Raw genomic sequence first — 57,671 nt, forward strand, 5'->3', positions numbered from 1 at the left:
GGAACAGCATATTTCCACAGAGGGAAAATGGCATGAAAAACAGGGCAATACACTGGATACGCAGCGCGGTGATTCCGATGGAAATAACCGCCGGATCATCGCGGAACATTTTTACAATAGGAGCAGCAAATACTATTCCAAACAAAGCAGAAACACTCATAACAGCAAGGTTGCTTCGGATGCTGAACCAGAATGCTTCACGCACACGGCTGTATTTTTTCGCGCCGTAATTGAAGGCGCTGACAGGCTGAAAACCCTGACCGATGCCAAGTGCAATACAGAACAGGAACATGATGACCCGGGTCACAATGCTCATGGCAGCGATGGCGGCATCACCGTAAGGAGCCGAACACTGGTTTAAAATCATCACAGAAATACTGTTAAGTCCCTGACGCATCAGGCTTGGAAAACCGGTTGCGATAATGTTGGTCACATCGGAAAGTCTCCGGGTCATATAGCGGATATGAATCCGGCTCTGTACCTTTTTTCTAAAGAACGGGCTGATCAAGATTGCCATGCTGATGTACTGCGAAACAGCCGTAGAGATACCGGCACCGCGCACTCCCAGATTTAGTTCAAAAATCAGAAACATATCACCAAAAATATTGAGAATACCGCCGGATGCCAGCCCCAGCATGGCGAAAAAAGCTTTCCCTTCATAACGAAGAATGTTGTTCATCACACAGCTGGAAGCCATCGCCGGTGCGGAAATGAGAATCCATGTGCTGTACTCAAGCGCATAAGGCAAAATAGAATCTGTGCTTCCCAAAAGCCGCATAAATGGAACATGAAATAAAAGTCCTAATATTCCAATGCAACCTCCGGCTAAGAACGCTAAAAAGAAGCTGGTGGAAGCAAACACACGGGCACTCTCCACATCATGCGCCCCTAATTTCCGGCTGATATTGCTGCCCGCACCATGTCCAAACATGAATCCAAACGCATTGATTACTGCCATTAATGCAAATACCACTCCGGTCGCACTGCTGACACTCGTTCCAAGCTGGCTGACAAACAGAGTGTCTGCCATATTGTAAATGCTAGTTACCAGCATACTGATGGTGGTGGGAACCGCCAGCCGCAGTACCAGTTTCGGAACCGGCGTCTGCGTCATTTCTTCATATTGTTCCTGTGTGCTGTCTCGTTCCATACGTTTGTATCCTTTTCCTTTGCTGAAATCTATACGCTGAGATCTACGTTACCATAATGATAGTATTTTGTGAAAAATATGTTAAATACGTTCAATTTAAAATTTAAAAAATGTCCCCAAATAGTATGTAAATGCAACATTTCTTAAATGACGAAAAAACTATATAATACACTTAACATCTTTCCTAGCATGAGGAAGTCGTACTTTCTGTTAAGCGTACTATATAGTTTTCACGATTATTCAAACTTACTTATACATATCGTTTCCGGAACAATTTTTTGATTTCCGCAATCGGAGCATCTTTTTCAATCAACTCACGCATGATTTCCTCATCCGGGAGAATCTCCTGACACTTTTTCAGGACAAATTCTGCGTGCTGCGGCGGAACCGCACAGATACCGGAATCATCTGCGATAATCAAATCACCCGGATTAATTTGAATGCGGTTCAGGACAACCGGTCCATTGATCTCCATCGCTTCGATACGGCATTTTCCAGTCTTTGGTGTCACGCCACGGCACCAGGTAGGAACGCCATATTTTCGAATTTCACCCACATCGCGTACCGCGCCATCGATTACAACACCTTCCAGACCACGTGCTTTTGCAGATACGAAGGATTGTCCTCCCATGCTGCTCATATCGGTCATTCCACCGGCATCTCCGACCAGGACATCACCCGGCTCTGCCAGATAATTTACCTCTCTCGATGCCATTTTGATAAAATCATGGTCTATCAAACCCTGTGTAGTTGTTTTCTCAATCGGAATACTGCGAAGTGTCACTGCTGTTCCGACAATCATATGTCCCGGTTCAATCGGTTTTAAATAGCTTCCCGGAATCACTTTATTATATCCCAGTGCATCCAGAATATCGCTGACTGTACCGGTCAGATCGTCTTCCAGTGTCTTAAAACCATCTACGATTTCTTTTGGAACCCGTGGAAATTTGATTTTTTTGATATTTTCCTTATCAATGACTCCCCAGATTCTTCCAGCCGCTTTATATTCCTCATACTCCGCTTCTACCTTCGGATCCATCATAACTATTTCTCCTTTTCTTACTTCGCCCTACACGCTTCGATTTATTTGTAACGTGCTCTGAACAGTGGGCGAAGTTCGCTGATCGGTTTCTTCTCCTCGATTAACTGACGCATTCTTTCCTCAGATGCTGCAATCTTCTCTGCTTCCTCGATAACTGCCTCTGCCAGCTCTGCCGGTACAATGCAGACACCAGAATCATCTGCAACCATCAGATCGCCCGGCTCAACCAATTTGCCGCACAGGGTAATCGGTCCATTCATCTCTACGCACTCCATACGATACTTTCCGGTCACCTGGGTTGTACCGCAGCTGAATACCGGATATCCCATCTCACGGATGGAGCTTACATCACGGCAGCAGCCATTTACGATGTTTCCTGCAAATCCGCAGCTTTTACCAACAGTACAACTCTGTCCGCCCATATTGGATACTTCCAGGTTTCCGCCGAAGTCAGATACCAGAACATCGCCCGGCTCGCCGATATAATAAATATCACGGGTAGACATTGCAATGAAATCATGGTCATGTGCGCCCTGTGTCGGAGTCTTACGAACCGGAATATTTCGAATCGTAACAGCCGGTCCCACAATCTTGGAACCCGGGATGACCGGTTTTAAATAGGAAGTTGGGATAGCTCCGTCGATTCCATATCCATCCAGAATATCCGAAACGGTTGTGGACATATCTTCCAGTGCATAATAACGATCGATAATCTCTTTCTTAACACGCGGGAATTTAATCTTGGTAATTCTCTCTCTTGGAACCAGTCCCCAGATTCTTCCAGCTTTCTCATATTCTGCATAATCTGCATCTCTCTGCTCGCGAAGTTTTGCTACATCCTCATTGTAAGATTTTACCTGATCTAAATCCATTTTTGTTCTCCCTTCACTGGTTTTACCAGATTTATTTTTGTTTCGGTTATCTGTTCGCCATTAGAAAACCTTGTTCTCAATTTGTAATTAAACAATACTACACCAATCTTTTATTGTCAATCCATTTTTTCTATTTCGACACGTTTTGTCGTCATGCACAAATAATTTTTCACTTTTTGTACATTTTGTTTTCTATCTATGCTTTATTATTTCTTATTAAGAAACTATGTGTCATTGGACTTCTTTTTGTTTCTTGCAAAAAAATGCTGTCATGCAGCTTTCCCGCACAACAGCATTTTTTCTATCTCTTTATTTCGTTTCTTTTTTCTTCTCCGCTTTCCATTCTGTATAAAATGGATATGCAACGGAAATAACCATAAATATCATCAATACGACACAAATCGGTCTCGTAAACAAGGAACCTAAAACCAGTGATAATGAATTCTGATTTAGGGTCAATGCCTGAGAAAGTCCTTCTTCCGCAATCGGTCCTAAAATCAGTCCCAGTACAATCGGAACAACATTATACTGATATGCCCTCATAAAGAAGCCTGCTACGCCGAATACCAGCATTACGAAGACGTCGCCCACGTTTCCGCGGATTGCGTAGGATCCCATAATACTCAGCATCAAAACACAGACTGAAAGTATATTTTTCGGGGTCAATGTAACCAGCGCAAAATGTTTTGCACCAAACAGGCCAATCAGCATCATAATCACATTAGCAATAAAAAGTGCCGCAATAAATGGATATGTAATGCTTTTCTGGGTTGTAAAGAGCCCGTATCCTGGAATCAGTCCATGAACTGTCAGCGCACCCAACAGAATTGCCGTTGTCGCATTGCCCGGTACGCCCAGCGTCAGAGTTGGAATCAGGGTTCCGCCTGTTACCGCATTATTTGCAGATTCACAGCACGCCACGCCCTCTCTTGCTCCATTTCCGAAGTTTTCCTCCTTGGTAAACATTTTACCAACATTGTGTGCAACATAGGAAGCCACATCTCCGCCTGTACCCGGAATAATTCCGATAATAATTCCCAGAACTGCCGAACGGATATATGTAACCGGATACCGGACTAAATCAAGCAGCCGTACCCGCGCTGATTTGAACTGTGCAATCGATGATTTGTCCGCGATTTCAATCGGATTCTTCAGATTTCCCAGAACCTGAGAAACCGAAAACAGACCGATAACTGCTGGAATCATATTGATTCCACCCATTAAAAACGTCTGTCCAAAGGTAAAACGTGCCCGCCCCAGAACCGGATCCATGCCAATGCAAGCAACCAGAAGTCCCGCGCAGCCCATCATAAGACCCTTCAGAACATTTTTTACGGATAAAGATGCAATAATCGTAAGCCCGAACACCGCCATCATAAAGCGTTCCTGTGGACCAAACTCAAACGCAAATTTTGCCAGAGGCGGCGCTAGGAAAATAAGTGCAATCAGACTGATACAGCCGCCCCAGAAAGAGGCAACCGCTGCCTCTGTCAGTGCTTCGTGTGCCCGGCCAGACTGTGTCATCGGATAACCATCCATCGCTGTCGCAGCGGCCGCCGAGGTTCCCGGCGTATTGATAAGAATCGCCGAGATCGAGCCTCCAAACATAGAACCGCAGTACAGTGCGCCCAGAAAAACCAGACCTGCTGTCGGCTCTAATGTGTATGTAACCGGTATCAGCACCGCAATACCCATGGTCGGAGTAAAGCCTGGAAGTGCACCGATTACGATTCCAATTACCGTTCCCAAAAGTGCCAGCAGCAAATTGATCCCGGTAAATGCCATTCCAAAATATGTAAGAATATCTGCCATCTTCCGTCCTCCTATATCAATATGCCCTTCGGGAAGGTAATACCAAGTGCTGTAAACAGTGCGTACATTCCTACTGCAAAAATAACTGTTACAATCAAATCACGCACCACTGTTTTCGACGAAAGCGCCAGTTCAAATATCAGCCCCGTTGCCGCCATCACAATCACAGAGGAAGTTAAAAAGCCCAGAATACGGATGCATACAACCCAGATAATTAAAAGCGCCAATGCAATCCCCAGACGTTTTAACTGTGCGCCGGTGAACGGAAATAATTTCTCATCTTTTTCCGATTTCCATTTCATTCCTGATACCAGCGTTGACAAAAGGGAGAGGGCAATGCCAAGTTTCGCAATGATCCCCGGCCAATACGATGCATTTTCTCCCATCTGTACATCCAGATAAAGAAAGAAAAGGAAAAAAAGTGTCCAAAAAATACCAGAAACACAATTTTTTCGATTCATCGCGTCCTCCTATTTCTTAAAGCCAAGTTCTTCCAGAACCGGAATGATCGCTTCTTTTGACTGGCTGATCTCAGCCGCAAATGTTTCCGAATCTGCATAAGACAAGGTCAGGGACTGCTTTTTTGCTTCTGCAATTACCTCCGGATCCTCTAATACTTTCTTAACTGCCGCATCAAACGTCTCTACAATTTCCGGTGCTACATCCTTGCTGAAATAGAAGCCTGAATATGTATCTGTGCAATATCCTTTATATCCCAGTTCTTCTAAGGTTGGTATGTCGGCATATTCCGGATTATTGGATTTACTTCCAAGGTTGATAACCGGGCGCACATCGTCTCTTCCTAAAAGTTCGCTCTCATTTCCTGAATAAGAATCTACATGACCGCCCATAACAGCTGTGTAATTGTCAGCCGAACCGCCTGCAGACGGTACGCTCGTTGCATCTAACCCCTCGCCATGAAGAAAAACGCTAAATGCAAGCTGGGCAATTCCTCCGTTACCTGCATTTGCATACGAAAACTTGCCCGGATTTTCTTTGATAAAGTCAATCAGCTGCTCTGCATTTTCATACGGCGAATCGTTCTTTACAATTAAGTACATCGGAGCGCTGAACACTTCCGAAACCGGCTGTAAATCTTCCACCGTATATTCAGTCTCTCCCGCTGCTGGTTTGTAAAGAGTAGGTGTCGGCAGTGAAAACAGAACATTGTATCCATCTGCCTCCCGGCTTAAGAAATCAGTTGTTCCGATAACACCAGAAGCGCCACCATTATTTACTACTGCCATGGAAACTCCCAGTTCTTTCTCCAGATACGGAAGAATAAATCGGCACTGTGTATCGGTCGTACTGCCCGCGTTAAACGGTACAATTACCTGAATCGTTTTATTCGGATATCCATCTGCCTGCTGCGTGTTTCCCTCTCCTGCCGCTGCTGATTCTCCACTCTGTCCGCTGCAAGCGGTCAGGGATGCTACCATCAAAACTGCAGCTGCCGCGCAAATTACCTTTTTCATCTTACATTCTCCTTTGACCCTAAAACTTCACTAATCTGCTTGCTCCTTTACAAATTGATTTACATGAATCGTTTGGCGAACGTTCTCTAATAAAAAACCTTGTTTTCTATATAAGAAACACTATCACTAATGACGAAAAAAGTCAATACGAAAAATATATTTTTGAGTATTTTTATTCAATTTGTTTCTTATTTGAGTACATTATTGTATACTGTTTCCTATATGCTTCTATATTTTCTTTTTCTCTTTTTTTGTTTCTTTATTTCCACTATCTATTTCATAAGAGACGATTTCCTATAGAAGAACAAAAAAAATCCCCTGAGTCTGTTCAGGGGATAGAAAGCGGAGACGGAGGGATTCGAACCCTCGTGCCGGGATGAACCGACAAACGCATTTCGAGTGCGCCGCGTTACGGCCGCTTCGCTACGTCTCCAATTATACAGGTGCTTCTACTCGAAACACCTGTACTATTATACCCGATTTTTCCCTGTTTGTCATCTACTATTTTTGTTTTTATTCAGTATTTTTATTCAGAAATGCTTTCTCCCTGCGTCATCTGCTCCGACATTTCCTTCGCAATTTCCCGGATCAGGAAGATATAACGTTCCATCTTGACTGCATCCACCCGCATTTTAGGCGCGCCGATCGAAACCGCCGCCCAGACATTTCCAGATTCATCATAAATCGGTGCGCCGATTCCGATTGTTTCTGAATTCAGTTCTCCATCACTGATCGCATATCCCTGCTCACGTATTTTCGCGTATTCGTTCAAAAGTCCCTCTGGGGACAAGATTGTATTTTCTGTAAACGCTTTCATCGGTTCTTCCATCAAACGTTTGCGAATCACACTTTCTTCCTGATAAGCGCCCAGAATCTTGCCGGTTGCTCCTGCATATAAGGGACGTTCCTGTCCAACATTTCCCATAACACGAACAAGCTGCTGACTTTCTTCCCGGTAGATCAGAATTGCCTTTCCATTGATCAGCATACTGAATGAAGCATTTTCCCCTGTCATATCCCGGAGACGAACCAGATATGGTTTCACCATCTTTGATAAACCAATCTTGTCTTCATATGTACGTCCCAACACATAAACCGCCGGTCCCAATGTATATTTATGTTCCGGTGTCTGCGCTGCCAGTCCTGTTTTTACCAGTGATGCAAGCAATTTAAAGGTCCCACTCTTACTACAGCTGATCTGCTCGCCAAGCTCCGTCACACTATGTACATAAGGTGCCCGTCCCAATAATTTTAATAAAGTTGCCGTTTTTTCCGATGAATTCATAGGCTCCTCTCCCTTCGCTTCACAACCATTATACCTTTTTCCCTTCTAAAATCCGTCGAATAGTTGTCATTTCTTTCTATACTACGAAAAACCAGTCTCTTTGTCAACCTTTTAGAAACTCCAATTCCTATTTTAGAACACTTTTTTATTTTTATTCAAAATGTTTCCCTTATCCTTTTTAATTTCTTTCTGTGACCAAAAAAATACCAGTCACCTGAAATATGCGTCTTCATTCCAAAGAAACATTTCTCAAATAACTGGTATTTTTGATTTTATCTCTATTCTACCTGTTGAACGATTTTACTGATAATACGCATCAATTCCGTTCGCAATTCCCCCGGCAATCAATTCCTGATAATCATCCTGTGCCATCTTCTGATCTTCTTCCGGGTTGCTCATAAAGCCCATCTCGACAATGGAAACCGGAATCTTACACCAGTTGATGCCGCTCATGCTGTCTGTCTCCTGCACACCGCGGTTCTTGAAGCCGGTTGCCGCGCAGACAGAGTCCGTGATCTTCTTGGAAAGAGAATAGCTTGCCGCGTGAAGCCCGCCGTTGTACGGGTTGGTCGCCGTCTGGCACATGGAGAGTGTTCCGTTGACCGTCGTATTATCCAGCGAATTTCCATGAATCCGGACAAAAATGGAGGCGCCGCTCTTGTTGGCGATCTCCGCTCTCTCCGCATTGCTTAAGTTGACATCGTTGGACTCCCGGATCATGACGACCTGATAGCCTCTCTCTTCCAGAATCCGTTTTAACTTCTTCGAAACTGATAAAGTCAGTTCATATTCCGGCAGCTTCGTCGATACGCCCTCGGTGCCGGAAGCCACCTTCGCCTTCATGGTCGAGGAGCCCGGTCCGACTGGTTCTTTGTCCGGATTGCCCTTTGCCTGATGTCCCGCGTCGATCGCTACGATACGTCCGTTGGACACCGGTGCACCCTGTGCATCCGCTTCTGCCCCCTGCGCTGTGACCGTCGCTTTCTCACTGCCCGGCTCGGTCGTCGTCAGGTATTCGGAACGGATAAAACAGCTCTTGTCCTTATAAAGCACCTCGCTCCAGCCGTCTCCGATACCGACGCGCTGCACGCTGTCACCCTGATTCAGCTGTGTCACAATCTCATACTCCGTTCCACAGCCCGAACGCACATTGAGCAGGTTCTCAGTCGCATACACTGTCTCATCGACACTCCGGAAGCCGCTCGCCGTCGTTTTGTCACTCTCCAGCTCGCTCTGGTCCGCAACCGCCGCTGCATCCGCCTCCTGAATGCCCTGTGCATCTTCCAGCTCCAGACTTCGCTTTGCCGCATTCGGCACCTGTTTCTTCGCTGTCTGTTCCGCCGGTTCTGTCTCAGCAGCCGCCATCTGCACCTGCTTCTGTGCCTGATTCGGAAGGGTAAATCCCGCATGGCTTACGCCAATGGAACCCGCCGCGACCACAATCGCGGTCACCGCCGCCCAGAAACGTTTCCGGTAATCCGGTGTGCCTGGCTTTTTTTTTCTGCTTTCTCCTCTTGCCATTTATAAAAAACTCCAATCTTACAGAAGATTCTAACCTCTCCATGATCCGCGCATTCACTGTTTCCAATCAATCTCATCGCAGCACAACTTTGATGCCGACAGACCAGACATTTCTGCCCAATTAAAATCTTCTTTCATTTCTAAATTATTCGATCGTACCGCCGCCTACGACATATTCGCCGTCATAAAAAACGACTGCCTGTCCCGGCGTCGCCGCTCTCTGCGGCTCATCAAATACGCATTCCACCCGATCTTCGCCAATCTTGCGGATCGTACAGGATGCCCCTTTGTGGCTGTAACGAATCTTCGCACTGACGCGCATCTCCTGATCGCCCAGATCCTCAATCGCCATCCAGTTGAGATTCCGGCAGGTCAGGCGGTTAGAAAAGACGTCCTCATTTTCCCCAATCACAACCTCGTTCGTCTCCGGACGGATCTCCGTCACGAACACCGGATGACCGAGTGCCAGATTTAAGCCCTTTCTCTGTCCCACTGTATAATGGGTAATTCCTTTATGATGACCTAAAATATTGCCGTACTTATCTACAAAATTGCCTTCGTCAATCCGGCAATTACTATTTTCCTCGATAAATTTTGCATAATCGTTGTCCGGCACGAAACAGATCTCCTGACTGTCCGGCTTGTGTGCCACCGGAAGTCCAATCTCCTCCGCCATCTCTCGAATCTTGTCTTTCGTATATTCGCCGACCGGCATCAAAGTATGTGCAAGCTGATGCTGGGTCAGGTTATAAAGCGCGTAGGTCTGATCCTTCGCCGCCGTCGCAGACTTGCAGATCGCATAGCGGCCATTCGGCAGCTTCCTCACGCGCGCATAATGTCCCGTTGCAATATAATCAGCCCCAATTTCCAGACTTCTCTGCAGAAGGGACTCCCATTTTACATATCGGTTACAGGCAATACACGGATTCGGCGTGTGTCCGTCCAGATATTCCTGTACAAAGTAATCCATGACATTTTCTTTGAACTCTTTTTTGAAGTTCATCACGTAATACGGGATCTCAAGCCGTTCCGCAACCCGTCTGGCATCATCGACAGCGCTCAGACCACAGCAGCCGCCGTGCTCTTCCTGCTCTACATTCGTCTCATCCTGCCAGATCTGCATTGTGACGCCGATCACATCGTATCCTTGCTCTTTTAAAAGCCAGGCAGCCACGGAGGAGTCAACTCCTCCTGACATGCCGACTACTACTTTTTTCTTTTTCATCAATACTCTTCTTCGACTTCTTCCTCGCCGATATCCGTCTTCGGTTTTACGAGTCCTTTGATCTCAATGCCATTCTTCTGAGCATAATCCCAGAGAGCAGCGTGAATTGCCTCCTCTGCGAGCAGAGAACAGTGTACCTTAACTGGCGGAAGTCCGTCCAGTGCCTCCATAACGGCTTTGTTGGTAACTTCCATCGCTTCCTGGATAGTTTTTCCTTTTACCATCTCGGTCGCCATGCTGCTGGTCGCAACGGCTGCACCGCAGCCAAATGTTTTAAATTTTACATCCTGGATGATCTGGTTGTCATCGATATCCAGGTAAATACGCATAATATCGCCGCATTTTGCGTTGCCGACGGTACCCATACCGCTGGCATTTTCAATCTCGCCTACATTTCTCGGATGCTGGAAATGATCCATTACTTTTTCTGAATACATCGGGTGTTTCCTCTCTATATCTTCATTCACTGTGAATGTTCATTTTGCTTAAAATGTCTAAATCTTACTGCTGCGGATGTTTCTTAATGTAATCCTCATACAGCGGAGACATAGAACGAAGACGTTCTACAATCTTCTTTAAGCAGTCTACCGTGAAATCAATCTGCTCCATGGTTGTCTCGGCTGACAGGGTCAGACGCAGGGAACCGTGTGCAATCTCATGCGGCAGTCCGATCGCCAGAAGTACATGGGACGGATCCAGGGATCCGGAGGTACATGCAGAACCGCTGGAACCACAGATGCCTTCCATGTCAAGCATGATCAGCATGGATTCACCCTCGATGAACTGGAATGCAAAGTTTGCATTGTTGGAAAGTCTCTGGGACGGATGTCCGTTGAGGCGTGCAAATGGAATTTCTTTTAATACACGCTCGATCAGGTGGTCACGCATCGCTTTTTCTTTTGCTGTGCGCTCTTCCATCGTCGCCATCGCAATCTCAACTGCCTTGCCGAATCCTACGATACCAGCCGTATTCTCGGTACCGCCGCGGCGTTTACGCTCCTGTGCGCCGCCGTGGATGAAGGAACGAGTCTTTAATCCGGTACGGATATAAAGGAAGCCGGTTCCCTTCGGTCCATTTAACTTGTGGGCGCTGGAACTGAGCATATCGATATGGCACTCATCTACATTGATCGGAACATGACAAAATGCCTGTACTGCATCGGTATGGAATAAAATGCCGTGTTTCTTCGCAATCTCACCAATTTCCTTGATCGGCTCAATCGTACCGATCTCATTGTTTGCAAACATAACAGAGATGAGGATGGTGTCCGGACGGATCGCCTTCTCCAGCTCGTCTAATTTAACAACACCGAACTCATCTACGTCCAGATAAGTAACCTCAAAGCCTCTCTGCTCCAGGTACTCACAGGTGTGCAGAATCGCATGGTGCTCAATCTTGGTCGTGATAATGTGCTTGCCCTTTGCCTGATATGCCTCTGCTGTGGAAATCAGCGCCCAGTTATCAGACTCCGTGCCGCCGTAGGTAAAGTAAATCTCGTTGGACTTTGCGCCCAGCGCTTTCGCGATCGTCTCGCGGGCCTGTGCAATCGCTCTCTTCGGCTCTGCCGAAAATTCATAAACGGAAGACGGGTTGCCGTAATACTCCGTAAAATACGGGAGCATTGCCTCCACTACTTCCGGACGCGTTTTGGTTGTCGCCGCATTGTCCAGATAAATCAACTGTTTCATAACTAATAAATCCGCCTTTCTTCTTAGTGTATGCACGCCTGCCTTTATTGTGATTGTATCACATGGAATCTCACGGCAGGAACTCCCTGCCTGTAAACATTTGCTGCGTACATAGTTTGTAGCAATAAAGGTAAAAGCTTCATCTACGTTCTTTATTATTATATAGGAAAATTGAAAAAATACAAGCAAGAATGAGCGGGTTTTTGAAAAAACCTAGTTAAAAATGGGGTATATAATGTGCTCAAGCTATTCCCCCCTACTTACACAAACAATAAAAAACCGTCCAGCTAGGAGGGGTCAACTCCTGACTAAACGGTTTTTTATTAAATCTTTGCTCCACTTCTGCCTTGAAATCCGTTACCCAATCGGCAGCAATTCCGTGGAAACGCATGTTATCCTCCAAGAGGGAATCTTCGGATAACTGCTGTAGTGCTGTCATTGGCTTCTGACCGCACATGGAGGGTTGATGCAATAGGGTTTACATAAATAAAAAGAAATAAACTGGTAACGGATACCTGTCAATACTTATACATAAAAGGGATTGGTATAGAATCAGGTCGGTTCTTCACTTGACATATCGCTATTGTAATATTATTATATATTATTAGGATACTTCTAAGTGAAAACTCTTGTTTTTTCCTGATGGTTATAATATAACACGCATCAACTTGAAATGCCATCCCCGGAACGAGAATATAAATATTGTTTTTTTACAATAATATAAGCATTTAAAAATAGTCCTATAAAGCAAAGGCTAATTAAGCCAAATGGAGGCAGAAAAATGTATATTAAAAACCCGGAGTATTTTATTACCACCGTCCGTGAGGGAAGCATTTCCAAGGCGGCTGAAAAATTATATCTGTCACAGCCATATTTAAGCCAGTGTATCGCACGAACCGAAAAGGAATTAGGTGTCAAGCTCTTCGATCGCAGCCATATGCCGCTCAAACTAACTGAGGCAGGAAAAATCTATATGCGTTATCTGGAAAGTGTCGGAGTCCTGACCGGGCAGTTTGAGGAACAGCTCGGCGAGCTGAAAACGGGGCGCAGCCGTACTCTGAATGTCGGCATGACGCTGTGGCGCGGATCCGTCCTGCTGCCGGATATCCTGCCAAGTTACTCTGAAAACCACCCGGATGTCCGCATCACCTTACGTGAACACCACACTGCCCAGCTTTCCAAGCTGTTACAGGAGGATCAGATCGATTTCGCCCTGATGAATATGCCGCTCAATCTGGATGATTTCGTCTATGACACCGTCTTCAATGAGCGCCTCCTTCTGGTAGCCAGCAAGGACCATCCGGCTATCCGCGGTCTGGAAGCAGGCACTCCAGATCATCCGCTTCCAATCGATATGAAAAAGCTGCGCCGGGAACGCTTCATCCTGCTGCAGGAGGATCAGGTCATGGGACACGCCATGAAAAACCTCTTTGCCAAGATGAATATGGAACCAAAGGATGCCCTATACACCACCAGCAGTACGACTTCGGTCAACCTGGCGGCAAGAGGGTTCGGCATCACCTTCCTGCCGGAAGGCGGAATTCGCCACACTGCTCACGTGGAGCAGCTTGCATTCTTCACCGTAGACAATCCACCGTTCAGCGTGCCGCTACTGCTTTTATATAAGAAGAACAGCATTATTTCACCACACGCGAAGGATTTTATCGATATGGTGAAGGAGTATTACCGGAATCTGGAGGAAAAGAAGATTAAGGCATAAGAATTTGCTCTTTCTCTGTGCATTCTGTTTCTACATATATTTTAGAATTTTTGCACAAAACGTACAAAATGGGACTTCAGCCCCTAATAGACACAGGCAGCCTAGACGATATCCGTCGAAGCTGCCTGTGTTTTATTTCATATTTTTCTATCATTTCTTGGTCGAATTTATTTAACATTTGAAGAATTTTTATTCTACTATTCTTCCTTATCCAGATTCCGACCATTCACTCGGTCTTTCAATTCGTAAAGCAAATTTTTTAAGTAACTTTTACTTACGAATCTTCTCCACAAATTCCTTCAGTCTCTTGCATCCCTCAACAACATTCTCATAGCTGTTTGCAAAGGACATACGGATATAGTGGTCGCCTTCGCTTCCGAATACATCGCCCGGTACCATTGCTACCTTGGCATTTTCAAGAAGCAGCGGAGCAAATTCCTGGCCGCTCATGCCAAGCTTTTCGATGTTGATGAAGATGTAGAATGCACCCTTCGGGCAACGGCAGCTCAGTCCGTCGATCTCGTTGATTGCTTTAACTGCATAGTCGCGGCGTCTCTGATACTCTTTTACCATGTCTGCTACTTCGTTCTTCTCTTCTTTCAGCGCTACGACGCCGGCTTTCTGTACGAAGGAACTTGCACAGGTAACCACGTGCTGATGCAGCTTATTGACAGTCTTGACAATCTCTTCGCTGCAGGCTGCGTAGCCGAGACGCCAGCCGGTCATGGAGTATGCTTTGGAGAAGCCGTTTAATGTGATGGTTCTCTCCTTCATGCCCGGAAGAGAGGCGATGCTGATGTGTTTTGCATCATCGTATAACAGTCTCTCATATACCTCATCTGATATAATCATGATATCGTTCTTCACAGCAATCTCTGCCAGTTCTTTCAGCACATCCTCTGCCAGCACACCGCCGGTCGGATTGCTCGGAGTGATAAGAACGAGTGCCTTGGTCCGTGGGGTAACCTTTGCACGAATCTCATCCAGATCAATCTGGTAATCATTCTCCTCTTTCAATGTATAGGTAATCGGAACCGCGCCCAGAAGCTTCGGAACATTTAAGTAGTTTAACCAGCCCGGATTCGGAACCAGAACCTCATCGCCCTCGTCGAGAATTGCTGCCATGACATCAAAAACTGCCTCGGAAAGACCTACACTGACGATGATCTCAGTCGGTTTGTACTCTACATTGTTCTGCGTCTTTAATTTCCAGGCAATCGCCTCCCGCAGCTCCATGGTACCAAAGTTGGAAGTATAGAATACATCGCCTTTTTTGATATCCTCGATGCAGGCATTCTTGATGTATTCCGGTGTATCGAAATCCGGACGCCCTAACTCAAAGTGAATGACCGTCTCTCCTGCGCGCTCCATTGCCAGCGCCTTTTCGTTTACTTTACGGATTCCAGACGGAACCAGTTCATCCATTCTTTTTGCGAATAATTTATACATAATAAAATCTCCTTTTCATTCTGCATATACTCTCAGATTCTCATTGGTCCGCATCTGCTGACACTTTTCCAAGAATATTTTATTTTTCCTGGTAGCCGGCCGGAATTCCGTTTTTCTGTTCTCCAGCCCTTACGCTGCCTTCGTCTCGGTTTCCGCACCAGTTCCCAGCGTATGCATCATGCCCTCGCTGCGTGCTACTACCATGGTAGTTACCACATCACCGGTTACGTTAAAGGTTGTATTTGCCATATCAATCAGTCGGAAGATACCGGCAATCAGACCTACAATCTCCAGCGGAAGTCCCATGTTCGTCAGAAGAATCGTGGTCATGATGATCGCGCCTCCCGGAACACCCGGACAGCCCATAGCTACTAATACAGTAGAAATAATAATGTTTACCAATGCGGACGGTGTCAGGTTCATTCCATAAATCTGTGCCGTCATTACGATAGCTGCTGCATAGTAGATACATCCACCATTCATGTTGATGGTTGCGCCAAGCGGCAGGGAGAACGATGATAACTCGGAAGATACGCCAAACTCATCATTCGTAACAGAGGTTGTGATCGGAAGAGAACCGCTGCTGCTGGTGGTGCTGGCCGTTACAACCCATACTTTCCAGATACCCTGCAGCCATTTCTTTACCGGGAACTTTGCCAGAAGCGCTACCATCGGAATATACATCAGTAAAACAAGGATTACATCGGAAGCATAAACCGTGAGAATCAGCTTTCCGAGCGGTCCAAAGATTTTCAGACCATATGCACCAACTGAATCTGCTAACAGTGCACATACACCAATCGGAGAAAACTCCATAACAATAGCTGTGATTTTATACATTGCATTGGCACAGCTCTGTACACCTGCTAAAAGGCGTTCCCCCTCTTTTCCCATCATGATAAGTGCTACGCCTAAGAATACCGAAAATACGATAATCTGCAGCATATTTGTGTTGGTAAAAGAAGTGAAAATGTTGGATGGGAACATATCGATTAACGTATCAATGATACTCGGCATCGCCTGCGCCTCATAATCAGTCGATTGTGATAACGCGGTTAAATCAAATCCTTTTCCTGGATTGATGATGTTTGCCATGATAAGCCCTAATCCTACACAGAGTGCAGATGTCAGCGCATACAGTCCAACCACCTTCACGCCAATGTTCCGAAGCTTTTTCAAGTCTCCTAAGCTCGCGACTCCCGCTGTGATGGAAAAGAATACCATCGGAACGACAATCATTTTAATCATATTTAAAAAGATGGTTCCCAGAGGTTTTACAATGGTTGCTTTTTCTCCAAATACGAGTCCGATGACAATACCAAGGCCAAAACCGATGAACGTCTTTGTCGCCAAGCTCAATTTCTTTTTTTCTTTCATGAATATTCCCCTTCTTATGCAATACCCTCACTTACTGTTCACACATATGTGACCACCATGTTGTTTCACAGCACTTTCTATTTCAAAAGTGCCTGCTTTAAACAACCTCCTCTATGCTATATTCTCTCCCAGATTTCATTTCCCCAAATGTCCTCCGGGAGAGAGGTATCTGCAGTTCCGGGTAAATTTCCCAATTCACCTGCAAAACATGCCTTCCGTGAACTCTTCCGGATGTCCTGCATTCCGGAAATGCATCTTTGCCATGTTTTGCAATTAGTATGCTCTTGTCATCGCACCGTCTAACAGGATGGTCTGACCAGATACGTATGTATTTGCCTCGGAGCACAGCCATGTAGCCAGACGTCCGTATTCATCGATGGTGCCGTAGCGTCCCATCGGGAACTTCTTCAGGTCTTCCTTCTCGTAATCTGCTACGCTGATGCCAGCCTTGTCTGCACGCATCTTGTTCAGATTCTCAATTCTTGCGGTGCCGATACGACCTGGTCCAATGACATTGACTAAGATATTGTCTTTGCCGACCTCACTCGCCAGGGTCTTGCTCATGCCGACAACGCCCATTCTCATGGTATTGGAAAGAATCAGGTTGTCCAGGCAGTCCTTAACGGAAGAAGAAGTTGAGTTTACGATACGGCCGCCGCCGAGACGTTTCATGGACGGGAGTACCGCACGGATGGTTCTTACGTAGGAGAGCAGGCACATCTCAAAAGCGCCCTCCCATGCCGCATCATCAAAGCTTACGAACGGTCCCGGCTTCGGACCCGGACACATATTTACGAGTGCGTAGATATCGCCCAGTGTTTCAACGGTGTGTTTTACAAGTGCCTCGATGTCCTCCGCCTTGTTAACATCGCAGAGGAAGGTCTCCGGACGGTTTCCGGTTTCTTTCTCAATCTCAGCCTGTGCTTCCAGAAGCTGATCTTTAAACGGTTCTGCGGTACAAATCATAACCTTTGCACCTTCTCTTGCCATCTCGGTTGCAATTCCCTTGCCAAGTCCGGCTGCTGATGCCATACAGAGAACTACCTTGTCTTTTAATCCTAAATCCATACTGTTACCTCCTGTAAAATGAATATATAAAATGATTTGAATGTTCTGTTTGAATTTTTTATTTTCCTACACTTCCTTTTCCGGATGTTTTTTTAAGTCAACAACCGGGTTTACAAGTGGTGTCATCTCGAATCCGTCCGGTCCGGTGATGCGGCACTCTGCTACATCGCCATCCTGGATATGGAACGCTCTCGGTGTTCCGGTGGAAAGGATGTCTCCTGCGTACCAGCCCTGGATGCTGCTGTGCAGGGATACCAGACGCGGCGGTCTGTGGGTCATGTTTGCTACTACGTTTTCTGCATGAACTTCACCGTTGTGAACACTCTGGACCAGAAGTTCATTGACATCCGGTACCTCATCCGGGGTTACAAGCTCCGGACCGAAGGAGAAGAAGGTCGGGAAGTTCTTTACGATGGTTAAATATCTCGGGTTGCCGCTTACATAATCATTTCCCTTTAAGATGGATTCCTCAGTCATATCAAGGATGGTGGTGTAACCGACGATGGCATCCTGCCAGTTTTCTTCGGATATATCTCTGCAATCCTTGCCCATGATGATTCCAAGCTCTGCCTCTGCGGTGGTTTTCTGTGCTTCTTTCAACTTCGGAAGCAGGATTTCATCGTCCGGACCAATCAGGGTGTCTGCCTGTTTGAAGAAGCTTCCCGGAAATCCCTTCGGAGCTGCAGAACCGATGTCTCCGGCATGGTCTACATAGTTAAGGCCGATACCAAAGATACGTTTCGGGTTGCGGTAGAGCGGTCCGTATACAACTTTCTCGCTCGGAACCAGTCCCGGAATACTTTCCAGCTCTTCCTTGCCGCCTGCGTTATACCATTTTGTCAGTCCCGGAATCTGCTGCTTCTGGATGAGACTCATGACATCCTCGGCCCATGCAGTTCCCTTTGCTGCATTCAGTGCCTCAATCGGAAGCACTCCATTCTTTAAGACGATACCGGCTTTTTCTGTTCCGTTCACTTTGATAGTTGCAAATCTCATATGGTTTCCTCCTTTATCTGTTAGAGATTGCTTCTTCAGAAGTTCTATTTGTCTGTTTCTTTTCATTTTGTTTCAGCGTCTGAAACCCAACCTCTTGAAGCTCTCTGTTTCTTTCTGACATTACTTTACCATTCCCACCAAAAATGTTCCAACTCTCTTTCGAATATGGACGTATAGGTAAATGGTTATGGACCATAACGTGTCTAAAATGATACTTGACCTTCCCTAATAGGCGAAAATACGCCTGGATACAGGCTTTCCTTGTAGTTGGAGGAAGTGGAAATGCCTGTTCCAGACGTATGATTTTAAATATATATAATCGTTTTATTAGGTCAGTTTACAAGGAACTACACGCAGACCACGAAACGGGGGCTGCTGACAACAAATAAAGGCTGAGTATCAAGCACCGGGAAAGTGCGAGATATTCAGCCTGTTTTGTTGTCCGGGGTTTCCAAAGGGGCTTGCCCCTTGGCACACGACTTTGCTTGCAAAGTGTAGTGTGTTATACGCTCTGTCGGCGTTGCTGCGAAAATAAGGTTGCCGCCGGGGAGGGCAAAGGCGTTTGAAGCAGCAGGAAAACAGGGTTGTGATTGCGTGACGTGGAGCCGCAAGCGCAGGACTGGTTTCATCAGCAGACAGGGCGTATATGAAAGTCCCCGTTCCTCGTTCTACACCGAACTTGTGGACACACTCCCGTAAAAACTGAAATTTTAGACTATTTGTAAATAAACCTTTATATTATCTCAAGTGAAATTTTTAATTCTAATATGCGTAAAACAGATTCATCGATTCGTTCCTCTGTAATTTCTCCCTGTTTGACTGCTTCAAGTATGGCTGGAATTTGCACCTCAAAATCTGTGCAGCATAACATATCATTTCCTGCCTTCACAGCTTGAACTGCAATTTTTGTGTCTTCTGCAAAATTGCGCACACCATCCATAGCTAAGTCATCTGTAATAATAACTCCAGTAAACTTTAATTCTTCCCGCAGGATTTTGTGTACCTGTGAAGACAGCGAAGCAGGGGTTTGACTATCCATGCAGGATACCACATTATGAGAAACTAATACCATATTGGCTCCAGAATCAATTCCTGCTTGAAACGGCAAGAAATCTGAGTTCAAAAATGTTTCATAGGTGCGATTATCATAAGCAATACCTGTATGTGTATCCACATTATTTCCGTACCCGGGGAAATGCTTTAGGACGCTCCCCATACCTTCTTGAAACATGGTTTGCACAACTAAGTGGACATAAGCGGCAGTTTGCTCTGCGTTCTGTCCAAAACTCCGGTCATAAATAAAATCCTCTGGATTTTGCGAAACATCGCAGATTGGGGCAAAGTTCAAATTAATCCCCAAACTATTCAATAATTCACATTTTTCTTGTGTGTCACTTTGAATCAAATCAAAGCCACCTTCAGCATAGAGTTCTTGAGGGGACCAGAAAGGCACAGCTCGCAAATTAGGGTTTGTGCTAACACGGTTGACAGTGCCTCCTTCTTCATCTACTCCGATAAACATGGGGATTTTTGCTGCACTTTGGTAACTTTGAATATTCTGGATAATTTCATCTCTTGTTTTTCCAGAAAAGTCTCGGCTAAAAAGAATATAACCTCCAAAATTATACTCCTTTACCTTCTGTACGCTATTTATTTCGGGACAGCGTGCAATAAACATCTGTCCAACTTTTTCTTCCAGCGTCATTGCATTTAGAATTTCTTGTGCTTTCTGTGTCACGGAAGCAGAAGGGGGACTTGGCTCTGTTTCACCAGTTGTTGGTTCAGGATTTTCGGTATTCAAACTGGAATCCGTAACCGTAATGGAAAGTAATTCAACCTCTTGTACAGATGCATTCAAATCCAATTTGCCATGATATGAAACTGTCACTGGATTCCCAATCACTATTCCTGTCTCACCAGTTGAAATATTTACACCTTCTGTTCCAAAATAATATTCACGATTATCCTCACCTTGAACAGTTAGAGTATTCATTGTTGCATCTTTTACAGTTCCTCGAAGCTCTTGTGCAGGTTCAGTTGTACTTGAATTTCCAATAATTTCTATTGTTGCCTCAGACGAGTTTTCCAACAAAATATTATTTACTTTATGCAAACTGGCTATCGCAATGCCTGCACATACAAGAAGCAAGATAATCACACTAAAAATAAGCACTTTATTCCTTTTTTCTTTTTTTACCCGTCTCATGTAATCCTCCTGATTGTTTTATAAAACTACATATATTTTTCTGCAATTATTTTCCTACCTGCTCCATCATCCTCTTTGCCAACTGCCGGAACTGTTCCGCCGTTTCCTCGTCCATCGGAAGAAACTTCCCAATCTGTCCGGCAATCATAGCAGTTACATCGTCCATAGAAAGCAGCTCCTGCTGGTGGTCTTTCATGGTTTCCTGCATGGTTTGGAACATAGCGGTGGTCACAGCTTCTCCTGGCTGTTCTCTGTTGTCCATATCTTTCTTAATATCTCGCAGGATAGCAAGAAATACATTCTTGATTTTTTCAATTTCCGCTTCATGTTCTCCCATCTTCTGTGCGTTCAGAAGTTGCAAATCCTGTTTTGCTTCTGCCCGATGTTCCGGGTGTTCTTTCATCAGATCGGACAAGGAAGCCGTTTCCAGTTCAATCAGCTGATTTCGTGCCATGATACCCTTTGCCGCTGTGTCTTGAAAATAAATCCGTATCAAATCCATCAGTTTCGGGAAGTTCCTGTGTTCCAACAGACGGTTAAGGATTTGCACATCGACTGTACCTGCCACAAGCCCTCTCACAGCTCCCTCGGACAATCCTAATTCAGAAATATCATAACTTTTACGGACACTCAAGGTGGACAAGCCTAATATGTAGTCCGTTGATACCTTAAATTCCTTTGCCACGCCTATGAGAATATCGCTGCTGACCGTCTTTGTTTCCCCACTGACAATGCGGCTCAACTGGGAAGCAGATACGCCTATCTTCTCCGCAAGTTGCTTTTGAGAAATATGATTGCCGTTGCACAAATCAGAAATCCTTTGTCCGGGTGTTCCGGGTAAAGCCATACACAGCACCTCCTTTTCCTATTTCCCATTATACAAGAAAATTGCAGAACTGCAATTTTGAAATTGAATATTGCCCTAAAATGCAATTCTCGCAAGATTCCGGGAATTGCATTTTTTTCGTGTAGACTTAGGGTAGTTCATCGATGAACTGCACCTTGAAAAATGAATGACCATCCGAAAAGGAATACCCCGGCAGGGGAAGCACCGCAACGAGCCACTTCGGGACAAAATGTCCCGAAGTCCGGGGAGCGTGCCAACGCTGGAACACGCCGCAGGAATGGGGCAGGAAGCCTTTTCGGGGAGAACGGCAAAGGAAAAATGGAGGGAACACATGAGAGAGAACCCATATAAACAACTGCCGCCCATAGAGCGCAAGCCGGACGGCTCCCTTTACCGCATGACACCGACACAGAGGAAACAGGCAAACGCCCTGATCCGCCGGGAGTGCTGCTGTTATGAGGACGGGAACTGTATGTTCCTTGACGATGGAGACATCCACGCCTGCCCCCAGACCATTTCTTTCTCGGTCTGCTGCAAGTGGTTCCGCTGGTCGGTCTTGCCGCAAATCGGAACGCTGGAAGCGGAGGTTTTCCGGGATAAGGAGCTAAAACGCTGTGCGGTCTGCGGCAGAGTGTTCGTCCCAAAGTCCAACCGGGCGAAATACTGTCCCGACTGCGCCGCCAGAGTTCACAGGCGGCAGAAAACAGAAAGTGAACGGAAAAGGAGGTCTTGTGTGGACAGTTAGGGGCTGAAAAGTCCTTGATTTACAAGGCTTTACAAGCACAGAACAGGGGTAGGCAATAGAAACTACCGTCTGCCCCCGGAAACAGGCTTCTAACCGTCCACAAAACACGATATGACAAACACCATTTATATCCATCAGCCGGAAAAGGTGGTCAGCTTTATCCGGCTTCCCAATTTCCTCTTTGAAGCCCCCACATTCACACCCCTGTCCAACGAAGCAAAGGTACTGTACGCCTTTATCCTGCGCCGGACAGACCTGTCCCGGAAAAACGGCTGGGCGGACGAATATGGGCGCATTTACCTCTACTATCCCATCAATGAGGTAGTGGAACTGCTCCACTGCGGGTGGCAGAAGGCGGTCAACACCCTGCGGGAGCTGCAATATGCCGGACTGGTGGAGATCCAGAAGCAGGGCTGTGGAAAACCCAACCGCATTTACCCCAAATCCTATGAAGCGGTTCCAAACACCGACTTCAAGAAATCCGGTTATGGTACGCCGGAGGACTGAAAACCGCACTCCACAAGTACGATAATCAATCCTCTTGAAGTACGAAAACCGGACGGTATATAGAAATACAGAGATTAAAACGATTTTATTTATATCTTATCCATTCCTATCCTATCTGAGATATTTTCTGCGGGATTTTCCTGTGGAAAAGTCCCGGAAAAGAACGGAATAGGGAAAGGAGTTTCATGGCACAACACGCAATCTTGCGATTTGAAAAACACAAAGGCAATCCGGCAAGACCGCTGGAAGCCCATCACGAACGGCAAAAGGAACAGTACGCCAGCAATCCCGACATTGACACAAGCCGGAGTAAATACAACTTCCATATCGTCAAGCCGGAGAGCCGCTATTACCATTTCATTCAGAGCCGCATTGAACAAGCCGGATGCCGCACCCGCAAGGATAGCACACGCTTTGTCGATACGCTGATAACCGCCAGCCCGGAGTTTTTCAAGAAAAAATTCCCAAAGGAGATACAGGCGTTTTTCCAGAGGGCGGCTGATTTCTTAATCGGGCGGGTAGGGAAAGAAAATATCGTGTCGGCGGTGGTACACATGGACGAGAAAACGCCCCACCTGCATTTGGTCTTTGTCCCGTTGACAGAGGACAACCGCCTGTGTGCAAAGGAGATTATTGGGAATAGAGCCAACCTCACAAAATGGCAGGACGATTTTCACGCCTATATGGTGGAGAAATATCCCGACTTGGAGCGTGGGGAAAGTGCCAGCAAGACAGGCAGGAAGCATATCCCCACCCGTTTGTTTAAGCAGGCGGTCAATCTCTCCAAACAGGCAAGAGCCATTGAAGCCACGCTGGACGGTATTACCCCGTTCAATGCCGGAAAGAAGAAAGAGGAAGCCCTCTCCCTGCTGAAAAAGTGGTTTCCGCAGATGGAGAACTTCTTCGGACAGTTCAAAAAATACAAGGTCACGATAAACGACCTTTTGGCAGAAAATGAACAGTTGGAAGCCAGAGCCAAAGCCAGCGAAAAAGGCAAGATGAAAGATACGATGGAACGGGCAAAGCTGGAAAGCGAGCTGAAAGACATTCAGCGGCTGGTAGACCGTATCCCGCCGGAGGTGCTGGCAGAACTGAAACGGCAGCAGCGGCACACAAGGGAACGGTGATCGATGACAGAAAACATTTCACGCCGCGGTATGACGGCACTACACTTTGAAAATTAAATACGGAGGTACTATGGAGCATATCAGATACAAGAAAGAAACCGAAGTCGTGACTTTTCAGAGAAAGGAAATCACGCTGGAAAATCTCTCCCCGGTGTTCACGCCGGAGCAGGAAGCGGCAAAACGCCGGGAGCTGGAACAGCAGCTTTATGAGGTGTTCCGCAAGTATGCCGACAAACGGCAGAGTGAGGAAGCCGGGGCATAAGGTTTTCCAAAGCCATCGTTGATTTGCGGGGCTGCTGACGGTATAATAAAGGTGTCAGCAGCTCCGTTTCTTTTTTAAGAAAAGGAGCGACAATATGAATAATCGAATAGACGCAATCTATGCAAGACAATCGGTAGACAAAAAGGACAGCATTTCCATTGAAAGCCAAATTGAATTTTGCAAATACGAGTTGAAAGGCGGTAACTGCAAGGAATACACAGACAAATGGTACAGCGGCAAGAATACAGACCGTCCGAAGTTTCAAGAACTGGTGCGGGACATCAAGCGGGGCTTAATTGCAAAGGTCGTGGTTTACAAGCTCGACCGTATCAGCCGTTCCATTCTGGACTTTGCCAACATGATGGAGCTGTTCCAGCAGTACAATGTAGAGTTTGTGTTCTCTACGGAAAAGTTTGATACCTCCACCCCGATGGGGCGGGCGATGTTAAATATCTGTATCGTGTTCGCCCAGCTTGAGAGGGAAACCATACAGAAGCGAGTAACGGACGCTTACTATTCCCGCAGCCAGCGAGGTTTCAAGATGGGTGGGAAAGCCCCTTACGGCTTCCATACAGAGCCGATTAAGATGGACGGTATCAATACAAAAAAGCTGGTGGTAAATCCAGACGAAGCGGCAAATATCCGGCTGATGTTTGAGATGTATGCTCAGCCCACAACCTCCTACGGGGACATTACCCGGTACTTTGCCGAACAGGGGATTTTGTTCCATGGCAAAGATCTGATACGCCCCACGCTGGCGCAGATGTTACGCAATCCTGTCTATGTGCAGGCAGACCTTGATGTGTATGAGTTTTTCAAAAGTCAAGGGACGGTCATTGTCAATGACGCTGCCGATTTTACTGGCATGAACGGCTGCTATCTGTATCAAGGGCGGGATGTGAAGCCCAGCAAAAAGAACGACTTGAAAGACCAAATGCTGGTACTGGCTCCCCATGAGGGCATTGTCCCCTCTTACATCTGGCTGACCTGCCGCAAGAAGCTGATGAACAACATGAAAATCCAGTCTGCCCGGAAAGCCACCCATACATGGCTGGCGGGAAAAATCAAGTGCGGGAACTGAGGGTATGCCCTTATGAGTATCTTCAATTCCTCCGGCAAGCAATACCTTCGCTGTACGAAACGGCTGGACAATAAAAGCTGTGCCGGGTGCGGGAAAATCATCACTTCGGAGCTGGAAGCGGTTGTTTATCAGCAGATGGTAAAGAAACTGGCAAGCTACAAGACTCTGACAGGCAGAAAGAAAGCGGCAAAGGCAAACCAGAAAATTGCAGCACTGCAAGTGGAGCTTGCCCATGTGGACAGCGAGATTGAAAAGCTGGTGGACAGTCTGACGGGTGCAACCCCCGTCAGATACCTACCCTGTGTAGTCCCTTGTAAACTGTACTTTATGGCTTTTATAAGTTAATCATTCTAGTAGTATGTTTGATGTCCATAGGAGAATCCTTATGCCTGTCCATGGCACTGAGAATTTGAACACTTATTTTAATATGTAGCCTTGAAAAACGGCACCAGTGCAATCGCTTTCGCACAGTCATGGGAATAGCCGCCGCCCAGGCTCTGCATCCGAGTTTCTATTTTTTCAGCTATGGGATATACTCCAGTATTTTATCTGGTTAAAAATCCGAGTTATTTTTAAATATGGCACTATAAGCAATTTCCTATCAGTATTTTGTGAAATTTTAAACTATTTTTTAGCCAGTAGAATGTATTTGATAAAATCATCTACTGTTGCCCCCACGCCCGGATAGCGCTTCATCGACAAAAGGATTGCACGCTTTGCCAGCGGATCGCCAATCTTGTAATAACAGAGTTTTTCCGTTTTCTCTGTGTATTTCAGCAGTGCATCCCTAAAAAAGATGATACCGGACTGTCCGCTCCGCGCCACATTATAGGCAGTCTGAAGCTGATCAAAATACATAATCACCTTCGGCTCGAAACCAGCGTGGGCGCAGATATCCATACTCCTTTTATAAGAATCCTGATTCTTTTTCAGCATCAGAAATGGTTCTTTCGAGACTTTGGAAAGGTCCACCGCACGCACCGCTTCATCCAGAAAACTCCGCTCCAGGATTGATTCCCTGGAGATCTGAAACTCTTTCAGCTTCTCATTCACAGCAAAGGAAGCAGGAACCGCCATAATCATATACTCATACCCCAGCGTCACACTCTCAAACATCTCCGGGTCGAGTGCCTCGACATCCATCGTGATATCAAACTGCCCGGTTCTAAGCCCAGCATCCATCCCTGAAATATCCGTCTCCGTCACGTTGATCCGGCACTTTGGATTCAGTCTGCAATAGCCCCGGATCACCTCCGGAAGAAAATACGCACAGAAATATCCGGAGCTTCCGATGTTAATCACACCGGAACGGATACCCGCCAGCTCTGCAAAATGCTGCTCCATCTCATTGCTGAGCTCGTATATCTTCCGCGTTTTTTCCAGATAATACTGCCCCGCCGGGGTCAGTGCCACCGGGTTCACATTCCGGTCAAAAAGCGAGATCCCATATAACTCTTTCTCAATCTTTTTAATCGCACCGCTGAGGGCTGGCTGGGAAATATAGAGTTTCTGGGCTGCTTTTGAAAAACTTCCTTCCTTCGCAATTTCCATCACGTATTCATACTCTCGCTTACTGAACATACTCCCATCCCTCCATTGTATCTTTACGTACTACTTTATCTTTTGTCCGGTTATATGTTTAAGCCACTCTCCGAAAAAAAGTAAAAATATTTTTTATGCCATTATAACGAGTTCTTTTTATCACGTCAATTCTGTAATGTATACTATTTTTACACAATTTTCAGTCTCTAAACAACAATCCGAGCATTTTTCACTCTTGCTTTATGAGGCGTTCTTTCCTATAAAACAACGAAAAAGACGCTATGCTGAAGCCTCATTACTTCGTACACAGCGTCTTTTTATCCAGAATTTTATTAAAATCTAAAATTTGAATTATTCAGCCTGCTCAGACTCTTTCTTTGCGTTCAGGTACTCCTGGATGTTTGCCATAACCTCGTCTGCGTTCAGACCGTGTACCATGCAAGCCTCCTCCAGAGACTCACCGATCGAAGACGGACAGCCAACACAGTGCATGCCTGCCTCCATCAGAACATATGCAATACCCATATCATACTGAAGCATCTCGCCCATCGTGGTTGCTTTTGTGATTTCCATGATAAATTTTCCTTTCTATTCATACTTGCAGTCTCTTACGCAGCTTTGCGGTTTTCACCGCCGCTGCAAAAACACCGCGATTATTCTTATGCTTTCTTATATTAACACGAATCGCGCGGTTTTACTATCTTTTTTTGTGAAACATAGAAAATGTTACGATTCACTGGAAAAATTTTTCTGAGCTGAAAATTTTGTACAATCCGGCAGCAGCATTACTCTTCTCTTGCATCCTCTTCTTATTTCTCTTATAATTACCATGATTGTTCTATGTTTTCCTGTATTGAGAATACGATAGTCACTGGCTCCGTTTTTCTGCCTGTGTCGGAAAACATTTTGATTTTTATACATTAAGGAGTTTTATAAAATGGATCCCTTTTCCATGTTAGAATTACTATTATCCGAAAACCAGTTCGAACTTATTCTCCCGGAAACCGGCACTTCTGCTCCCGACACGATCCGCCTAGTTTACCTGATGAATGATGCAGTCGAAAGTTTCCTCCTCTTCCACAACGCCCGCCTGACCGGTACCTACGATCCGGCATACGAGGGCGAACTCGATGCCCTCTTAACCCAGGATGAAAACGAACGCTATGCCCTGATCGTCCATCAGGGAGACTCGGTTGTCACACTCTTTTTCGAAGATCTGACTCTCGAAAATCACTACTATGACTACAGTCAGCTCGGGCACTTCTGGATGAAAGGCTACGAATACCTCCGCCAGCTCGAATACCGCATCGCCATCCTGCGCGACAAACTCGACTATCTGGGGGAAAACTCCTGCAACGCAAACGAGCGGGAGCTTGCCTCCCTCGCGGAATTTCCCCCACTGAACGTCTGCTGCTACCCGGCGGTCCCGAAAAAATACCGCGTCATCCGTGAAAATCCCTGGCATCTCTCCGAAGACGCTTCGCGCGTCTTCCAATCCATCGCCGTCGAAGCCAGTGATCCAAAACTGCTACATCGCCTGAAAGACTATGAGCAGCACCCCACCAAGCGCCGCGCCCGTCAGATTGCCCGCCTCCTGCACCGGAACGCCCATGCCAAGACAGTCGATCTCCTGACCCGGAAGCTTCAAAAAGCCTCTTCCGCCTACCCGTCCCGCACCTTCGGAAAAGCCCAGCAGACCCGTCACCTGGCTCTCGAACTTTTTGCCAAAAAAAGACAGAAAGAGCTTGAAAAGCGCGGCATCCGCTCCGAACTGCTGCGTGAAGAACCCTTTACGACAGCGCAGGATTCGATTGAATTTAAGATGCATTTAATGATATGGGAGAAAGGGATTTTGAACCGTAAGGCGCGGATTGAGACTTGGGAAGATCAATAACATAATCTATTGCAACAGATCCTGCCGGTTGCAGTACTCTGTATGCAGCAGCTTATGTGACAGCTCCCCACACGGTTCTCCCAGATACGTCTCATAAATTTTCTGGATCGCCGGGTTCTTGTGCGACTGTCTGACCGGAAGCTCTGCCTCTGCCTCATAGATGGCTTTCTTCCGCTTCTCCATGATCGACCATGTCTTAGGCGGATTTCCACCGCCGCCGATGCAGCCGCCCGGACATGCCATGATCTCGATAAACTGATAATCGGCGGTTCCGTTTTTTACCTTTTCCAGCAAAACTTTCGCATTTTTAATGCCATGTGCCACCGCTACCTTGATGACTCTGCCGTTCAAATCAACCTGTGATTCCTTGATTCCCTCGAAACCGCGGACCGGTGTATAGTCTAGATGTTCCATCTCTTTGCCGGTTACCACCGCATAAACGGTGCGGAGTGCCGCCTCCATGACGCCGCCAGTCGCACCGAAAATAAGTCCCGCGCCGCTTCCTTCGCCAAATGGATCGTCAAACGGCGTATCCGGAAGCTCAGAAAAATCGATTCCACCGGCACGGATCAGCGCTGCCAGTTCCTGTACCGTGATGGAAATATCCACATCCTGATAGCCGCTGTCCCTCATTTCCGGACGGGTACACTCAAATTTCTTTGCCGTACACGGCATAACGGAAACACTGCAGATCTCACCCGGATCGATGCCCTCGCGCTTCGCAAACCAGGTCTTGATCAGCGCACCGAACATCTGCTGCGGGGATTTTGCCGTCGATAAATGCTTCGTGTACTCCGGCGCGTAAGTCTCACAATATTTAACCCACGCCGGACAGCAGGAGGTGATCATCGGCAGAGTTCCGCCATTCTGCAGGCGGTTTAACAGTTCCGTTCCCTCCTCCAGGATCGTCAGATCCGCGGAAAAATCAGAATCAAATACCTTGTAAAAGCCCAGGCGCTTAAGTGCCGACACCAGACGTCCCGTGCTGACAACACCCGGCTGCTCACCCAGTGCCTCCGCCAGCGTAATGCGGACGGACGGAGCCACCTGGATAATCAGTTTTTTGCCTAATTCTTTCTGGCGATATAACCCGTAGGTATGATAATGCACCGTCAATGCTCCGGTCGGACACACCTGCACGCACTGGCCGCAGTTAATACAATTGGTATCAGCCAGTTTTTCCCCATAGGCCGGGGCAATCAGCGTATGGAATCCACGGTTTTCCTTCGAAAGGACGTTGATTCCCTGAATCTCATTGCAGACCTCCATACAACGCCCGCACAGAATACATTTCTGCGGATTCCGCATGATGGCCGGAGAACTCCAGTCCTCCTTCTGATGGCGGAGCTGCTTGTCATAGCGGATATCGAGGTGCATTCCGACATCCTGCGCTACCTTCTGCAGATCGCATTTTCCGTCCTTCGGACATACGAGGCATTCCTGCGGATGTCTCGCAAAAATCAGTTCCAGAATATTTCTTCTCGCTTTCAGTACCTTCGGGGATGCCGTCTGCACGACCATTCCCTCCGAAACAGGTGTACTGCACGCGGTCGGAAGAAGTCTCTGTCCTTCTACCTCAACCACACAGATACGGCAGACCGCCTTGATGCTCAAATCCTCATGATAGCAGAGAGTCGGAATGTGGATACAGGCTTTCTTCGCCGCCTGGAGGATCGTCGTTCCTTCCTCCACCTCTACCGGCTGTCCGTCGATTGTCAGATGTACCATCATGCTTCTCTTCCCCCTCTCCGTTTAAACTGTCCCGCATAGGATGTTCCCCGGCTGCGGTGTCTTGCATACGCGTCATACGAATCATATATGACATCACGTTCACCGACTGCTGCATGCTGTCTTCCCATCCGGCTGTTTCCATCGTTTCTATAATCTTCTTCTGCTTCATAAATTCCTTCCGCCACGGCTGCCTGAGCGCAGACCGGGCAGTAATCGCGGTCGATGTGCGCCAGATATTCCTTACGGAAGTTCTGGATACTCGTCTGCACCGGAACTGCGGTCGAATGTCCCAGACCACACAGGGCAGTCAGGCGCATCGTCTCCGTCAGCTCATCGATTTTTTCCAGATCCGGCAGAGTCGCCAGCCCCCGGCTGATGCGGGTAACCAGATTGTAAAGCTGCTGGCCGCCCTCGCGGCACGGTGTACATTTTCCGCATGACTCGCCGCGGAAGAAGTCCAAATTGTTTCGCACAATATCTACAATACAGTTGCTGTCGTCGATGACCAGAATCGTACCGCAGCCAAGACGTCCGCCGGATGCCGAAACTGTATCAATATCCAGTGTCATATCGATCTGATCGGCATTGATGATCGCACCGGAGGTACCACCGGTCTGCACGCCCAGAAGCCCTTTTCCATCCGCGATGCCGCCGCACACTTCATAAATGATATCTTTGAGGTTCACGCCCATCGGAAATTCAAATACGCCCCTGCGGACTACATTTCCACAGACCGTAAAAAGCTTTGTGCCAGGGCTGTTTGCCGTGCCGATGCTGCGGTACCACTCCGCTCCGTTTAAGAGGATCGGTGCAATATTCGCCAGCGTCTCTACGTTATTTAACATGGTCGGTTTTCCAAAGAGTCCGTGAATGCTCGGAAACGGCGGACGGAAACGTGGCTCGCCTCGTTTTCCCTCAATGGACTCAAACAATGCCGTCTCCTCGCCGCAGACGTAAGCACCCGCACCAGAGCGGAACTTGATTTCAAAGTCAAAACCGCTCTCCATCATATTTTTTCCTAAAAATCCGCGTTTTTCCGCATCCTCCAGCGCATCTTTTAATACCGGGAACAAATATGTATACTCGGCTCTCAGATAGATATATCCGGTATGGGCGCCGACTGCTTTTCCAGCAATCGCCATGCCCTCGAAGACCGCACACGGGTCGGTCGAGAGAAGAATCCGGTCTTTATTCGTTCCCGGCTCTCCCTCATCGGCGTTACAGACGATGTATCTCGTTGGGTCAGATGCGTGGGCGGTAAACTCCATCTTTCGGTAGGTCGGGAATCCCGCACCGCCGCGTCCACGAAGTCCGGAGGCGCGGATCACATCGATAATCGCTTCACTGTCCATCGAAAGTGCTTTTTTCAGCGCTTCAAATCCGCCGCGGTCCGCATACTCCTGTGAACTTCTCGGATTAATCTTGCCGCGGTTTTTCAGCAATACGTGCATTTCCTCCATACTATTCCACATCCTCCCGTATATATTGTTTGATAATATCCCGCACCGATTCCGGCGTCAGGTTGCCGTACACGTGCTCATTGATCATGATCGCCGGGGATATTTCACACAGTCCCAGGCAGGGACAGTATTCCAGGGTGAACCTTCCGTCCTCGGTCGTCTCCCCGATGCTGATGCCGAGCTGATCCTCCAGCGCCTGAACGACCGCCTGCGCCCCATGTACGTGGCACGGCGCGCTCTTGCACATCCGGACAATGTAGCGCCCCCTCGGTTTTACCGACAGCATCGCATAAAAGGTGATGAAACTGTACACCTTGTTCATCGGAATATCCATCTCCCTGGCGATGACTGACGCCACCTCCTTGGAAAATGCCGACACAACCTTCTGCGCCCGGATGATCACTGTCATCAGCATATCCGGTCTGCCCTTGTATTCCGCCGCAATCGCAGACACCTGTACCAGCTTTGAAGCCGGTGTCTTATATACATAACTGTCCCTGTCCATCCTGCTCCCTCACTTTCAGTTTGTATTTTTACAAACTTATTTTTTGTTTGACTAACTGTCTGTTTGATTTTTTCTCGATTATAGGGATGCACTGACAAATTGTCAAGAAAAACTTACAGTTTGGTTTGTTAATTGACAAACAGTTTGTCTGAGAGTATGATGAAAGAAACAGGTTTGCTCTCATTTCCCGTTATCTTGTACCTGAATTTTTGATTTTTAAACAAAAAAGGAGAACATTCTCTTATTTATGTTCCCTATCTACTAACTTTTTTCTATAGAAACAGGATTGACGCAGCAAAATGAACGCGATAAAATTTTTTTCAGGAACTTTGACAAAAGAAAGACAATCCCTGTGCATTTCATTTTCCGAATTATTTTAAGCCGCAAAATTTTGCGATACACACTCGGGGCACAGAGCACCCCAAAGGAGGTATTCATGGAAATTTCCAACTACATGGACTTTCAGTTTCTCATCCGTTTTCTCGAAGGACTTCAAAAGTTTCTCGGAGATAACTGTGAGATCATCGTCCACGATTACCGCAAAGGCTACGATCACACGATCGTCTACGCATTCAACTCACAGCTAAGCGGGCGCGACGTCGGCGGTTCCCCGCGCGGCGGCATGATCACACAGCTCGGCAATGATATCGAGCCGCTCAAGCATTCGATCATTTCCCTCGATACCAGCCAGAAAGACCGGCTTTTTAAGTCCTGCACAACGCTCATCGAGGACGAACATCACAAAATTATCGGATCTGTCTGCTTAAATATGGATGTTCGCGATCTCTATCTGGCACAGAGCGCCCTGCAAAATCTGATCGGACGCCCAGGCACCATCGGCATATCGGCAGCTGTGGGCGCACAGATCGACGGCATGTCTGGCTGCACACCATCCGGAATGGCTTCTGATGGCACCTTTTCAGGAACTGGCAGCACGGACGGCACGAATGGCGCAAATCAGGCAGCCATGTCTGACCGCGACTTTATTCTCAAAAAGAATGTCGATGATATTTTACAGCACTATATTTATCAGGCAGAGTCCATGATCGGAAAACCGATGATGCTGATGAACAAGGAGGAAAAAATTCGTGCACTCGACTATCTTGACCAGAAAGGCGTCTTCAAGATCACAAAAACCAGCCTGCTCCTGTGCGACGCGATGCAGATTTCCAAGTATACACTGTATAATTATCTGGAAGAAGCGCGGATTTCACGAAAGAGTGAAACGAATGAATAAGAATCATAAACTAATTCTTTCAACCTCTGTTTGCTTAACCTTTGATTCATTTTAAAATATAAAAGACCTGAAGAGCAGCCATTTACCGCACCTTTCAGGTCTTTTTATATTCATTTACCATATTTACATTATTTTCTCAATTTTTCTAGTATTCTTTCTATTATTGTTGCTTCTTACCTATTCTTTTTATCCTATAAACAGACACCACGCCGGAATCGTAATCATCGAAATCAGCGTCGTGAGCACTACCGTTTTCGCTGCAAACGGTGCATCGCTGTCATAGCGCGCCGCAAAGATCGCTGCAGTTGCACCGGCTGGCATTCCCGTCATGATGACTGCCACACCTGCTGCCACCGAATCCAATCCGGCCGCCAGGCTGATTCCATATGCCAGAAGCGGAAGAAGGAACAGACGGAGCACACTGAATTTGAGGGCCGTCGGATTAATAATCTCACGCAGTTTCACATCGGTCAGAATCGTACCGATAATAAACATCGTCAGCGCCGAGTTACAGTTTCCAATGTAGGTAACCGTCGATTTCAGCACGCCCGGAAGCTGCAGCTGTGTTGCCATCAGGAACATACCGATGTAGACACCGACCAGACACGGGTGCGTCAGGACATTTTTCAATACCTTTTTCCGGTCAGAACCGCCTCCAACAAAATAGGATGTACCCGCCGACCACATGACAACGCGCATCGGAATCAGAAAAATGGATGCGTAGAGAAGTCCCATACTTCCATATACGCCTTCCGCAACCGGATTTCCGAGGAATCCGCCGTTGGAAACGATCGTACAGTATTGAAGCACCTTCCGGTGCTGCTCTGAATATTCCTTAAACAGCACTTTGTTGAGGGCCACACAGACAAGCTGCAAGACAAATCCAACCGCCAACAGCAACCCGCACGTTTTAAAAATCGAAGCATCAAATGAAATCAGGCACGATTTCACAATATTGCAGGGAATCACGATATTCACGCAGAGATCCGTCAGACATTTTTCGCCTTCCTTGCTGATGATCCCGCGCCGTTTCAGTACCGCACCCGCCAGTATCATCAGGAATAAGGAACCCTGTAGGTTGCAAAGTTCGAGTAAATTCATATGGCTCTTCCTCCTTTTCCTACGACCTTCTTATGAGACGAACCAAAAAACTCCAGATCGGCAGTATGTACAGATACGACGCCACCACCACACTCGCAATCGGAGCACCGACGGCTGCCAGAGGAACGGCTCCGGCGATCGACCACGGAACCAGCGGTGCCAGCACAACCGCCGTATTTTCCAGATCGATTGCAAATCGTTTATTATCTGGATTTCCTTCCTTGCAGAGCTGATGGGTCAGCATGATCGAAAGCGTCTGGTTACAAGCGATCATGGAAGCAACTGCCGCCACCGCAAAGGTCGCACCAAACGGAGTAATTTTCCGGCTCAACGCCTCTATTTTCCCCTGAATCGGCTTCAAGAGCCCAGTTCCCTCGAAAATTCCTGCATAACAGGAGGACAGGCTCACAATCGCAGCCACCTTAATCATTGATTTCAGGCCGCCGCCGTTCATCATAGCATTGAGCGCCGGATCGCTTGCCTGATAACCGGTCAGGCACATCTGTAAAATTTCTTCGATTGTCCGCCCCTGCAGCACCACGCTCAGAAACGCCGCCAACACAATGCTGATCAGCATCGTTTTCTTGACCTCCACCCGGAACACAGACAGCACCAGGATAATCGCCGCTGGGATCACCGCGCTCCAATGAAGTACAAAACGATTGGAAAACAGCCCTTCCACATCCATCCGTCCGTTTCCGGCACTCATGGAACGTCCCACTATATAATAGAGAATACATGTAGCCACAAATGGCACCAGCGATGTCTTTACCATTTCGCGGATATTTTCATAAATATCCGTCTTCGTCAGCACACAGACAAGATTCGCGCTGGACGATACCGGTGAACAGCGGTCGCCAAAATAGATGCCAGAAAGAATCGCGCCGCCGATCCAGAACGGGTCAAGCTCCATCGCACGTCCCATCGCCATACAGATAACACCCATCGTCGCGCCGGTTCCAAAGGAGGTTCCGGTCAGGATCGACACCATACAGTTAAGAAGGAACGCGATCACAAGAAATGCCGACGGCGACACCAGCTTCGACGACCAGCACACGATCACGGCGATCGTGCCGGACGCCCGCCACAGCGCTGTGATAAAGCCAATAAGTCCGAAAATCATCAGGATATTGCGGACGGTTTTAACGCCGGAAAGCGACATTTTTCCGAGTTCCGCAAGGCTGTGATTCCGAATCAAACCGTACACACAGAAGATCAGATAGCCGCCCGCCAGCGCCCAGAGCACCGATACGCCGGTAAACACGCAGCCTGCCAGCGCCGCGATAAATGCAAGTAATACAATTCCTTCTAACATAGCTTCACACTCTTTTCCCTACCAACCAGTTATTTTTCGCAGTAATTTTTTATTTTTTGATGTTTTTAGTATATTCCTGTTCTAACTCAATGTCCATCTGTTAATTTATGTATTAAATACAGTTTATTTTTGTATCCTTTAATTTAAGCTATTTCTGCCCTTCTGCCAACTCGGGTCTTCTTTCAGTTTCCCAAAAAATGTGTCCCCAGTGTTTTATAAACATCTTGGTTTTCTTCTACTTTCATCTTCCTCCTCATATACTTTTCTGACATACCCTCCCCGGAGATCTGCCATGCGAAGATTTCATCCTTTGATTACCGGAACCCTGCTCCTGACGGCAGTCGGATTTTTCTGCCGGATTCTCGGCTTTTTCTACCGCATCTTTCTCTCCCGGACGATCGGCGCCGAAGGTCTGGGTTTATATCAGATGATTTTTCCCATACATGGCATCGCATTTGCTCTCTGCGCCGGTCCAATCCAGACTTCACTCTCCCGCCTGACCGCCGCCTCCCCGGAAAAGGGACGCGCCTTTTTGCGGGTCAGCCTCGCACTCTCACTATCGATCGCCCTGCCGCTGACCTCTTTGATCTACACCTTCGCCGATTTTCTCGCCGCGCGCGTCCTTCTTGCGCCCGAATGTGCGCCGCTTCTGCCCGCACTCGCCCTCTCCATCCCCTTCTGTGCGATTCATGCCTGCTGCTGCGGGTATTATTACGGGCTCAAAAAAACGGCAGTCCCGGCATTTTCACAGGTGGTCGAGCAGTGCATCCGCATTTTCTCCGTCCTGCTGATCGTCCATGTCTGCCGCACGAACAGGATTCCTATCACGGTGCTGCTGGCTGTCTGGGGGCTGTTGATCGGGGAAGCGGCATCGGCGGTGTTCTGTCTGCTGGTTTATGGATGCTCGAAGCCTGCTGCCACACTGCCAAATGCAAACACACCTATTACTCCCCTGCTCCTCCCCCTCCTCAGCATGGCACTCCCCCTCATGGCAAACCGCCTCACACTCAGCTTTCTCCAGAGTCTCGAAGCCATCTTTGTACCGAACCAGCTTCTCCTCTCCGGGCTCTCGCGGGTTGAATCGGTCAGTATTTACGGAGTTCTCACAGGCATGGCACTCCCCTTTGTCCTCTTTCCATCCGCCATTACCAACTCCCTCGCCGTCGTCCTGCTCCCGGCAGTCTCGGAGGCGCAGGCGCAGAATCAGCCGGACAAAATCGAACGCACCATCTCCATGGCACTCCGCTACAGCCTGTACATGGGAATTCTCTGCGTCGGGCTCTTCACCCGCTTCGGTCCAGCACTGGGCGAAACCTTTTACCACAACGCCGATGCCGGACGTTTCATCCAGATTTTATCCTGGCTCTGCCCGTTTCTCTACCTCTCCACTACCATGGGAAGTATTTTAAACGGGCTTGGGAAAACGGGAACCGTCTTCGTCCACCATACGATTTCCATGCTTCTCACCCTGTCGCTCGTCCTTTTCGCCATCCCGCGATGGGGAATTTTCGCCTATCTGGCGGCGCTTCTCATCAGCGAACTGGTGCTCGCCTTTCTCCACATCCACGCCCTCGCCTGCGAAGTCCCGATCCGCCTGCCAGTCAGCCAGGGCATTGTAAAACCGGCATTCTGCCTGCTGGTTTCGATTGGGATGTTAGAAGTTATTCCAAACGCGTCTTACCTGCCTCACCTGTTTCCGCCTGTCCTCATCCAGTCCGGTATCCTTTGCCTGCTGTATATAGGAGGACTGCTTCTCTTACATACAGGTACAGTCAAACAATAAATTATATGCTATTTTGCTATATCCCTTAAATGCAATATGTTTAGGTATTTTCTGGCAATTTACATTTTTTTATTTTATACTTATTACATTCAGGGGGATTTACAAAGGGGGAACTTTTTTGAAATACGATATCAATTTTCGGCATTTAGAATATTTTATCAAGGTAGCGCGCCTCGGATCCATCAATAAAGCCGCCCAGGCGCTCTATATTTCCCAGCCGTATCTTGGGAAAATCATGCACGATCTGGAAGAAAATCTCGGCGCCAGGCTCTTTAACCGCAGCCGCTCAGGCGTAACATTAACGCCTGAAGGAATGGAATTTCTGACACATTCCGAAAAAATCATTGACGAAATGGAACAGCTCTGGTTTCAGAAAAAGAAGGAACAAATCAAAATTTCTGATCCGCTGGCTGTCTCCATGACACGTTTTTCTCATATCATGGAAAGTTTCAGTGAAATCGTCCTGCGCCACCGCGATCAGCCATCCTTCTCCCATCGACTGTATGAAGGCAATTCAGACGAAGTCATCGAGGATGTGGTATCCGGGCGTGTCGATGTAGGCGTGTTTCATTTTGACAGCCGCAAACGGCGTGAAATGGATGCCCTGCTCGAATCAAAAGGGCTGGAGTACCATTTTCTTGCCAACATCGAACCACACATTATCATTTCCCGCAAACATCCGCTTCTGCTGCAACAGAAACCGGTCAACCTGCACACACTGGCAGAGTACGGCTTTCTCTGGTATCTTGGACAATGCGATGATTATATTTACCAGCTTCTCTCCGAAGGGGATCAGGATGCAGAAAAAATGCGCTCGAAAATCACCTATCTTTCCAGCCGCGCCACCCTGATGTACATGATCTCGATCAGTGACTGCTACAGCATCGGCATCCACGATTTCGCCAAACAAGAAGCCTCCTACCACTCCACTTCTATTCCGATTCCAAACTGTGGTTTTATGCTGGAGTTTGGATATGCAATGCGGAAAGACACGCCAATGACGGCGATCGTACAAGAATTTATTTATGACTTAAAGAAAAAACTTCTCTAAAAAAACACCATCAAAGCTGCCGGACATTCACAGCCATCCCCGGCAGTTTTTTTGATCCTTTTCAGCACCTCTTCCCCGTTCATCATAAATATTTATTCATATCTGACATATATATCCCGTTATACCTTTTTATCATATCCCTTAAAGCTGACACGCATTATACAAACTGCCTTCCCCATGCTACCATACTATCAGAAAGCAACACCGAATAAAAAACAGGAGGCGTTTAAGTATGAGAGATGTACTTGAACAAGCCGTTGCACTGGGAAAAACACATACCCATGAGGGTGCAGTTGCCACATACATACCAGAGCTTGGAAAGGTAGATGGCAGTCAGCTCGGAGTCAGTGTTTTTTGCCGGAACGGCAAACGGATTTCCGTCGGGGATACGAAAGTCCGTTTCAGCATTCAGAGTATCTCCAAAATCATTACTCTGGCAGTCGCATTGGAAATCTGCGGCTTCGACCAGGTCTTTAAAAAAGTAGGCATGGAGCCGACCGGCGATCCATTTAACTCGCTGATGAAACTGGAAAATACGGACAGTTCCCCCTACAACCCGATGATCAATGCAGGCGCTATCGTAGTGGCAAGCTGCCTTGCTTCCGAAATCAGTTTCGATACCATGCTTGATACCATCCGGGCTCTCTGCATGGATCCGGACATCAACCTCGACAAAAAGGTTTATCACTCGGAAATGTCTCATATTTCCCGCAACCGGGCAATCGCCTATCTGCTGGAGAGCAAGGGGTACATCGAAAAGAATAAAGATGTGGAAAACAGCCTGCATTTTTATGTCAAAATGTGCTCTCTCAGCGTGACGGCAGAAAGCCTCGCCGGACTGGGACTGATTCTCGCCAACGATGGCATTCATCCAGACACGGGAAAACGGCTTTTAAGCAGCCAGGCAGTTAAAATCGTCAAAACACTCATGTTTACCTGCGGTATGTACGATGGTTCCGGCGAATTTGCCGTCCGGGTCGGCATCCCATCCAAAAGCGGCGTCGGCGGCGGTATCTTATCAGTGGTAGACGGCGAGATGGGAATCGGCATCTTCGGACCGGCGTTAGATAAAAAGGGGAACAGCGTCGCTGGAGAATGCGTGCTTGAATATATGTCACATGAACTGCATCTCCATATGTTTGATCCGCAGCGGCACACTTTATAGCAAAAACAATATGTAAATTGTATGAGAGGGGTATTTTAAAATGGCAGATTTATACGCAAAGATAATCGGCACAGCAAGCAACTATCTTTACAGCTACGTGTTAATCATCCTGCTGGTAGGCGGCGGCATCTATTTTACCATCCGCACCAAAGGGGTACAGCTTCGTTACTTACTTGAATCCATCCGGGTTATTCTGGAGCCATCCGACAAGGAAGATGAGTCTATTTCCGCCTTTCAGGCATTGATGGTTTCCACTGCTTCGCGCGTCGGCACCGGAAATATCGCCGGCATTTCTACCGCCATCTGTTTCGGCGGTCCGGGCGCTATCTTCTGGATGTGGATGACCGCGATCCTCGGAAGTGCAACCGCATTTGTAGAAAGTACGCTGGCACAGATCTACAAACGCCGTGCCGAAGACGGAAGTTGCTACGGCGGTCCTTCCTACTATATTGAAGCCGTTCTGAAAAAAAGATGGCTGGGTGTTCTCTATGCTATTTTCATGATTTTGACTTACATGGTTGGATTTAACCTCGTTGCATCCTTCAATGTGGCAGATTCTTTTAAAGTATACAGTTTCTACAATCCAAGCCTGACTCCGATTCTCATCGGTATCATCCAGGCTGTTATCTTCGGCATCTGCATCAGCGGCGGCGGCAAACAGATCGCTAAAATCACAGGAATTCTTGTTCCGGTAATGGGCGGACTTTACATTGCAGCTGCCCTGCTGATGATTATTCTCCACGGAAACATGATTCCGGGTATGTTCGCAAGCATTTTTGAAGGGGCTTTTGATATTCAGGCTATCTTCGGCGGCTTCATGGGATCCGTTGTGATGCTCGGCATCAAGAGAGGCTTGTTCTCCAATGAGGCAGGTGTCGGTGCTTCCGCTACCGCAGCCGGTTCCGCGGGTGTCAGCCACCCGGTCAAACAGGGTCTTGTTCAGGTATTATCCGTATTTATCGATACTGTTGTCATCTGCTCTGCAACCGCATTTTTACTGCTCTGCTCCGGCGTTGCACCGAGTGCAGACATGGCTGGCATGGCATATGTGCAGGCAGCTATGAATAACGTATTCGGCACCGCAGGTGTTGTATTTATCACAGTTGCCCTGATTTTATTTGCCTTTACCACGCTACTCGGAAACTACTATTTTGCTGAAACCGGCATGGCTTATCTCTGCGGCAAAACTCCAGTCAAGGGCATCCGGATTACCCAGAGAGTGATCGCTATCGTGATTGTCCTCATCGGTTCTGTGGCAAGTCTCGGCATCGTGTGGGATACCGCCGATGTTCTGATGGGACTGATGGCAGTCATCAACGTACCAATTATCTTCCTGATTGCCAAGCCGGCGCTCCGCTGCCTGGAAGACTACCGGGCACAGAAACAGGCTGGGAAGAATCCGGTCTTTAAAGCAGCTGATATTGAGTTGAAAGAAGAAACCGATTTCTGGAATTAATAAAAACAAAAATCCGCATAAACAGGGCTGTCAGAATCTTTCCCACACATGGTTTCAACCACACTGTGCAAAATTCCGACAGCCCTGCCTGTATTTTTTCATATCTGTATTATATCTATCTTTTTACCGTTTTATTAATCTGCAGCCTTATTTGCGGTTCTTCCAAATCAAAAACATTCCAGCTGCCAGCAGCACCACTCCGACGGCGGCTCCCACCATCCAGTTCGAAGAAGATATTTTCCCCGATCAATTTTATCGAAATCTCTATTTCTATATCTTATACTCTCATAAATAGCAGATTTCTGTTCCTACTCCTGCTCGTCCTCCTTCAGCACGTACGGCGTCATCTGGTATACATAGTAATTCAGCCAGTTCGTGTACAGCGTGTTGGACATATTTCTCCATTTCAGCACCGGCATGGAAAATGGATCGTTGTCCGGGTAATAGTTGCACGGTACCTGCGGATTTAAGCCTTTTTTCAGATCGCGGTGGTACTCGTTGTTTAACGTCATGCGATCATACTCTGGATGCCCCTGAACGAAAATCTGGCTTCCATCCTGGTTCATCACCAGAAATACGCCAGCCTCATCCGATTTCGCCAGAATCTGCAATTCCGGATGTTTCAGAATATCCTCTTCCCGGTCTTCCGTGTAACGGGAATGCGGGCAGTAAAAATAATCATCGAGACTACGGACCAGCGGGATCTTCCGGTTCAAAAGACGATGTCTGTAAATGCCGGAAAGCTTCGTCTTTCTCTGATGTTTCTGGATTCCATAATGATAATAGAGTCCCGCCTGCATCCCCCAGCAGATATGAAGTGTCGAAGTCACATGCGTCTTGCTCCACTCCATGATCTTCGTCAGCTCGTCCCAGTAGTTAATCTCCTCAAACTCCATATTCTCCACCGGCGCACCGGTAATAATCATACCATCAAAGCGCTTGCGGCGGATCTCGTCAAACGTCACATAAAACTTATTCAAATGCGTCTGCGATGTATTTTTCGAAACGTGCGTTTCCAGCATCAGGAATGAACAGTCCACCTGCAGCGGCGTATTCGAAAGTGCCCGCAGAAGCTGCGTCTCCGTATCCTCCTTGATCGGCATCAGATTCAGAATCAAAATCTCAAGCGGACGAATATCCTGGCTCATCGCCCGATCCTCATCCATCACAAATATATTCTCCGATTCCAAAATTGCCTTAGCAGGAAGATCCTTTTGTATTTTAATTGGCATGGTTATATATCCCCTTTTTATATAAAATTCGTTTGAATTTTAGGATTCTATTATATACCGATATGATTCATTTCTACTTACAATAAAAACTATATCAGCATTCCTAATCATAACACAAGCTGCAAAAAAAAGCCAGCTAAACACTGTCTGGCGTCCGGCTTTTTCACCTCTCTTATAGCTTCAAAAACTCCTCCTCCGAAAGAATCGGCACCCCCAATTCCCGCGCCTTCTTATTCTTCGAAGAAGACGACGCCACATCATTATTGATCAGATAATTCGTCTTGGACGTCACGCTTCCGGTCACTTTGCCGCCGCGGCGCTCAATCAGCTCCTGCAGCTCTTTCCGGTTTTTGAATTGTTCCAGCGAACCGGTAATGACGAAATTCATCCCGGCGAATGCCTCATCTGCCCCCTCACTGCTTTCTTCGTCTCCTGCCTCAAAGGTCAGCTCCGCCAGCAGATGATCGACGATCGCATTATTCTTTCCATCCGAAAAGAATGCCGTCCACGCCTGCGCCAGAACTTCCCCGATTCCATCAATCTCGACCAGCTCTTCCACGGTGGCATGGCGCATCGCCTCAAAATCATTTTTAAAATGACGGCAAATCATCTTGGCATTTGCCAGACCGATGCCTGCAACGCCCAGACCGTACACCATTCTCGGCAGGGTCGTGTGGGACGCTTTCTCAGCCGCCGCAATCAGATTGTCATACGATTTCTGCCCGAATCCGTCCATCTCGACGATCTCTTCCTGATGGCGGTCCAGATGGAAAATATCCGCATACTCATGAATCATGCCGACGCCGATAAATTTCTCCAGCGTCGCCTCTGAAAGCCCCGCAATATTTAACGCATCGCGGCTTGTAAAAAGAGTAAAACTCTTGATCTTCTTCGCCTGGCAGTCCGGGTTCGTGCAGTAGAGTGATTTTACATCGTTGAGCTGGCGCACCTCCGTCTGACCGCCGCACACCGGACATGCCTCCGGAATATCCCGGACGCCGCTGCGCGTCAGGTTATCCGCGATCTGCGGAATGATCATATTTGCCTTATAAACCGTAATCCGGTCGCCTGCCCCCAGCTCCAGCGCCTCCATGATGCTGATGTTGTGGACACTGGCGCGGCTGACCGTCGTTCCCTCCAGCTCAACCGGTTCAAATACTGCCACCGGGTTAATCAGCCCCGTTCTCGACGCGCTCCATTCAATATAGAGAAGCTTCGTCTCCTGAATCTCATCCGCCCACTTGAATGCGATCGAATCGCGCGGAAATTTTGCCGTCCGCCCCAGCGACTGGCCGTAGGCAATATCATCATACAAAAGCACCAGTCCATCCGACGGCGTATCATTTTCCGCAATCGCCTCAGAATACATTTTGACCGTCTCCGGCAGCGTCTCTTTCGTCACCTCATGGTACTCTACGACCTCAAACCCCTGTGTTTTCAGCCATTCAAACTGCTCTTTCCGCGAATTTTTGAAATCAATGCCATCCGCCTTTACAAGGCTGAACGCATAAAAATGGACCTGTCTCTGCGCTGTGATTTCGCTGTTTAACTGACGCACCGAACCGCTGCATAAGTTTCGCGGATTCTTATATTTCGCATCGACATCCTCGATCTGCTCATTGATCTTCTCAAAATCCGAATACCGGATGATCGCCTCGCCGCGCAGGATAAGCTCACCCTGGTAGGAAATATTTAACGGCACATTGACGAACGCCTTTGCATTTGCCGTGATAACCTCACCGATCTCACCATTTCCACGCGTAACCGCCTTGACAAGTGTTCCATTCTGATAGGTCAGGACGATCGTCAGACCGTCCATCTTCCAGGATAAAAGCCCGGTCTGCCCGCCGAGCCAGTCTGCCAACTCTTCCACGCTCTTCGTCTTATTTAACGAAAGCATCGGTTTCTCATGGCGCTCCTTCGGAAGCGCACTGACTACCTCATATCCTACATTCTGCGTCGGGCTGTTCGCAAACACAATTCCCGTCTCTTTCTCCAATGAAACCAGTTCATCATAAAGCTTATCATACTCAAAGTTGCTCATGATCTCCCGGCTCTCCTGATAATAGGCGCGCCCTGCTGCCCGCAGCGTCCCAATCAGCTCCCGTATCCGTTTTGTCTTGTCCTCTGCCATCTATCTGACTCCACCTTTCCCATCGCTCTCTCCAACTACCTCTGAATGCGTTTTCAAGCATTTCTATGCAACCTCATATGTGAACCTGCACTGACTGCCAGACAACATTGTCTCAGCCATTCTTCTTTCCGTTCAAAATATCTTCTAATTTCTGTCTCTCTGCCGCTGTCACTTCCCGGTACTCGCCTGTTTTCAGCCCATCCAGCGTAATGTTCAGCATCCGGACGCGTTTTAACGTCTGCACCTGGTACCCCAGCGCCTCGCACATCCGGCGGATCTGGCGGTTGAGTCCCTGGGTCAGGATGATCCGGAAACTCGTCTTCCCGGTCTTTTCCACCTCACAAGGACGGGTAACCGTATCTAAAATCTTCACTCCTGCGCTCATCTTCCGGACAAACTCACTATCAATGGGTTTATCCACCGTTACCAGATATTCCTTTTCATGTCCGTAACGAGCCCTTAGAATCCGGTTGACCAGCTCGCCCTCATTCGTCATGAGAAGCAGCCCTTCTGAATCCTTGTCCAGGCGCCCGATCGGGTAAATCCGGACCGGATAATCTAAAAATTCTACGATATTTTCTGCCCGATCTTTATCAGAAGTCGTGCAGACAATCCCCCGCGGCTTATTGACCGCTAAAAGCACCGGCGCATCCTTGCCGGACACCGCTACGCCATCGCATGCCACGCGCTGTCCCGGCAGCAGCTTCTGCCCGACCTCTGCCACGCGCCCATCGATCGTCACACGCCCGTCCGCGATCCGCCGATCCGCCTCCCGCCGGGAGCAGATGCCCGCCTCGCTCAAAAAGCGGTTTAAACGAATGCCTTCCGTTGGAATCCGGGATTCCTGCTTTTCACTTGGCTGTGCTCTCTTGTATGATTTATCATTTTGATTTTTTTGCATTTTATTCATCTCATTTCGATTTATTGTGCCGTAGGATTCCGGCAACCAAAGTATAAAAATTATAACATTTTCGTCCATGGGGGTGAACCTCACATGGCTAAAGTCACATGCTTCTCAGCCGTTTTAAACGGCAAGACTAAATATCGGCGGATACGCCAGTAACTTAGAATTCGTGCGGATACGCACTTTTCCCATGCCGGATACGGCTGGTTTCCACATTACAGGTAGTCCGCTGTATATCTGCCTGCATTTATGCCGCTTTTAAATTGTTTACTTCTACATAAAGCTTTCTCAAATCTGCATAAACACAGGAGGTTCTACGCTTCACTGCAGGTACTTTTGCCTCCAGTGAAGACCTTTCCGTTTCCGGCAAGGGTTTTAAAAATTCCCGTATAAAATATCTCGCTCCGATATTATAGGATGCTGACAGGTCGCAGTTATACTGTTTTCCGGTCCGGAAGGTACATAGGCTATGGTTCTCCTGGTTTCTTACTACCGCTCCGCTTCCGTCACAGGCCAGCCTGCTGGTGTTCCGGGCACTGACCCTGGACACACGAATTCCGTTCCGATGTGCCTGATGTTCACACAGTTTCTGAATATCCCGCTTTCTCCATAAATGAAGCTTTTGTTTCTTTTTTCCGGATATTTTTCCCTGCATTTCCAGATACTCAAACACAATTACACCTGCCTGATACTCTGCGGCATATTTCGTGATCTCCGCAGCTATTTTGCGGGACAGCTCCATATTCAGCCTTTTTGCATAATCCCATCGGCTTTGGACCTGTCTGGAGGAATGTTCCCTCTGAAAACGGCGGATTCTGCCAAGCACATGATACAAATGGTCTTTATCACTGGAGAAATTTATAAATTTACGTCCCAGGATAGTGCCATCTGCACGCATGATGCTGCAGACCGCATCCGTATTGATTCCTAAATCAACGCTGCATATCACCTGCTCTTTTACATCTGTTTTTGATAAGCTTACTTCCTCTGTGTATGAAAACCGAAGGAAATATTTATGATGTTTCCTTTCCAAAGTAGGGGCAGATGCCTTTTTACCACTCCATTTTTTTCGCAGATATTCCATATCGGTATGAAGTAATTTTACTTGAAACCACTTCCACTCCCGCCCATCAAACAGCTTTAAATGTGCCGCATCTTCTCCCGGTTCTGCTTCCTTATACATGACATCCCGATAAAATACCGGCATCGCATGATTCTCACAGACCAGCTTCGGTTTTCCTCTCAGTTCTCCCTTTTCCCACAAACTAAGGCGTGTCTGATAGGAGGACACGGCTCCAAGTGCGTGTTGAATCGCCGCTCTTCTCAGATAAGATGGCATCTTAGGGAAATGACGGTCAAACAGAAATCTGGCATGATTCTTTTTTGTCTCATGTACCAGATGTTCCGCTTCATTAAAGCGTTTTTGTGGATTTCTGATTTCTGAAAGTTCTTCCCAGGTCTCTGCATACACCGGAATCAGATAGGAAACTGCCTTCCGAAAAATATCCAGCGTAGAGCGGAGCGGTATATTCTTTTTTTAATTTCTACTCCATAGCTGGATACAATCTGCATAAAATTTCCTACTTTCTTTTTTCCTTCTCTTTTTGTCCCTCAATGTATGCCACTACCTGATCCCTGCTTCGGTCACTTACGGTGACTGCACAATACGATGGATTCCACAAATGTCCTCCCCACAGCTCCTGTTTTAATTCCGGATGCGAAAGAAACAACTGACGTGCCAGATTCCCTTTCATAATCTTTATCATGTCTGATATAAAAAATTGCGGTTTGCAATCCAGAAGTAAATGAATATGATCTGGCATAACCTCCATCGCCAGAATCTTAAATTTGTATTCCTCCGCAAGCCCATACAACATTTTTTTACATTCTGCGTCTATCCCATTTTTCAGGACCTGTTTTCGATATTTCGTGCACCAGACAAGATGATATTGCAAAGAATACACATATCCTCTACCATATGAAAGTGTATTTCTCTTAATAGTAAATATATCTTTTTCCATGTTTATATTATACCATATGCCCCCACACTTAGCAAACGCTAGTTCTGTATCTTGATAAAAAATTTGGCGCACCTAACTCATCACTAAAGTAACGAGAACGCGGTGTGCCGTTTTTCAAACATTTTTCGAAATAAAAAGCCCCATAGCCTTTCACTATGAGTCTTTTTCATACATCCCTTTTCTCTACTGGATAAACATAGCATCCCCAAAACTAAAGAACCGATATCTCTGCCGGATCGCCTCTTCATACGCCGTGAGCACATGTTCTCTGCCTGCCAGTGCGGATACCAGCATGACGAGCGTGGACTCCGGCAGGTGGAAGTTTGTGATCAGGCAGTCCAGAATCTTGAACTGGTAGCCTGGATAAATGAAAATGTCCGTCCAGCCGCTGCATGCGCGGATCGTGCCGTCCTCGGCTGCTGCGGATTCCAGCGTCCGGCAGCTTGTCGTACCGACACAGATAATGCGTCCGCCATTTTTCTTCGTCTCATTAATCATATTAGCAGCGTCTTCTTCGATGCGGTAAAACTCCGAATGCATATGATGATCTAAAACATTTGAAACCTTGACCGGTCGGAAGGTTCCCAGACCCACATGGAGTGTCACATGCGCGATCTTCACTCCCATCTCCTGAATCTGTGCCAGCAGTTCCTTGGTAAAATGAAGTCCGGCAGTCGGAGCAGCCGCGGATCCCTCATGTTCTGCATAAACGGTCTGATAACGGTTTTTATCTTTCAGACGGTGTGTAATATACGGTGGAAGCGGCATCTGACCAAGCTGGTCAAGAATCTCCTCGAAGATCCCCTCATAGGAGAACTGAATCAGACGATTTCCCTCTTCTACCACATCAATGACGGTTCCTTTTAACAAACCATCGCCAAAATTAATTACGGTTCCCGGCTTTGCCTTTTTGCCCGGCTTTACCAGCGTCTCCCAGATATCGTTCTCACGGCGTTTCAGAAGAAGAATCTCGATGTGTGCATCCGTTCCCTCCTTGCTTCCGATCAGACGCGCCGGGATAACCTTTGTGTCATTGATCACCAGGCAATCGCCCGGATGAAGATAATTGACAATATCCTTAAACACCTTATGCTGCATCTCACCCGTCTTTTTATCCAGCACTAAAAGCCGGGAAGAAGAACGATCTTCCAGCGGATCCTGTGCAATTAACTCCTGTGGTAAATCATAATAAAAATCTTTTACATCCATTCTTTGTGCCTCTTTGTCTTTCTATATCTGTACTTTCACTTTTTATAAATCAATCGATTTTATATCTTATATACTATCAGCCATTTCTCCATACTCCGGCATATCCGCTTTTCAGCTTTCCATACCTTAAAAACTTTATTTTTCCAGCCAGACGAATTCAATAAAGCATTTTAAGGATTTGACGCAGCCGGTTCTGACTCCTCCTGCATATAAGATGCGCCCTGTTTCATAAATTCCACGCGCTCTTTCAGCGCTTCATCCTGCTCCATCGCCGCATCCATTGCTTCATCCGTCTGCTTGCTGAGAAGGCGCACATCCTCATTGACCGACAGCTCTTCAAAATACTGCGTCAGCTCTTCGGACATTTTCCCGTCATCGATCTGCCAGTTTCCGTCCTCCGCCCGGATCGCATAGATCCGCACCAGACTCGGTGCCGGTGTCTCCACGCCCGTATACAAAATCTCATAATACACATACGCTGCCATCTCACCGTTCCTAAGCCCCGGCGTCGTATAACATTTCACATTCTGGTACCCGGAAATGTACTGCTTCTGTTCTTCAAATTCCTGACGGTAGTGTTCTTCCTCACTCGTATCCTGTGAGGTAAACAACTTCACAAACGTATCCATATCACAGTCGGAAACCGCCTGAAAATAAGTATTCATCAGCTCTGTGATCCCCGGCTCGCCATTCTCTGTCAAAATACATCCGCCAAAGTCCTGAATATATTCTTTCGTGTCCGGCTCAATCACCATTCCAGAGCCGCCTGTATCCACCATTTCTGCCGGTAAGCCATCCTTTTTCCCCAGAATGTTTGTTATTTTCCCGGAAAACATCGCCACCGCGCCAATCAGAATCAATACAATCACCGCCGCAAGCAGCATCACATAGCGGCGCAGTTCCCAGTCCGTTCCGTTCTTCCGGCTGCGTCCCGGTTTCTTTTTCGGTTCTCCCACCCGACCGCCTCCTGACTTATTCGATTGTTAATATTATAGCGGTGATTTGGTTACTCGGCAAGCGGTATTTCCGAAAAAAAACTTGCAATTTTCTAAATATTATAGTATCATACAAGTAATGCGTCTGTAGCTCAGTGGATAGAGCGCCGGCCTCCGGAGCCTGAGGCGTAGGTTCGATTCCTATCAGACGCATTCTTAAAAAGCGACAGCGGAGATATCTCAGCCGTCGCTTTTTGCATTATTCATGATAAAAGGAGGACCCTTCCCGTGGAACTCATACACGTTTCTGGAAATACAGACTGTCTGCTTGGCAAAACAGCCATCGGCGTCTACCGCATCGACGACACCCGCTGCATCCTGTTTGACAATGGTTACTCAAAGGAATATGACGAGCTGGTCGGCTCTCTGAAAGACGCCGGGCTGACCCCGGCGGGGCTGATCGTTTCCCACGCGCACATCGACCATCATGGAAACAGCAAACGCCTGCGCGAAGCCTTTCAGATTCCACTGGCTATGTCGCTTGGCGAAGCCGGGCTGATCGCCTCCCAGGCGGCGCTGGAACGGTATACCAATTATTTCGGGCGCTCCGAGGAGGAAAAGGTTTCCATCGACACCGAGCAGCGCTGCCCGGTTGACTGTATCATCCAGCCGGAGGATACTTCCGTGACACTCTGCGGCGTAACCTTCCCGGTTCACCATCTGCCGGGGCATTCCCTCGACCACATCGTCATCGGCACACCGGACGGCGTCTGCTTTGCCGGAGACGCGCTTTTAACCGAAAATGTCCTGCGTCACGTCAAGCTTCCATACTGCGACCACGTCGGTCTGGATCTGGAAAGCAAGGAAGCAATCACAAAACTGCCTTACCAGCACTGGATTTTATCGCACAAAGGTCCATTTGATGGCAATATCCGGGAACTGGCGGACAAAAATATGGATCTTGTCCGTCTGCGTCTCGCAGAGCTGGCAAAGCTTTTGCAGAGACCGATGACGCGTGATGAATTTTATCAGGAAAGCCGACGCCTGATCGGAATGCATATCGGTACCTACGACCAGCTCATCCGTCAGGAACGCCACCTGCGCCCATATCTGGAACAGCTGGTGATCGATGGGACGGCACGGCTGGAAGTAAAGAATGACACCATATATTTTTACTTAAATGAATAAACTCTTTCTGCATGAATTTTCACTCTCCTGTTGTTATCGTTTCCGAAAATACACACACGCCACCGCAAATCCCAAGATTCCCGCTCCCATCACGGCGAAGCGGGAATATGTTTTTAACAGCACCAGAATACGTTCCCACGATGCCCCCGCCACCGCGCCGGCTCCGATGAGCACCGTATTCCAGATAAGACTGCCCGCTGTTGTCAGAAGGAGAAACGGCAGCAGTTCCATCTTTGCCATCCCCGCCGGAATCGAGATCAGGCTTCGGATGATCGGAACGAACCGGCAAAAAAAGACGGCTGACCGTCCCGTTCTCTCCAGCCATCCGTCTGCATCTTTCACATCTTCCACTTCTACTCCCAGCCGTTTTCCCCATGCCCCGCCCAAAAATGCATAAAACTTCTGCACGGGAATGTGCCGCCCCAGCTCATACAGAATCAGCGCCCCCAGCACCGAGCCCGCCGTCGCTGCCAGAACTGCCCCGGCTATGTTCATCCGTGTATATGTTGTCATAAATCCACCAAAGGTTAAAATCACTTCCGACGGGATCGGCGGAAACAAATTCTCAATTAGAATCAGGGCAAACATTCCCGCATATCCGTATGAACTTAAAAGTTCCAGCACTATATCACGCATGATATATCGCACTCCACGTTATTTCCACATATTCTATTTATTTTATGCGGAACGGAAAAAATCCAGGCATCTAATTTTCATTTTTCATGCCCGGATTTTAATTAAATCTAGAGAATCATCACATCCCCCACGGCCCCTGTGTCCGAGAACTCTGTCCACTCGCACACATTGACCGCATGATCGGCGATTCGCTCCAGGTACTTGGCAACCATCAGCACATCCACCGCCACATCGGATTTGTCTCCATCTTTTTTCAGAAATTCGATGACTTCCCGTTTGACACGCTCAAAAAAGGCATCAATCAGGTCATCTCTCTGCTCAAAGGTTTCTGCGGTTTCGGTATCACGCTCGATGAAAGCGCGAATTGCATCTTTAACCATCGTTTTTACATTTGCCACCATCGCCGGAAGGTGTTTGCTCACAAGACCGTAATCCGCTGCCTCTAAGCGCAAGGACAGATCGGCAATATCCGCTGCCTGATCGCCCATCCGCTCCAGATCGGTCACAACCTTCAGCGCCGTCGAGATATGGCGCAGATCACTGGCAACCGGCTGCTGCTTTAACATCAGCGTCAGGCAGTGTGTCTCGATCTTTCGCTCCATATTGTCCACATCCCGGTCTCCTTTGATAACCTTCTGTGCCAGCTCTTCATTATGCTCGGTAAGCGCTTGAAAACTACTGTCAATCGCATCCTGCACCATCTGGCTCATCGCGTTCAATTCCTGATTCAGCCCTTCTAACTCCTGTATAAATGCCTCTCTCGTCGCCATCCCGTATCTCCTCTCCATCTCCCCTGTTTTCTGCCCAGAAATTTTCCACTTCTGAACAGTAAACTGATTTTCTACTTATTTTTAAATCCTCAATCTTACGCCTATCATCCAAACCGTCCGGTAATATAGTCTTCCGTCTTCTTCTCCCGCGGATGCGAGAACAGATCCGTCGTCGGTGCATACTCGACTACCTCTCCCACCAGGAAAAATGCCGTATAGTCCGCAATACGGGTCGCCTGCTGCATATTGTGGGTAACGATGACAACGGTATAATTCTTCTTAAGCTCGCCCATCAGATCCTCGATTTTCAGCGTGGAAATCGGGTCCAGTGCCGAGGTCGGCTCATCCATCAGGAGAATCTCCGGCTCAACCGCCAGCGCACGCGCGATGCAGAGACGCTGCTGCTGTCCGCCGGAAAGTCCCAGTGCAGAACGTTTCAGGCGATCCTTGACCTCATCCCACAGGGCCGCGCCGCGCAGACTCTTCTCCACAATCGCGTCCAGCTCTGGCTTTCCCTTAATGCCGTGAATCCGCGGTCCATACGCGATATTGTCATAAATACTCATCGGAAATGGGTTCGGCTGCTGAAATACCATGCCGACCTTCTTGCGAAGAAGCGTCGTATCAACCTTCGGATCATAGATATCCTCGCCGTCGATCCACACCTTTCCATTGATTGTTACATTCGGCACCAGATCGTTCATGCGGTTCAATGTTTTTAAATAGGTAGACTTACCGCAACCGGACGGTCCGATAAACGCTGTGATCTGATTTTCATATATATCCAGATTGATATTTTTTAATGCATGATTGTTTCCATAGTACAGATTCAAATCCGACGTAGAAATTTTTGTCTCCATATCATTTCCTCATTTTTTACTTTATTTTAATTTTGTCACATCAAACCGGTTGGTCAAAAATCTCGTCAGCAGGTTGATTCCCAGCACGATAATCAGAAGCACGACCGCGATTCCAAACGCCTGATCGTATTTTGCTTTCTGCATCGACAGGTAGAGCTGGATGGTCAGCGTGCCGCTCGACTCAAACAGTTTTCCAAACAGGTTTTTCGGAAGCTGGAAGCCGCTTCCGGCAGTAAACAGAAGCGCCGCCGACTCGCCCACGATACGGCCAATCGAAAGGATGACGCCGGTCAGAATACCCGGTGCCGCGCTCGGCAGCAGGATCGTCCGGATCATATACCATTTCGTTGCACCGATTCCCAGTGCGCCGCTGCGGTAGCTGTCCGGAACGGTTTTGAGTGCTTCCTGTGTGTTCCGCGTAATCAGCGGAAGCACCATCAGGGTCAGCGTGAAGGATCCGGTCAGAACCGAATAACCCAGCTTCAGCGTCATTCCGAAAAAGACCATACCGAACAAGCCAAAAATAATCGACGGAATACCGGACAGGATCTCGGTTGTAAATTCAATCGTCCGCACCAGTTTTCCCGGCTTTGCGTATTCGTTCAGATAAATGGCGGAGCCGATTCCGATCGGCGCTGCAATGATAAGGGTAATTACAATGATGTAAATCGTGTTGATGATATTTCCCAGAATACCAAAGGTGCCCTTGAGGGAGCTCTGCACCGTGGACAGAAGCTGCCAGGAAACCTGCGGCAGGCCGCGCACAAACACATACCCCATGATGCCAACTAACAGCGCGATCGCCACGCCAGCTGCCAGATAAATCAGCACTTTTAAGATATTGTCCCCGATGCGGGTGCGCTTCTGGTAAATACTTTTCATACTATTATCGGTCATTTGCGCCGCCCTCCTTCACAAACATCCGGCTGAGCACCGTGTTGATAAACATGATAAATACGAACAGCACCAGACCGATGGTAAAGAGCACTTCCCGGTGAAGTCCCTCTGAATAAGACATTTCCGCCACGATCGCGGTTGTCAGGAAACGGACGGAGTTAAATGGAAGCGGCAGATTGACTGAACTTCCAGATACCAGGCTGATCGCCATTGCCTCCCCGATCGCACGTCCGCAGCCTAAAACCACCGCCGTGATGATGCCGGAGTGCGCCGCCGGAACGATTACTTTGAAAATCGTCTGGATATGCGTTGCACCGAGCGCCAGCGATGCGCTTTTTAAATGTTTCGGGACTGCCCTAAGCGACGCTTCACTGATATTGATGACGGTCGGAAGAATCATGATTGCCAGAACCAGAACCGCCGATATCAGGTTCGCACCGCCGGTAAACTGATGCGTCGTGGAACCGGCAAAGATTTTCATTTCCAGCTTATACATCAGGGGATTTAAAATCAAAATTCCTAAGAGTCCGTAGATAACCGACGGAATACCTGCCAGAAGCTCAACTGCCGGGCGGACCACTGCCGCTACCTTCGGCGGCGCAACCTCTGCCAGAAAGATGGCGGTAAACAGCCCAATCGGAACACCGATCAGGATCGCCAGAAAGGTTCCGACGATGGAAGTTAAAATAACGTAGAGAATTCCGAAAGACGCCGGATTTCCAGTCGGCTTCCAGACGGTTCCAAATAAGATTTCCGGAACACCCACCTTAAAAAGTGCCGGGGTACCGCTGATAATCATGTATAAGGTAATTGAAAAAACTGCCACCACCGCCAGCAGGCCGCAGGCGGTAAAAATAATTTCCGCTGCCCTCTCTACCGCTGATTTCGTGGCATGGCTTCCAAAAATGGTAAATTTCTTTTCGTGCATATGTCTCTCCTGTCTCGGATTGAACAGCGAGCCGCTTTCGGTCAAAGCAGAGTTTCCTTTCTGCGGCTTGACTGCAAGCGACTCGATATTATTTGAATCTATTCAATATTATATGTATTCGTGAATTACTGATTTTTCTATCCTTACCTGTTTCCACCGGTAATTTTATCCACATTCACAAATTCCGATGCAGTTTCTTACTTCGTAGTAATCAGGCCTACAGATTTAATCAGGTCATCGCCTTCTGCAGAGTATACATAGTCAAACAGCGCCTGTACCAGCTCGTTCTGCTCAGAAATTTCTCCCTTGGTTGCCATAACGAATGGACGGCTTAAGAAATAGCTTCCTGCCTTGATGTTCTCCTCCGTCGGCTCTACATCATCCAGTTTAACTGCCTTAACGGTATCATCGACTACATCCAGGGAAACGTATCCGATGGAACCCGGTGTGGATGCTACTTTTGCCATAACTGCACCGGTGGAATCCAGCTCGTTTGCATATTTGCAGGCATCTTCCAGACCCAGAAGCTCCTCAAATGCGCCTCTTGTACCGGAACCTGCTTCCCGTCCGACTACGACAATCGGCATATCGCTGCCGCCTACATCCTTCCAGTTTGTGATGCTTCCGTCGTAAATGCCGGTCAGGTCATCCTTGCTCAGACCATCTACAGCGTTGGACGGGTCAACGACAACGGCGATACCATCGATAGCTACGATATTTTCAACAGCACCTTTTGCTTTCTCATCATCCTTTAATGCTCTGGAAGAATCACCGACATCACACTGACCTGCCAGCACGGACTCGATACCTGCGGAAGAGCCGGTAAATTCAGCCTGTACGGTCACGTTCGGATATTTCTCCATGAACGTTTCTGCCAGTGCATTTGCAAATTTTTCCATCGAAGTGGAACCTGCCAGGGTGATAGAACCACTCAAATTTTTTGCATCTGCGCTGTTCTCGGTTGTATCTGCTGCTGCATCACTTTCAGCTGCGCTGCTGTTTGCGCTTGTGTCTGCTGCACTTGTATTTGTATTGCTGGAACCACATCCTACCATTCCAGTTGCCAGAACGGCTGCTCCTAATACTGCGATTGCTTTCTGAACATTTTTCTTCATAATAAAATTCCTCTTTCCTCTCTCTTTTTTCTCTCAGAGTTTTTTATCCTTGATTTCTTACAGTACGCAGTATAAAAGATTCCTGGATTTACAGAAATCATGTTTTGGTATCGTTTATGTAAAATTTGGGTAATTTTTGTGGGAGTGAATGTAAGATATGGTTTCGGATCTGCTCTGTTTCTCTCCATGATCAGAACCGCCGCCGGACATCTCTTCGGACTTTGCTTGAAAGTCCGGGCAGAGATCGCCGGCGGCGTGATTCTGATTTTTATACTGAGTTTCATTCTGCTCTCAAACAAGACAGGTGAATTTCCCCAGACATCCTACTTCAGAACAACCTTCTTAAAGTTTTTCTTACCTCTCTTGACAACCATTCCTTCGCCGGAAAGCTGATCCTTCGTAAAGACTGCCTTAACATCCTTTACCTGGTTTCCGTCTACAGATACGCCGCCCTGCTCGACATTTCTTCTTGCCTCGGAACGGGACGGAGCCAGACCGGATTTCTGCAGGATGGAGAGAATATCGATCGCATCACCGTTGAAATCATCCTCCGTCAGCTCGTAGGTCGGCATATTCGCTGCATTTCCGCTGGAAAACAGTGCTTTCGCTGCTGCCTGTGCCTTCTCAGCCTCTTCCTCGCCGTGTACCAGCTTGGTCAGCTCGTAAGCCAGGATCTCTTTTGCAGTATTTAACTGGCTGCCTTCCCATTTATCCATCTCATCGATCTGCTCAAGCGGCAGGAAGGTCAGCATACGCAGGCATTTTAATACGTCCGCGTCAGCGACGTTTCTCCAGTACTGGTAGAACTCGAACGGGGAGGTCTTGTTCGGATCCAGCCATACAGCGCCGGACTGGGTCTTGCCCATCTTCTTGCCCTCGGAGTTTAACAGCAGGGTGATGGTCATCGCGTGTGCGTCCTTGCCAAGCTTTCTGCGGATCAGCTCGGTACCGCCTAACATATTGCTCCACTGATCGTCGCCGCCGAACTGCATGTTGCAGCCATATTTCTGGTACAGCATGTAGAAATCGTAGCTCTGCATGATCATGTAGTTGAACTCTAAGAAGCTTAAACCTCTCTCCATTCTCTGCTTGTAGCACTCAGCCGTCAGCATGCGGTTGACACTGAAATGCGGTCCAACCTCGCGC

The 57,671-nt window shown here is 47.6% G+C and carries 50 protein-coding genes, 2 tRNA genes and 1 pseudogene (2 of these 53 cut by a window edge); 14 read left to right on the forward strand and 39 right to left on the reverse strand.

Annotated features, from left to right (window positions below; genetic code table 11):
• The 12 genes from DW931_RS04475 to nifS all read right to left on the reverse strand — a co-directional run.
• On the reverse strand, positions 1-1,150 hold the 5' portion of the coding sequence (locus DW931_RS04475) for an MATE family efflux transporter (protein WP_118467050.1). The gene continues 233 nt to the left of window position 1, outside the view; the window shows 1,150 of its 1,383 coding nt (coding positions 1-1,150); the start codon lies at positions 1,148-1,150; the stop codon falls past the left edge of the window.
• A 250-nt stretch (positions 1,151-1,400) separates the two neighbouring features.
• The gene (locus tag DW931_RS04480) at positions 1,401-2,192 is read right to left on the reverse strand and encodes an RraA family protein (RefSeq protein WP_118467048.1); all 792 of its coding nucleotides are present in this window, start codon (positions 2,190-2,192) and stop codon (positions 1,401-1,403) included.
• A gap of 41 nt (positions 2,193-2,233) precedes the next feature.
• Positions 2,234-3,064: an RraA family protein gene (locus DW931_RS04485; protein WP_118467046.1), complete on the reverse strand. Its 831-nt coding sequence runs from the start codon at positions 3,062-3,064 to the stop codon at positions 2,234-2,236.
• A gap of 309 nt (positions 3,065-3,373) precedes the next feature.
• Complete coding sequence (locus tag DW931_RS04490; protein WP_118467043.1) at positions 3,374-4,876, reverse strand: tripartite tricarboxylate transporter permease; 1,503 nt, start codon at positions 4,874-4,876, stop codon at positions 3,374-3,376.
• A gap of 11 nt (positions 4,877-4,887) precedes the next feature.
• Positions 4,888-5,337: a tripartite tricarboxylate transporter TctB family protein gene (locus tag DW931_RS04495; protein ID WP_118467041.1), complete on the reverse strand. Its 450-nt coding sequence runs from the start codon at positions 5,335-5,337 to the stop codon at positions 4,888-4,890.
• A 9-nt stretch (positions 5,338-5,346) separates the two neighbouring features.
• The gene (locus DW931_RS04500; protein ID WP_118467039.1) at positions 5,347-6,351 is read right to left on the reverse strand and encodes a tripartite tricarboxylate transporter substrate binding protein; all 1,005 of its coding nucleotides are present in this window, start codon (positions 6,349-6,351) and stop codon (positions 5,347-5,349) included.
• Between the two features lie 343 nt (positions 6,352-6,694).
• Positions 6,695-6,784 (reverse strand) — tRNA-Ser (locus tag DW931_RS04505).
• A 93-nt stretch (positions 6,785-6,877) separates the two neighbouring features.
• Positions 6,878-7,636 carry an IclR family transcriptional regulator gene (locus DW931_RS04510; RefSeq protein ID WP_118467037.1) on the reverse strand — a complete coding sequence of 253 codons (759 nt, stop codon included), beginning with the start codon at positions 7,634-7,636 and terminating at the stop codon, positions 6,878-6,880.
• Between the two features lie 300 nt (positions 7,637-7,936).
• Positions 7,937-9,157, reverse strand: a complete 1,221-nt coding sequence (locus DW931_RS04515) for an N-acetylmuramoyl-L-alanine amidase (RefSeq protein ID WP_118467035.1) — start codon at positions 9,155-9,157, stop codon at positions 7,937-7,939.
• Positions 9,158-9,302: 145 nt separating this feature from the next.
• Entirely contained in the window at positions 9,303-10,382 is a 1,080-nt protein-coding gene (gene mnmA, locus DW931_RS04520) for a tRNA 2-thiouridine(34) synthase MnmA (protein ID WP_118467033.1), read from the reverse strand.
• Complete coding sequence (nifU, locus tag DW931_RS04525; protein WP_117795995.1) at positions 10,382-10,819, reverse strand: Fe-S cluster assembly scaffold protein NifU; 438 nt, start codon at positions 10,817-10,819, stop codon at positions 10,382-10,384. Before nifU ends, mnmA begins: the two co-directional genes overlap by 1 nt.
• A gap of 64 nt (positions 10,820-10,883) precedes the next feature.
• A complete protein-coding gene (gene nifS, locus DW931_RS04530; RefSeq protein WP_022358754.1) occupies positions 10,884-12,071 on the reverse strand; it encodes a cysteine desulfurase NifS in 1,188 nt (395 codons plus the stop codon).
• A 781-nt stretch (positions 12,072-12,852) separates the two neighbouring features.
• On the opposite strand from nifS, the gene DW931_RS04535 reads away from it, so the two are divergent.
• On the forward strand, positions 12,853-13,791 hold the full coding sequence (locus tag DW931_RS04535) for a LysR family transcriptional regulator (RefSeq protein ID WP_118481994.1): 939 nt from the start codon (positions 12,853-12,855) through the stop codon (positions 13,789-13,791).
• A 270-nt stretch (positions 13,792-14,061) separates the two neighbouring features.
• On the opposite strand, the gene DW931_RS04540 is transcribed toward DW931_RS04535, so the two are convergent.
• From DW931_RS04540 to DW931_RS04570, 6 genes are all read right to left on the reverse strand, one after another.
• On the reverse strand, positions 14,062-15,240 hold the full coding sequence (locus DW931_RS04540; RefSeq protein ID WP_118626910.1) for a pyridoxal phosphate-dependent aminotransferase: 1,179 nt from the start codon (positions 15,238-15,240) through the stop codon (positions 14,062-14,064).
• A gap of 129 nt (positions 15,241-15,369) precedes the next feature.
• A complete protein-coding gene (locus DW931_RS04545) occupies positions 15,370-16,617 on the reverse strand; it encodes a dicarboxylate/amino acid:cation symporter (RefSeq protein ID WP_107001268.1) in 1,248 nt (415 codons plus the stop codon).
• A gap of 273 nt (positions 16,618-16,890) precedes the next feature.
• Positions 16,891-17,685: an SDR family oxidoreductase gene (locus DW931_RS04550; protein ID WP_107001269.1), complete on the reverse strand. Its 795-nt coding sequence runs from the start codon at positions 17,683-17,685 to the stop codon at positions 16,891-16,893.
• A gap of 66 nt (positions 17,686-17,751) precedes the next feature.
• Entirely contained in the window at positions 17,752-18,681 is a 930-nt protein-coding gene (locus tag DW931_RS04555; protein WP_117795997.1) for a fumarylacetoacetate hydrolase family protein, read from the reverse strand.
• Positions 18,682-19,414: 733 nt separating this feature from the next.
• Positions 19,415-20,887 carry a glycoside hydrolase family 3 N-terminal domain-containing protein gene (locus DW931_RS04565; protein ID WP_243015243.1) on the reverse strand — a complete coding sequence of 491 codons (1,473 nt, stop codon included), beginning with the start codon at positions 20,885-20,887 and terminating at the stop codon, positions 19,415-19,417.
• A 46-nt stretch (positions 20,888-20,933) separates the two neighbouring features.
• Complete coding sequence (locus DW931_RS04570; protein ID WP_118481993.1) at positions 20,934-21,734, reverse strand: helix-turn-helix transcriptional regulator; 801 nt, start codon at positions 21,732-21,734, stop codon at positions 20,934-20,936.
• A 331-nt stretch (positions 21,735-22,065) separates the two neighbouring features.
• On the opposite strand from DW931_RS04570, the gene DW931_RS04575 reads away from it, so the two are divergent.
• From DW931_RS04575 to DW931_RS04595, 5 genes and pseudogenes are all read left to right on the forward strand, one after another.
• Entirely contained in the window at positions 22,066-22,479 is a 414-nt protein-coding gene (locus DW931_RS04575) for a cysteine-rich VLP domain-containing protein (protein ID WP_117558696.1), read from the forward strand.
• A gap of 111 nt (positions 22,480-22,590) precedes the next feature.
• A complete protein-coding gene (locus DW931_RS04580) occupies positions 22,591-22,986 on the forward strand; it encodes a replication initiator protein A (RefSeq protein ID WP_118467027.1) in 396 nt (131 codons plus the stop codon).
• Positions 22,987-23,171: 185 nt separating this feature from the next.
• The gene (mobV, locus tag DW931_RS04585) at positions 23,172-24,113 is read left to right on the forward strand and encodes a MobV family relaxase (protein WP_118481992.1); all 942 of its coding nucleotides are present in this window, start codon (positions 23,172-23,174) and stop codon (positions 24,111-24,113) included.
• A 70-nt stretch (positions 24,114-24,183) separates the two neighbouring features.
• Positions 24,184-24,375 (forward strand): hypothetical protein, encoded by a 192-nt coding sequence (locus DW931_RS04590; RefSeq protein WP_118467024.1) that lies wholly within the window; start codon positions 24,184-24,186, stop codon positions 24,373-24,375.
• A gap of 94 nt (positions 24,376-24,469) precedes the next feature.
• Positions 24,470-25,735: pseudogene (locus tag DW931_RS04595) on the forward strand (recombinase family protein); the annotation flags it as partial.
• A gap of 345 nt (positions 25,736-26,080) precedes the next feature.
• On the opposite strand, the gene DW931_RS04600 reads toward DW931_RS04595, so the two are convergent.
• Positions 26,081-27,037 carry a LysR family transcriptional regulator gene (locus DW931_RS04600; RefSeq protein ID WP_117795998.1) on the reverse strand — a complete coding sequence of 319 codons (957 nt, stop codon included), beginning with the start codon at positions 27,035-27,037 and terminating at the stop codon, positions 26,081-26,083.
• Positions 27,038-27,349: 312 nt separating this feature from the next.
• Positions 27,350-27,571 (reverse strand): DUF1858 domain-containing protein, encoded by a 222-nt coding sequence (locus DW931_RS04605; protein WP_107001272.1) that lies wholly within the window; start codon positions 27,569-27,571, stop codon positions 27,350-27,352.
• A gap of 364 nt (positions 27,572-27,935) precedes the next feature.
• On the opposite strand from DW931_RS04605, the gene DW931_RS04610 reads away from it, so the two are divergent.
• A complete protein-coding gene (locus DW931_RS04610) occupies positions 27,936-28,892 on the forward strand; it encodes a DUF3878 family protein (RefSeq protein ID WP_118467022.1) in 957 nt (318 codons plus the stop codon).
• A 6-nt stretch (positions 28,893-28,898) separates the two neighbouring features.
• On the opposite strand, the gene DW931_RS04615 is transcribed toward DW931_RS04610, so the two are convergent.
• Genes DW931_RS04615 through DW931_RS04625 form a run of 3 tightly spaced genes read right to left on the reverse strand, consistent with a single transcriptional unit; the run spans position 28,899 to position 32,588 of the window.
• Positions 28,899-30,623, reverse strand: coding sequence for an NADH-dependent [FeFe] hydrogenase, group A6 (locus DW931_RS04615; RefSeq protein ID WP_347559424.1), 1,725 nt, complete (start codon positions 30,621-30,623; stop codon positions 28,899-28,901).
• Positions 30,620-32,083 (reverse strand): NADH-quinone oxidoreductase subunit NuoF, encoded by a 1,464-nt coding sequence (nuoF, locus tag DW931_RS04620; protein ID WP_182430019.1) that lies wholly within the window; start codon positions 32,081-32,083, stop codon positions 30,620-30,622. The genes DW931_RS04615 and nuoF overlap by 4 nt, the downstream gene beginning before the upstream one ends.
• 1 nt (position 32,084) lies before the next feature.
• Complete coding sequence (locus tag DW931_RS04625) at positions 32,085-32,588, reverse strand: NAD(P)H-dependent oxidoreductase subunit E (protein WP_118481989.1); 504 nt, start codon at positions 32,586-32,588, stop codon at positions 32,085-32,087.
• A 436-nt stretch (positions 32,589-33,024) separates the two neighbouring features.
• Here DW931_RS04625 and DW931_RS04630 point away from each other — a divergent pair, with 436 nt between their 5' ends.
• Positions 33,025-33,825, forward strand: coding sequence for a helix-turn-helix transcriptional regulator (locus DW931_RS04630; protein ID WP_118481988.1), 801 nt, complete (start codon positions 33,025-33,027; stop codon positions 33,823-33,825).
• Between the two features lie 186 nt (positions 33,826-34,011).
• Here the strand turns inward: DW931_RS04630 and DW931_RS04635 are convergent, their stop codons facing one another.
• Positions 34,012-34,926: an AEC family transporter gene (locus DW931_RS04635; RefSeq protein WP_107001277.1), complete on the reverse strand. Its 915-nt coding sequence runs from the start codon at positions 34,924-34,926 to the stop codon at positions 34,012-34,014.
• A 19-nt stretch (positions 34,927-34,945) separates the two neighbouring features.
• The gene (locus DW931_RS04640; protein WP_118626912.1) at positions 34,946-36,241 is read right to left on the reverse strand and encodes a Na+/H+ antiporter NhaC family protein; all 1,296 of its coding nucleotides are present in this window, start codon (positions 36,239-36,241) and stop codon (positions 34,946-34,948) included.
• A gap of 292 nt (positions 36,242-36,533) precedes the next feature.
• Between DW931_RS04640 and DW931_RS04645 the strand changes: the two genes are divergently transcribed.
• The 4 genes from DW931_RS04645 (at position 36,534) to DW931_RS04660 (ending at position 41,696) form a co-directional block, all read left to right on the forward strand.
• Entirely contained in the window at positions 36,534-38,024 is a 1,491-nt protein-coding gene (locus tag DW931_RS04645) for a polysaccharide biosynthesis protein (protein WP_118481987.1), read from the forward strand.
• Between the two features lie 118 nt (positions 38,025-38,142).
• Entirely contained in the window at positions 38,143-39,075 is a 933-nt protein-coding gene (locus DW931_RS04650) for a LysR family transcriptional regulator (protein WP_118481986.1), read from the forward strand.
• Between the two features lie 232 nt (positions 39,076-39,307).
• Complete coding sequence (gene glsA / locus DW931_RS04655) at positions 39,308-40,240, forward strand: glutaminase A (RefSeq protein ID WP_107001281.1); 933 nt, start codon at positions 39,308-39,310, stop codon at positions 40,238-40,240.
• Positions 40,241-40,280: 40 nt separating this feature from the next.
• Positions 40,281-41,696, forward strand: coding sequence for an alanine/glycine:cation symporter family protein (locus DW931_RS04660; RefSeq protein ID WP_118481985.1), 1,416 nt, complete (start codon positions 40,281-40,283; stop codon positions 41,694-41,696).
• A gap of 308 nt (positions 41,697-42,004) precedes the next feature.
• On the opposite strand, the gene metA is transcribed toward DW931_RS04660, so the two are convergent.
• The 7 genes from metA to DW931_RS04700 all read right to left on the reverse strand — a co-directional run bounded on the left by metA (position 42,005) and on the right by DW931_RS04700 (position 50,152).
• Positions 42,005-42,928 carry a homoserine O-succinyltransferase gene (gene metA / locus DW931_RS04670; protein ID WP_107001283.1) on the reverse strand — a complete coding sequence of 308 codons (924 nt, stop codon included), beginning with the start codon at positions 42,926-42,928 and terminating at the stop codon, positions 42,005-42,007.
• 172 nt (positions 42,929-43,100) lie between these two features.
• Positions 43,101-45,062 (reverse strand): NAD-dependent DNA ligase LigA, encoded by a 1,962-nt coding sequence (gene ligA, locus DW931_RS04675; protein ID WP_107001284.1) that lies wholly within the window; start codon positions 45,060-45,062, stop codon positions 43,101-43,103.
• 112 nt (positions 45,063-45,174) lie between these two features.
• Complete coding sequence (locus tag DW931_RS04680) at positions 45,175-45,963, reverse strand: pseudouridine synthase (RefSeq protein ID WP_118481984.1); 789 nt, start codon at positions 45,961-45,963, stop codon at positions 45,175-45,177.
• A 250-nt stretch (positions 45,964-46,213) separates the two neighbouring features.
• A complete protein-coding gene (locus tag DW931_RS04685; protein ID WP_243015242.1) occupies positions 46,214-47,437 on the reverse strand; it encodes an IS200/IS605 family accessory protein TnpB-related protein in 1,224 nt (407 codons plus the stop codon).
• A gap of 109 nt (positions 47,438-47,546) precedes the next feature.
• Positions 47,547-47,987, reverse strand: a complete 441-nt coding sequence (gene tnpA, locus DW931_RS04690; protein ID WP_107001913.1) for an IS200/IS605 family transposase — start codon at positions 47,985-47,987, stop codon at positions 47,547-47,549.
• 183 nt (positions 47,988-48,170) lie between these two features.
• Entirely contained in the window at positions 48,171-49,196 is a 1,026-nt protein-coding gene (gene queA / locus DW931_RS04695; protein ID WP_107001497.1) for a tRNA preQ1(34) S-adenosylmethionine ribosyltransferase-isomerase QueA, read from the reverse strand.
• Positions 49,197-49,366: 170 nt separating this feature from the next.
• Positions 49,367-50,152 carry a hypothetical protein gene (locus DW931_RS04700; RefSeq protein WP_118472925.1) on the reverse strand — a complete coding sequence of 262 codons (786 nt, stop codon included), beginning with the start codon at positions 50,150-50,152 and terminating at the stop codon, positions 49,367-49,369.
• 120 nt (positions 50,153-50,272) lie between these two features.
• Between DW931_RS04700 and DW931_RS04705 the strand changes: the two genes are divergently transcribed.
• Positions 50,273-50,344: transfer RNA gene (locus DW931_RS04705), tRNA-Arg, on the forward strand.
• Between the two features lie 75 nt (positions 50,345-50,419).
• Positions 50,420-51,319, forward strand: a complete 900-nt coding sequence (locus tag DW931_RS04710; RefSeq protein WP_182429132.1) for an MBL fold metallo-hydrolase — start codon at positions 50,420-50,422, stop codon at positions 51,317-51,319.
• Positions 51,320-51,352: 33 nt separating this feature from the next.
• Here the strand turns inward: DW931_RS04710 and DW931_RS04715 are convergent, their stop codons facing one another.
• The 7 genes from DW931_RS04715 to tyrS form a co-directional block, all read right to left on the reverse strand.
• Positions 51,353-51,955, reverse strand: coding sequence for a DedA family protein (locus DW931_RS04715; RefSeq protein WP_118481982.1), 603 nt, complete (start codon positions 51,953-51,955; stop codon positions 51,353-51,355).
• Positions 51,956-52,062: 107 nt separating this feature from the next.
• Positions 52,063-52,725, reverse strand: a complete 663-nt coding sequence (gene phoU / locus DW931_RS04720) for a phosphate signaling complex protein PhoU (RefSeq protein ID WP_118481981.1) — start codon at positions 52,723-52,725, stop codon at positions 52,063-52,065.
• A 104-nt stretch (positions 52,726-52,829) separates the two neighbouring features.
• Positions 52,830-53,585, reverse strand: a complete 756-nt coding sequence (gene pstB, locus DW931_RS04725; RefSeq protein WP_118481980.1) for a phosphate ABC transporter ATP-binding protein PstB — start codon at positions 53,583-53,585, stop codon at positions 52,830-52,832.
• A gap of 21 nt (positions 53,586-53,606) precedes the next feature.
• Positions 53,607-54,482 (reverse strand): phosphate ABC transporter permease PstA, encoded by an 876-nt coding sequence (gene pstA / locus DW931_RS04730; RefSeq protein ID WP_118481979.1) that lies wholly within the window; start codon positions 54,480-54,482, stop codon positions 53,607-53,609.
• Positions 54,472-55,410, reverse strand: coding sequence for a phosphate ABC transporter permease subunit PstC (gene pstC, locus DW931_RS04735; RefSeq protein WP_022359893.1), 939 nt, complete (start codon positions 55,408-55,410; stop codon positions 54,472-54,474). Before pstC ends, pstA begins: the two co-directional genes overlap by 11 nt.
• A gap of 197 nt (positions 55,411-55,607) precedes the next feature.
• Positions 55,608-56,525, reverse strand: coding sequence for a phosphate ABC transporter substrate-binding protein (locus DW931_RS04740; RefSeq protein ID WP_118481978.1), 918 nt, complete (start codon positions 56,523-56,525; stop codon positions 55,608-55,610).
• A 323-nt stretch (positions 56,526-56,848) separates the two neighbouring features.
• Positions 56,849-57,671, reverse strand: partial view of a tyrosine--tRNA ligase gene (gene tyrS, locus DW931_RS04750; RefSeq protein ID WP_118469522.1) — the 3' portion only. The gene runs 401 nt beyond the window's last position; 823 of the gene's 1,224 nt are visible here — the last part of the coding sequence; its start codon lies beyond the right edge, outside the window — the gene reads right to left on this strand; the stop codon is at positions 56,849-56,851.

The organism is Clostridium sp. AM43-3BH (assembly GCF_003479985.1).
GTDB lineage: Bacteria > Bacillota > Clostridia > Lachnospirales > Lachnospiraceae > Otoolea > Otoolea fessa.

Bases quoted from the DNA above. Each gene is read 5' to 3' on its own strand.
- DW931_RS04630 (WP_118481988.1), top strand. From the start codon at position 33,025: ATGGAAATTTCCAACTACATGGACTTTCAGTTTCTCATCCGTTTTCTC.
- glsA (WP_107001281.1), top strand. From the start codon at position 39,308: ATGAGAGATGTACTTGAACAAGCCGTTGCACTGGGAAAAACACATACC.
- DW931_RS04540 (WP_118626910.1), bottom strand. From the start codon at position 15,240: ATGTATAAATTATTCGCAAAAAGAATGGATGAACTGGTTCCGTCTGGA.
- DW931_RS04485 (WP_118467046.1), bottom strand. From the start codon at position 3,064: ATGGATTTAGATCAGGTAAAATCTTACAATGAGGATGTAGCAAAACTT.
- DW931_RS04640 (WP_118626912.1), bottom strand. From the start codon at position 36,241: ATGTTAGAAGGAATTGTATTACTTGCATTTATCGCGGCGCTGGCAGGC.
- DW931_RS04610 (WP_118467022.1), top strand. From the start codon at position 27,936: ATGGATCCCTTTTCCATGTTAGAATTACTATTATCCGAAAACCAGTTC.
- nuoF (WP_182430019.1), bottom strand. From the start codon at position 32,083: ATGGAGGAAATGCACGTATTGCTGAAAAACCGCGGCAAGATTAATCCG.
- DW931_RS04635 (WP_107001277.1), bottom strand. From the start codon at position 34,926: ATGAATTTACTCGAACTTTGCAACCTACAGGGTTCCTTATTCCTGATG.
- mobV (WP_118481992.1), top strand. From the start codon at position 23,172: ATGGCACAACACGCAATCTTGCGATTTGAAAAACACAAAGGCAATCCG.
- phoU (WP_118481981.1), bottom strand. From the start codon at position 52,725: ATGGCGACGAGAGAGGCATTTATACAGGAGTTAGAAGGGCTGAATCAG.
- DW931_RS04550 (WP_107001269.1), bottom strand. From the start codon at position 17,685: ATGGATTTAGGATTAAAAGACAAGGTAGTTCTCTGTATGGCATCAGCA.
- nifS (WP_022358754.1), bottom strand. From the start codon at position 12,071: ATGAAACAGTTGATTTATCTGGACAATGCGGCGACAACCAAAACGCGT.
- tnpA (WP_107001913.1), bottom strand. From the start codon at position 47,987: ATGGAAAAAGATATATTTACTATTAAGAGAAATACACTTTCATATGGT.
- DW931_RS04575 (WP_117558696.1), top strand. From the start codon at position 22,066: ATGAGAGAGAACCCATATAAACAACTGCCGCCCATAGAGCGCAAGCCG.
- DW931_RS04605 (WP_107001272.1), bottom strand. From the start codon at position 27,571: ATGGAAATCACAAAAGCAACCACGATGGGCGAGATGCTTCAGTATGAT.
- DW931_RS04680 (WP_118481984.1), bottom strand. From the start codon at position 45,963: ATGCAAAAAAATCAAAATGATAAATCATACAAGAGAGCACAGCCAAGT.
- DW931_RS04570 (WP_118481993.1), bottom strand. From the start codon at position 21,734: ATGGCTTTACCCGGAACACCCGGACAAAGGATTTCTGATTTGTGCAAC.
- DW931_RS04495 (WP_118467041.1), bottom strand. From the start codon at position 5,337: ATGAATCGAAAAAATTGTGTTTCTGGTATTTTTTGGACACTTTTTTTC.
- DW931_RS04740 (WP_118481978.1), bottom strand. From the start codon at position 56,525: ATGAAGAAAAATGTTCAGAAAGCAATCGCAGTATTAGGAGCAGCCGTT.
- DW931_RS04545 (WP_107001268.1), bottom strand. From the start codon at position 16,617: ATGAAAGAAAAAAAGAAATTGAGCTTGGCGACAAAGACGTTCATCGGT.
- DW931_RS04555 (WP_117795997.1), bottom strand. From the start codon at position 18,681: ATGAGATTTGCAACTATCAAAGTGAACGGAACAGAAAAAGCCGGTATC.
- DW931_RS04660 (WP_118481985.1), top strand. From the start codon at position 40,281: ATGGCAGATTTATACGCAAAGATAATCGGCACAGCAAGCAACTATCTT.
- DW931_RS04500 (WP_118467039.1), bottom strand. From the start codon at position 6,351: ATGAAAAAGGTAATTTGCGCGGCAGCTGCAGTTTTGATGGTAGCATCC.
- DW931_RS04565 (WP_243015243.1), bottom strand. From the start codon at position 20,887: ATGAGACGGGTAAAAAAAGAAAAAAGGAATAAAGTGCTTATTTTTAGT.
- DW931_RS04490 (WP_118467043.1), bottom strand. From the start codon at position 4,876: ATGGCAGATATTCTTACATATTTTGGAATGGCATTTACCGGGATCAAT.
- DW931_RS04615 (WP_347559424.1), bottom strand. From the start codon at position 30,623: ATGATGGTACATCTGACAATCGACGGACAGCCGGTAGAGGTGGAGGAA.
- DW931_RS04535 (WP_118481994.1), top strand. From the start codon at position 12,853: ATGTATATTAAAAACCCGGAGTATTTTATTACCACCGTCCGTGAGGGA.
- DW931_RS04480 (WP_118467048.1), bottom strand. From the start codon at position 2,192: ATGATGGATCCGAAGGTAGAAGCGGAGTATGAGGAATATAAAGCGGCT.
- DW931_RS04645 (WP_118481987.1), top strand. From the start codon at position 36,534: ATGCGAAGATTTCATCCTTTGATTACCGGAACCCTGCTCCTGACGGCA.
- nifU (WP_117795995.1), bottom strand. From the start codon at position 10,819: ATGTATTCAGAAAAAGTAATGGATCATTTCCAGCATCCGAGAAATGTA.
- DW931_RS04625 (WP_118481989.1), bottom strand. From the start codon at position 32,588: ATGGACAGGGACAGTTATGTATATAAGACACCGGCTTCAAAGCTGGTA.
- metA (WP_107001283.1), bottom strand. From the start codon at position 42,928: ATGCCAATTAAAATACAAAAGGATCTTCCTGCTAAGGCAATTTTGGAA.
- DW931_RS04580 (WP_118467027.1), top strand. From the start codon at position 22,591: ATGACAAACACCATTTATATCCATCAGCCGGAAAAGGTGGTCAGCTTT.
- DW931_RS04510 (WP_118467037.1), bottom strand. From the start codon at position 7,636: ATGAATTCATCGGAAAAAACGGCAACTTTATTAAAATTATTGGGACGG.
- DW931_RS04515 (WP_118467035.1), bottom strand. From the start codon at position 9,157: ATGGCAAGAGGAGAAAGCAGAAAAAAAAAGCCAGGCACACCGGATTAC.
- pstA (WP_118481979.1), bottom strand. From the start codon at position 54,482: ATGACCGATAATAGTATGAAAAGTATTTACCAGAAGCGCACCCGCATC.
- DW931_RS04590 (WP_118467024.1), top strand. From the start codon at position 24,184: ATGGAGCATATCAGATACAAGAAAGAAACCGAAGTCGTGACTTTTCAG.
- DW931_RS04715 (WP_118481982.1), bottom strand. From the start codon at position 51,955: ATGCGTGATATAGTGCTGGAACTTTTAAGTTCATACGGATATGCGGGA.
- mnmA (WP_118467033.1), bottom strand. From the start codon at position 10,382: ATGAAAAAGAAAAAAGTAGTAGTCGGCATGTCAGGAGGAGTTGACTCC.
- pstC (WP_022359893.1), bottom strand. From the start codon at position 55,410: ATGCACGAAAAGAAATTTACCATTTTTGGAAGCCATGCCACGAAATCA.
- DW931_RS04600 (WP_117795998.1), bottom strand. From the start codon at position 27,037: ATGTTCAGTAAGCGAGAGTATGAATACGTGATGGAAATTGCGAAGGAA.
- pstB (WP_118481980.1), bottom strand. From the start codon at position 53,585: ATGGAGACAAAAATTTCTACGTCGGATTTGAATCTGTACTATGGAAAC.
- ligA (WP_107001284.1), bottom strand. From the start codon at position 45,062: ATGGCAGAGGACAAGACAAAACGGATACGGGAGCTGATTGGGACGCTG.
- queA (WP_107001497.1), bottom strand. From the start codon at position 49,196: ATGGATGTAAAAGATTTTTATTATGATTTACCACAGGAGTTAATTGCA.